Consider the following 57,671-nt stretch of genomic DNA (forward strand, 5'->3'; position numbering starts at 1 on the left):
AGGATGTCGCCGAGCTTCTGCAGCTGGAAGGTCTGGAGCGGGTCGGAGATCTGGAGCAGGACGGTGGCGATCCGACGCGCTGGACGGGCACGGTGGTGCCCGCCGAGGAGTTCAATGGCGAGGCCAGTGCGAGCATTCCGGGTGAGAGCTACGCCGACGAGGCGGGCAACCGGGGCAGTGAAGGTGAAGACAGCATCAAGGTGGACACCACGGCGCCCACACTCGAAATTACTTCCGATAAAGACACGCTGGCTGGTGATGAAACCACCACACTGACCTTCAAGTTCAGTGAACCCGTCACTGGTTTCACCGAGGGCGACATCCAAGTCGAAGGCGGCGATCTGGTTGGGGATAGCCTCAGCACCGACGATGACGAAACCTGGACAGCCGAGTTTACCGCTGCGGGCGGCGAGTCCATCCGAGTCAAGGTAGAAGACGACGACTACACCGACAAGGCGGGCAACAAGGGTTCTGGTGACGACCACACCATTAACGCCGCGCCGGTGGCAGAAAACGTCACCGATATCACGTCGGTGGACAAGCCGATCATTCTCGACGTACTGGACAATGACAGCGACCCGGACGGCGATGACCTGCATGTTGCCAAAGTCGACGGGGAAAAAATCCCGACCGATGACGAGATCCCGGTCGAAGGCGGCACGGTCAAGCTGATTGAAGAGGGTGAAAACAAAGGCAAGCTGGAGTTCACCCCAGAGACCGACCCTGACCAGTTCAATTTTGCCGACAGTAACGGCCAGGTCACCTTCGACTACACCGTCAGCGACGGCCAGGGCGGCACGGACACCGCCACCGTCACCGTGGGTGTGATTGATGTCTCCATCACCGATGACGCCCAACCCGATGGCGACGGCGGCGACGGCGTCCTCGCCTCCATTGACGATCTGGAAAACGTCCGGATCAGTGGCCAGATTCCGGCCGGTGGTTCGGTGGTAAGGCTGGAAGTTACTGATGATGCAGGGGGTGAAGTAGAGGTTCAGGAAGACGATATCTCCATTGACGAGGACGATTGGACTTTCAGCGCCACCGCGAACCTTGAAGGCTTGGACGATGGCACCCTGACTGTCAGGCTGGAAGCCAAGGACAGCGCAGAAAATTCGGCCACCACCGAAAACAAAATCCAGAAAGATACCGTGACCGAGGTGGAGATCACGGCGATCGAGGCGGATACCGCGGATAAGGTAGACGTGATCAGCGGCACCGGAGAACCGGGTGCAACCATCTCGCTGTATCAGGTCGCAGCGGATGGCAAGGAGACCCGCATCCCGGGTGCCGACAGCATCCAGGTCGTTGAAGACGAAGACGAAGGCGGGAAGTGGTCATTCGAGCCGGGCCAACCACTGGAAGAGGAACTTTTCGAGATCAAGGCCAAGGCCACCGATCCCTGGGGGAATACCGATTCGGATACCCGTTTCGTGCCCGTTCTTGAGCTTGGTGATCGCATCACCGTCGAGGAAAGCGGTATCGCCGGAGATGGCGACGACCAGCCGGCCGGTACGAACCCGGACAAGGTTGCTCGTACCGATTCCGGCAATCTGACGTTTACCTTTGCCGAAAATGAAGACCTGAAGACGCTGCAGATCGGCGAGAATGGCGAGAGCTTCGATCACGATCAGCTGAAAAAGGCCGCTAAAGATAACCCGATCGATTTTGATACCGATTACGGCACGCTGGAAATCACCGGGTACGACGACAGCGGCGACACGGCCACGCTGGATTACCGTTTTGAGCTGACCCGAGCCGCAGACCATTCGGAAGTGGACGACGACGAGCCGTTCGTTGATTCACTTGACCTGCGCCTGACCGACACGGCGGACGATGTGCGCACCGGCGTACTGGAAATCGCGATCGAGGACGATGCACCGAGCGCGAGGGACCTTGAGGACAAGCAGGAGGTCACCGAGGGAGACGATGCCTTCGAAGGAACCAACCTGCTCAACAACGATAACCCGGGTGCCGACGGGGCCGTGGTGCATACAGTCTATTACACCAACCGTGATGGCGACGAGGCCGACGTTAAGGTCGGCAATGCCGCTGACGTCGATGGTTACGTTCAGACGGAAACGGTTGATACCAGGTACGGCGAGCTGACCGTAAGCAGTGACGGCACCTGGTCTTACAGCGTCCTGAAGACCGTCGATCACGCCGGAGAGGACGAGGTCATCGAGTCGTTCGAATACGACCTGATCGACGGCGACGGCAGCGTCAGTGAAAACCACGCGTCCAAGGACATCCAAATTGCCGACACCGAACCGGAGGTCGGCGATACTGACGATGCCACCGTGGCCGAGGCCAACCTCCCCAGCGGTACCGATCCCGATCCCGAAGGCAATGACCCCAGGGTAACCGGAAAGCTCGATGTCTCCGGCAATGACCCCTTCCTGGTCAGCTTTGATGATATCTCAGACGAGGACAGCGACTCGCTCTACGGTGAAGGCTTCACCGCCGGCGGCGAGACCGTCCATTTCCGGGTCAGTGACGATGGCGGCACGCTTACCGCCAGCACGGATCAAGACTTCGAGGAAGACGGTGCCGAGGTCTTCACCGTTTCACTGACCGACCGCAAGCAGTCCCTGGACGATGCACGGAAGGGCAAGGCCCCGGAGCCGGGTTACGAGTTCACCCTCAAGCGACCTCTGGATCAGGCGATCGGTGAAGAGAAAGCCGACTTGCCTTTCGACTTCACGGTTCAGGAACAGGCCGGCGAGGACGAAGAGGGGTACGACGAAGGCAAGGATTCGGTTTCCGGGAGCTTCACCGTCTCGGTTGAGGATGACGTAGTAGACAAGACCCGGGACATCGAGCTGGACGAGGACAAGGAGTTTTCCTTCCGGACCCCAGCCAAGGCTAACGACGATACCATCAAGATCAAGGACGGGCCAGAATTCGGCCAATCCGAAGAGGAGGAAGAGGGCGACCTCCCCGATGGCATTGCCATTGATGCCGAGACCGGCAAGATCACCTACACCCCGCGGCCGGACTTCAGCGGCGAGGATTTCTTCATTTACAGATTTGACCCTGGTGACGGCGAGGCTCGAGAAATCGCTGTTACCGTCACCGTTAACCCGGTCTCTGACGAACCCGATTTCAATGCGGCCGAAACCGAAATCACGGTCGACGAAGACCCGGTAAAGGGTCGGGGCGAGGACAAATCCCGGGTGGCGTTGGGTTTCGACGCGCCGGTGCCAAGCGACCAGGACAAGGCCAGCGCCGAGCGCCTGGGTGCCATCGAACTGAGCGACATCCGTGAGGGTGCCAAGCTGGTGTTAGTGGATGAAGACGGAGATCTCATTGCTGGTGATGGTGTAACGAACGGTGAAATCGAAGGCGGTAACGTTGAAATTGATGAGAGCGGTGCAGTCCAGTTCGTGATCAAAGAATATCTGGAAGACCACACCCATATCCATATCGAAAATTGGGAAAATAAGTACCCAGATGCCATCCGGATCAGCAAGGAAAACTTCGAGAATCTGGAACTCCGTGGTCCGGATCACGACGCGACCAATTTCAAGGTGACCGGAAGCGTAACCTCCTACGAAGTAGATGGGAGTGGCAATCCGTTGGATCCCGATGATTACCCAGAGGGACAGAAGCTCAAGAGTTCTTCCGAGGACTCAGTCAATGTGACTGTATTGGCTGTTACGGATCCGGTAACGCTGGAGCTGAACGACGATAACAAGCTCGACCAGAAAGAGAACATCGAAGAGGTTGATCTGGAGCCCGAAGAGGGCAAAGCCACAGTCACTCTGAAAGAAGATAGCCCGCTGGACCTGTCGCGCCTACTGACCGCCGATTTCGACGATCTCACCGGCAGCGAGACCCGCTGGATCGAGATCTCGGGTGCCGCGGAGGGAACCTTCGTCACTGTCAACGACAATACCTATACGGCCGGCAGCGATGGTGACATCGAGATTCCCTCCAGTGCACTGGGCGACTTCGGTGACGGTAAGTCCCGTGACCTGCCGACGCTGGAACTCACCCCGCCGGACGATTTCAGCGGTGATATTTCCGGCACGACCATCACCCTGAAGGCACAGGACATCGACCCGGACGAGGACGACCCGGATGGGGATGTTGAGGAAGACTCGGTGAATCTGGACCTCCAGGTGACCCCTGTTCCCAATGAAATCGACGACCTTGATCAGGTCGAGATTGACGAATATCGCCCCGGAGAGGAAGGCGCAGATCAGGACGGTCGGGTCTTCCTCGACGGTCTGGAACCCGGTGACGTACAAGAGACAGAGAAGATTACCAAAGTCGTTATTGAGGATATTCCCAAAGACTGGAAAATCTTCAAGGGTAAAGGTGGAGACCGAGAGGAGCAGGATCTCGAGGGAGACAATGGCGGCCCCTTCAGCCTGACGATTGAGGATGAAGACGGCATAGAGGATCTGGGAGAGTACACGATCCGTGCACCGGAGTATCGCAGCGAGGATGTTGACCTGAACCTGAAGGTTACGGTGGAGGATACCCCGCCTGAAGGCAGTACCGTCGATGATTCTGTCGAGGGCACATTCGATGTAAAACTGCCCATCAAGGTCCAGCCGGTGGCCGGAACGGTGGAAGACGGCGATGTGGAGACGCCAGAAGATATTGCGTATGACAACAGCGTGGACGAAGACGGGGCGGGAACTGTCGGTGTCAAGCAGGATGAATGGTACAACCTGAACGATACGTCAAAGACGGACGACCTGAGTGGCGACGACACGCTCAAAACAGGCTGGGGCAATGAGGATGGTTCTTACCTGAACCGGGACGACGGGGATGAACCGAGCGAAACGACCTACGCCCAGCTGACCCCGAATCTGGTCAAGGGGCAAGGTGAGAACGCCGATGGCGTGCGGTTCCGTTGGGAGGAAGATGGTGAAACCCGGGAGGTGGCGTACAACGGCACACCAGTGGACGTGCCGGTTGAGTTCCTGGACACCCTTGAAATGCGTGCTGGCGCCTTCCAGGCAGGCGAGTTCGAAGTCGAGGTGCGGGCCAAAACGGTCGATCCGGGTGAAGAAGACGATGACACCGAATCGGAAGCCGTCAGCGAGGATGGGAAATACCTGCTGACCGGGATCGTGTTCGAACCCAATGCCAGTGACAATGTTACATTGAATATCTCCAGCACTTCAGGGAAAGAAAGCTCGCAGGAAGAGACACGCAAGATTGATCTGGATATTGACCTGGGCTCCGCTGATCCGTACGAGACGTTTAATATCACGCTGGAGCGCGTGCCGGAAGGCGCAAAGATCTTCTATGATGGGGATGAACTCGATCTTGACGACGCTGAAAAGGAAGATGATGGAGATGGCGGCCTTGCGCGCGGCCAGAACTCGGTAAGTATAGAAGACTTTAATCCCTCGAAGGACCTGCGGGTGGAGACCGCGCCCAACGACAACCGCGATTTCAGCCTGAAGTTGGCGGGTGATGTCGTGGACAAATTCGAGGGCTTCGCGGGTTCTTTCAAGAGTATAGAAGATCTCGTGACTCGGGGTATTCGCGTCAATGTGGAAGGCGTGGCCGACCCGGCATCCGTTGACGCGATCGAGGATTACCAGGTTACTGAGGAATCAGATGCCCAATCCGTCTCGCTGAATAAGCTGATCGACGCGCAAAGTCTCGAGATGGAGGACACTGACGGGTCCGAGAAGCTTACCCTTCGACTGGAGGGGCTGGAGAGTGACTTCCGTCTTGCCGGCGAGGGGCTTTCCTCACTGGGTGGAACCGGGACGGATCGGCAGTGGCTGCTCGATCTGGAGTTCAATGATGAGAAGTCCATCGAGAGCCTTCGAGACAAGTTGGAGGGCAAGCTGGAGAAGGTCGAACTCTCGATACCCGAGCACTTCAGCGGTGAGGTGCGCTTCAAGCTAGCGCCTATCACCACCGAGGATGACGGTGACTCGAAGACCCATGACAGCACTGACGTGCAGCTGGATGTGACCCCCGTGCCTACGGCAGATATCCGCACCAGCGTGACGGCCAACGAGGACGAATACCAGAAGCTCAACTTCGATCTGCGCAACAGTCCGGAGGTGAAGAACGAGGAACTGCTGGCCGTGCGGATCAGGGAGAAGGATATCGATGAGGACAATTTCCAGCTTTATCTGGATAGTGGCAGCGATGCGGTGACGCTTGGCGAGGCTGCCAATAATGGGGACAACGGTGTCACGCGCGATGACGGCTGGCTGGAGCTGACCGGCGATGCCCTGACCAAAACGTATGTGAAGGGGGCGCCCAACGTCTCCGCCGATGGTCTGTCCTTCGATGTGGAATACGACATCAAGGCGTCGCCCTGGGACGAGTACGACGGCGATGTGGATCCGGTGACTGACACCTTCGCGGATGATTACAGCGTCACGATCGAAGCCGTGACGGATCCGGTCGAAATGGAACTGACCTCGGTGGATAACGACTCCGAGGCAACGAGTGTCGAGGTGGAGGAAAACCGCTCCGTAGACGTGTCAGTCCGGCTCCGGAAAGAGGAGGATGAAAACGCGGATAATCAGCGCGACCACGATGGCAGCGAAAAGCTGGAGTTCTTCGTCATCGACAACGTGCCGTTGGGCGTGACTGTCGAGGGTGGCGAGTTCATTGGCGAGACCACCGGCACGGCCGATGATCCCGATCTCACCACCGGTCAGTGGCGGCTGAATGTCGAGGAGACGTTCGAAGGAGGACAGGACGAGTGGCCGGTGGAACAGACCATCATCTTTAAAGTGGAGGGGAACGCAGATCGCCTGGCCGGCCTTGATGAAGAGATCGCGATTACAGCATGGACTCGGGACGCGGCCGTAAATGGGCAGGATCAGCCTGGCTGGGAACGGGACACGGTGGGGTGGCAGCTTGAGGTGGCCGAGGACTTCAATGATGACGAGGCCAATAAACAGACGCCGTTGACCATCGAGGAGGATTCCTGGGAGGCGCAGGAAGCGGAGATGACCGAAGACGAGTCCATCGCGCTTGGTGAACTGGTGTCTGGTGCCTTTTTCGAGCCGGAGGAGGATGGCAGTTTTTCGATCACCCTGACCGATGTGCCGGATGGCGTCACGATCTCGGGCATGACCGAGACCACCGTGGATGGCGAGGATGTGTACTACGCTCATCGCTCCGGCGGGCGGCAGGAGCTTGAGAACCTTCTGGGTGAGATTCGGGTACAGGCCCAGAAAGACGCCAACAAGAATAATCTTGAGCCGGGTGAGTTCGAATTCGATGCCACGCTGACCACCTACGCCCCTGGCGGGGACGAGGACATCGCCACCACCACTATCGGTCCGGACGTGACCATTGAGCCAGTCACCGATGCCTTCGAGTTGACGGTGTCCGTACCGAGTGATGCGGAGGAGGCACAGGAAGCGGACGGCCGTGACGGGGACGTGGAGCTCGAGGTTTCCCTGAGCAATCCAGCCGATGGCGCCTTTGCGCAGCTGCTGAATGCGGACGAACAGCCTGCGGACACCGTGTTCGTGCGTCTCGATGACGGCGGGATGGACGACGAAGGCGCCCTGCTCTGGAACGGTTCGGAGATTACGGAAACAGTCTTTGGTGAAGATGCCGAGTGGCTGGAGGATGACGAGACCTACTTCGTTCTCGACGGTGTAGAGCTGAACGATGACGGCAAGGCCAGCCTCGAGGGCTTGACCTATCGCTCGGCTCAGTACGCCTCCGGCAGCGTCGACGTGCACGTGACCGTCGCCGGTCGTGAAGAGAACGCCGAGAACATCGAAACCACGTCCAGCAGTGAAAGTTTCGACATCGCTCCGGTTAACAGCGGGCTGGCCGATGATTTCATCGTCGGTGATACCTCTGGGCTGGAACGCGACGGCGAAGACCGAGACGATCCGATCGAGATCGACGTGGAAAATCTCGAGCTGAACGATGAATCGGAACGGGTCCAGGCCGCCTTCTTCGAGAAGGTCCCCAACGGCTACACCGTAGTGCACGGAGAGGACGCGGAAAGCGCAAGTTCGGCCAGTAACGCGGGCTCCGACGGCGAAGGCACCAACAAGTGGTCCATCCCGGTAAGCCAGGAGGGCGCGTTGCCGACCTACATTGCCATCAAGCCGCCTCGCTACAAATCGGAGAAGGTCGAGGACATACGGTTCACGGTGCTCTCCGGTGAAGAAGGTCTGGAACCGAAAGAAACGAGTGCCGAATTTGACCTGATCGTGGAGGGCGTGGCCGACGGGATCGATATTTCCCCCAACCCCAGCTTCGGTGACGAAGGCGAACCGGTGCGGCTCAATCTCAACGCCGACATGAAGGATTTCTCCGGGTCCGAGACGGCCACCTTCGAGTTCAGGGAGCTGGGCAAGGGTGCGGCGTTCTATCTGCCAGACTCTGACACTGCTGAGCTGAAGCTGGCGCCCGGCGCGGATACGAGCTGGGCATACGACTCGGACGAAGACACCTACACCGTCGAGGGCGTGCCCTCGGACATGATCAACCGGCTGCACGTGCTGCAAGCCGACAGTGCGGTCACGGATGGTGGCGAGGTGCGCGGCAAGACGGTGGAGCCGAATAACTTCGATGACGAAGTCGAGCCGAACGAAGAACCGGAATTCACCGCCTCCAAGGATCTGCGTCTGGAGATCAGCCCGGTTACACCTTCGGAAGGTGACGACACCCTGCTCTACAGCGGGGAGGCCATCGATGCTCTTGGGGGGAAGGACACCATCCTGTTGCAGTTCAACAACGACCTGGAAAAGGATGACTACGCCAAATTCGACAACATCGAGATCTTCGACCTGACGAACAGCGGCAGCAATAAGCTGGATGCATTGCGCCCGGAAGATGTGCTCGAAATGACCGATGACAAGAACCTGCTGGAGATTCTAGGCACCGACCAGGACAAGGTCGCGCTCAAAGGCCAGAGTGAGGAGGTTGATGACCCCGAAAACGGCGAGCCTGAAGAAAAGGCAGTGAACTGGAAAAAGGACAGCGGTGCCGACAAGGATGGGTTCAAAGTGTACGAGGCCACTTGGGGCGAATACTCCGCCACTGTGCACATCCAGTCTGAGATCGACGTCAAACTCCAAGACGTCACCATCGACCAATAACCCCCGACCCAGAGTGAACCGCCCGACTGCCGGGCGGTTCCCGGTCGTTTGCGAATTGTTGAATCATCAAGGGAGAAAACCAGTGCTTTCGAAGCAAAAACTCCGGAACGTAATCGCCGGCCCCACGCTGCTGGCGTCAGCGACGGCTTTGGTCCTGGCAGGCGGAACAGGCGGCCTGCAGGCGGGGGACCGGGCGGTTGCAGGCTCGACGGATATCCCACAACCGCTGCGCGCGGCAATTGTCGAGGCCGTGTCGGAGAACCCGGAGGTGCAGACCGAGTGGCACAACTTTCTGGCTACGGAGCGCGAACAGGACGTGGAGCGCGGCGGGTTTCGCCCGCGGGTGGATCTGAACGCCTATACCGGGTACGAGACGCAGAATTCAAGCGATCGGGACCGGTTCAGCCGCAATCCGCATGGGGCCAGCATCACGCTGACACAGATGCTCTGGGACGGGCTGGAAACCCGTGGCCGGACGGATCGCATGGGCGAGATCAAGCTGGTTCGCTATTTCGAGTTCCGCGAGAGTGCGGAAGAAACGGCGCTGGAGGCGCTGCGGGCGTTCGCTGATGTGCAGCGTCAGCGCAAGCTGGTGGATCTGGCGGAACGCAACTTCGAGGCACACGAGGCGATCCATGAACGGTTGCTGGAACAGCGCGAAACGGGCGTTGGGCGCGGTGCCGATCTGGAGCAGGCGGCCGGTCGCCTGGCTCTAGCTCGCTCGAATCTGACGACGGAACGGGCCAACCTGCACGACGTGAGTGCGCGCTATCAGCGCGTGGTGGGGCAGGCTCCGGATCCAGGTGAGGTGCCGCTGGCAGGGATCTTTGATGAGGACGTACTGCCGCAGGGGCGCGAGAGGGCGCTGGAAGAGGCCCTGATGACCAGCCCGGCCATGTTTGCCGCCCGCCACAACGTGGATGCGGCACAGGAACAGCGACGTGTCGGGCGCTCCGCCTTCCATCCGAATCTGGAGTTTCAGGCCAGCCAGTCGTGGGCGAACGACACGATGGATTTCGCGGATAGCACCGTGAGCGACACCAGCGCGCGGCTGGTCCTCAATTTCAATCTGTATCGCGGTGGGAGCGACCGTGCGCGTCTGGGGCAGTTCACCGAAGAGTTCCACCGCTCGGTGGAAGAACAGGGCACGGCCTGCCGCAACGTTCGGCAGGACATCACCGTGGCCTATAACAACATCGAAGCGCTGTCGGATCAGGTGGAACACCTGCGCCAGCATCGGGATTCTTCGGAAGAGGTTCGGGTCGCTTATCGTCAGCAGTTCGAGATCGGCGAACGCAGCCTGTTGGACGTGCTGGATACGGAAAACGAATTCTTCGATGCGAGTCGTGCGCTGGTCAACGCGCAGCACGATCTGGAGATCGCAAAGGCGCGCGCCCTGTCGACCATGGGCGATCTGCTGGAATATCTCGACATCGCGCGTTCCGACATGCCGGATCCGGAGGATCTGGGGATGCGTAATGGTGAAGTGTCGATCGAAGGGGTGTGCCCGGCCGAGGCGGTCGAGGCAATGCGCTGAGAGCTCGGCGCGGCCGCAATGTAGCCATTGCATCCGCCGGTTGAGGTGACGCCGCTGGAGCCTGATTGCGGCGGATGTCACCAACCCGTGAACGGTCCTGAGCGCTGGCTGCCTGTTCCCTGTAAGTCGTTGAAAAAATGGAGCCGGTGACAGGAGTCGAACCTGCGACCCTCTGATTACAAATCAGACGCTCTACCAGCTGAGCTACACCGGCCTGGTGCCGGGAGTGGGACTCGAACCCACAAGGCCGAAGCCAGCGCATTTTGAGTGCGCCGTGTATACCAATTCCACCATCCCGGCGTGCAGCGCCCGTAGTGTAGCGCACGCAGGGGATGTGGCAATACGGCCGAGCGGTATCCCGCGAGCCGGGGCATGGTAGGATCGCGCGCCATGCGAGTTGCCGATTTTGATTACGAGCTCCCGTCCGAGCTGATCGCGCAGGATCCGTTGCCGGAGCGCACCGGGTCCCGCCTGCTGGTCCTGGAGGGCGAGGAGCCCGAGGATGCCGTGTTCTCGGACATCGGGCGCTGGCTGCGTCCGGGCGATCTGCTGGTCCTCAATGACACGCGGGTGATCCCGGCGCGGGTGTTCGGGCAGAAGGCGAGCGGCGGCCGGGTGGAGGTCCTGTTCGAGCGCGTGCTGGAAGGCGGGCGCGAAGCGCTGGCGATGGTGCGGGCGAGCCGGGCACCCGCTGCCGGAACCCGGCTGCAGCTGGCGGACGGGGCCTTCGAGGTGGAGGTGACCGGGCGCGAGGGGGCGTTCTTCCGCCTGGCGCTGTGCGGCGAAGGAAAGGCAGGCGAGCAGGATCTGCCGGCCCTGCTGCATGTCCATGGTCAGGTGCCGCTGCCGCCGTATATCGAACGCGCGCCGGAGCAGGAGGACGCCACGCGGTACCAGACGGTGTTCGCGCGGCGAGAAGGGGCGGTGGCGGCGCCGACCGCCGGGCTGCATTTTGACGATGCGCTGCTGCGGGGGCTGCGCGAGAGCGGTGTGGAAACCGCGTCGGTCACGCTGCATGTCGGGGCGGGAACTTTTCAGCCGGTGAAAGTCGAAGACACGGCCGACCACGAGATGCATGCCGAATGGCTGGAGGTGTCGCCTGAGCTGTGTGCGGCGGTCGCGCGCTGCCGCGAGCGTGGCGGCCGGGTGGTGGCGGTGGGCACGACCTGCGTGCGTGCGCTGGAATCGGCCGCGGCGGGTGGCGAGCTGGCGCCCTTCACGGGCGATACCCGGCTGTTCATCCAGCCGGGCTATCGCTTCCGCGTGGTCGATCGCATGATCACCAATTTTCATCTGCCGCAGAGCACGCTGCTGATGCTGGTCTCGGCGTTTGCCGGATATCGCCGTCTGTTTGCGGCCTACGCACACGCGGTGTCGCAGCGCTACCGTTTCTTCAGTTACGGGGACGCGATGTGGCTGGCACCCGGCGATCCGGACGATCGGCCGCCGAGCGCGGAGGCTTCCGATGCAGTTTGAACATCTGGGCAGCGACGGGGCGGCCCGGCGCGGCCGGCTGACCTTCCCGCGCGGAGAGGTCGAGACGCCGGCTTTCATGCCGGTGGGCACCTACGGGACGGTCAAGGCGATGACCCCGGAGGAGCTCACCGGGCTGGGGGCGCAGATCATCCTCGGCAACACCTTCCATCTGATGCTGCGTCCGGGGACGGAGATCATTCGGGCGCATGGCGATCTGCATGATTTCATGCACTGGGAGGGGCCGATCCTCACGGATTCGGGCGGTTTTCAGGTCTTCTCCCTGGCCGAGATGCGCAAGATCACGGAGGAGGGCGTGCGCTTCCAGTCGCCGGTGGACGGCTCGAAGGTGCTGATGACGCCCGAGTCGTCGATGCAGGTCCAGCGTGAGCTGGGCTCGGACATCGTGATGATCTTCGACGAATGCACGCCGTACCCGGCCACATATGACGAGGCGCGCCGCTCCATGGAGCTCTCGCTGCGCTGGGCGGACCGCTCGCGTCAGGCCCACGGCGACAACCCGGCAGCGCTGTTCGGGATCGTGCAGGGGGGCATGATCCCCGAGCTGCGCCGGGAGTCGGCGGCCGGACTGCGCTCGATCGGCTTCGACGGCTACGCCATCGGCGGGCTGTCGGTGGGCGAACCGGAGGACGAACGCCTGACCACCCTGGACGTGACCCTGCCGGAACTGCCGGTGGAGCAGCCGCGTTATCTGATGGGGGTGGGGCGGCCGGAAGATATCGTGGAGGCGGTGCGCCGCGGGGTGGACATGTTCGACTGCGTGATGCCAACCCGCAACGCGCGCAACGGCTTTCTCTACACACGCGAGGGCGTGCTGCGGATCCGCAACGCGCGGTTCCGCGACGATACCGGGCCGATCGACCCCGAATGCGGGTGCTACACCTGCCGCAATTACTCGCGGGCCTATCTCAAGCATCTCGACAAATGCAACGAGATCCTCGGCTCGCGGCTGGCGACCACGCACAACCTGCATTTCTACCAGGACCTGATGCGCGGGATGCGCGAGGCGATCGCCGAAGGGGCACTGGACGCCTTCGTGGCGGATTTCTATGGCCGGCGCGGCATGGACGTGCCTGCTGTGCCATAATTCGCGCCGCTTGTTGAACCGAATCGAATCGCTGAACGGAGAACCCGCATGGATTTCCTGATTTCCGCCGCCCACGCGCAGGAAGGCCAGGCCGCCGGTGGTGGCCTGATCGAATTCCTGATCATGATCGTCATCTTCTTTGCGATCATGTACTTCCTGATCATCCGGCCGCAGAGCAAGCGGGCCAAGGAACACCGCGCGATGGTCGAGGCGCTGTCGAAGGGTGACGAGGTGGTCACCAACGGCGGCATTGCCGGCAAGATCACCGAAGTGGGCGAGAACTTCATCCGCGTCGACGTGGCGGACGGCGTCAACATCGCCGTGCAGAAGCAGTCGGTGCAGTCCGTGATGCCCAAGGGTTCCCTGAAAGACCTCTGAAGGTCCGTAGCCGATGCGCAACTCCTTTCCGCTGTGGGTGTACGCCCTGATCGTCGTGGTCATCGCCGTCGGGCTTCTGTACGCGGCCCCCAACCTGTTCCCCGAAGATCCTTCCGTGCAGATCGACAACCCGATGGCGGGCGAGGTCGACGAGGAGATGGAGGGTGTCATCGGCACCGTGCTGGGCGCTCAGGGACTGTCCCCCATGCTCGCCGAGCGGCGTGAGGGGCAGCTCCTGCTGCGCTTCGAATCGGCGGAAGACCAGGAGCAGGCCGCCGAGGTTCTGCGTGGGGCGCTGGATGACGATCACACCGTGGCCCTGAACATGGCCCCGGCCACCCCCAATTGGCTGCGCGCCATCAACGGGCAGCCGATGGCGCTGGGTCTGGATCTGCGCGGCGGGGTGCATTTCCTGTTTGAAGTCGATCTCGACGCCGTGATCGGCACGGCCATCGAACGCTACAGCAACGAGCTGCGGCCGCGCCTGCGCGAGGAGGGCTACGCGTTCTCGTCGGTCGAGGACGGCGGCGACGAGCTGCGCATCCAGTTCGCCAGTGCGGACGACCGGGACGCGGCCGAGGGCTTTCTGGGTCGCGAGTATCGCGGCGAGCTGGAGTGGGATGCTCGGCAGGAGGACGATGTCTGGCTGCTGGTGGCGACCCTCGAAGAAGACCATCTGACGGAACTGCGCCGCCAGGCCCTGCAGCAGAACATCTCCACGCTGCGGACCCGGGTGGATGAGCTGGGCGTAGCCGAGCCGCTGATTGCCCAGCAGGGCGAGCATCGCATCGTGGTGCAGCTGCCCGGCGTGCAGGACACCGCACGTGCGAAGGAGATCCTCGGGGCTACCGCGACCCTCGAGTTCCGCCTGGTGTCCGAGAGTGGCGACCCGATGGAGGCCCGCGAGACCGGCGATATCCCGTCCGGGACGCGGCTCTACGAGGAACGTGACGGCACGCCCGTGCTGCTGCAGCGTCAGGTCATGCTGACCGGCGAGTTCATCACCGATGCCTCGTCCGGGATCGCCGACGACACCGGCGGTCCGGCCGTGTTCATCAATCTCGACGGCCAGGGCGCGCGGATGTTCTCGCGTGTTACTTCCGACAACGTCGGCCGGCTGATGGCGACGGTCTTCATCGAGACCATCATCGAGACCGAGGAAGAGGAGGGCGAGACGGTGATGCGGACCTCGCAGAGCGAGGAGGTCATCAACGTCGCGCGCATCAACGAGCCGCTGGGCGGCCGCTTCCAGATCAGCGGCCTGGAGAGCACGACCGAGGCGCGCAACCTCGCGCTGCTGCTGCGGGCCGGGGCGCTGGCCGCTCCGATGTCCATCGTCGAGGAGCGCACCGTTGGCCCGAGCCTGGGTCAGGAGAACATCGATCGCGGGATCCAGTCGGTGATCATCGGCTTCATCCTTGTGATGCTGTTCATGATCCTGTACTACCGGGTGTTCGGTGTGGTCGCCAACGTCGCACTGGCCCTCAACCTGGTGTTCATCGTTTCGGTGCTGTCGATGCTGCAGGCGACGCTGACGTTGCCGGGTATCGCCGGGATCGTGCTGACGGTGGGCATGGCCGTCGATGCGAACGTGCTGATCTTCGAGCGCATACGCGAGGAGCTGCGCAACGGCATGTCACCGCAGGCGGCGATCGCCTCGGGCTACGACCGCGCGCTGACCACCATCGCCGACGCCAACGTGACGACCCTGATCGCCGCCGTGGTGCTGTTCATCTTCGGTACCGGCCCGATCAAGGGCTTCGCCATCACCCTGTCGATCGGGATCATCGCCTCGATGTTCACCGCGATCGTGGTGACGCGCGCCATTGTCAATCTGACGTACGGACGCCAGCCGCGGCTGGCCCGTATTTCCATCTAAGTCCGGGAGCCGCGGAATGCTGCCGCATCTCAATTTCGCCGAGTCCAACATCGACTTCCTGGGCAAGCGCCGGGTCACGCTGGTGATCTCGGCGGTGCTGATCATCCTGTCGCTGGTGATGCTGGCCACGCGCGGCATCAACTTCGGGATCGACTTCACCGGGGGCACCCTGGTCGAGGTCGGTTACCCCGAGGCCGTGGAGCTGGATCCGATCCGCGAGGTCATCACCGAGGGCGGGTTCGAAGGGGCCCAGGTGCAGACCTTCGGTACCGCCCGCGACGTGCTGATCCGTCTGCCGCCGAGCGAAGACGAGGATGTCGACGAGGCCGCGCTGTCGAATCAGGTGATGCAGCTGCTGGAGGCCGGTGGCCCCGAGGGTGCCGACCTGCGACGGGTGGACTTTGTCGGCCCGTCGGTGGGCGAGGAACTGCGGGAGCAGGGCGGCCTGGCGATGCTGTACGCCCTGGCGGGCATCCTGATCTATGTCGCGGTGCGCTTCGAGTGGCGTTTCGCGGCGGGGTCGGTGCTGGCGCTGGTCCACGACGTGGTGATCACTCTTGGGATCTTTTCCCTGCTGCAGTTGGAGTTCGATCTGGGCGTGCTGGCAGCGATCCTGGCGGTGATCGGGTATTCGCTCAATGACACCATCGTGGTCTACGACCGAATACGCGAGAACTTCCGCATATTGCGCAAGCAGGGGACCGAGTTCGTGATGAACAACGCGGTCAACAAGACCCTGGCGCGCACCATCGTGACCAGTATGACGACCCTGCTGGTGCTGTTCGCGCTGTTCTTCCTGGGCGGTGCGGCGCTGCAGAACTTCTCGGTGGCGCTGATCATCGGTGTGCTGGTGGGGACCTACTCCTCGATCTTCATCGCGGCCACCGCGGCGCTGATGCTGGGCGTGGACCGTCAGGTCCTGCTTCCGGTGAAGCGGGAAGGGGCGGACGAGGAGGATTCCACGCCCTGATCGGGGTGCGGTGATGCCGGGCGGCGATCGATCGCCGCCCGGCGCGCCGTTGCCTTGTGTGGCGAGCGCGGGCGCTCAGGTCCCGTCGCCGGCGCTGCGTCCCTCGTTCTCGGCGGCGTGCAGCCGCTGCAGCATGGCCTTTAGGACCTTGGGGTTGCCGGCCACGACGTCCCCCTTGCGGAAGATGTCGTTGCCGCCCTGCCAGTCGCTGGTGAGCCCGCCGGCTTCCTGCACCAGCAGCAGGCCGGCCGCCATGTCCCAGGGTTGCAGACCCATCTCCCAGAACCCGTCGAACCGGCCGCAGGCGACCCACGCCAGGTCCAGTGCCGCGGATCCCGGGCGCCGGATGCCGGCCGTGCCCGGGATCAGGTGGCGCAGGGTGCGCAGGTAGCGCTCCAGGTCCTGTCCCTCGCGGAACGGGATCCCGGTCCCCAGCAGCGCGCCGGAGAGGTCCTTGCGCTGTGCGACGCGGATGCGCCGGTTGTTGAGAAAGGCGCCGGCTCCGCGGGTGGCGGTGAACAGTTCTTCCTTGAGCGGGTCGTAGACCACCGCGTGTTCCAGCCGGCCTTTCTGCCGCAGGGCGATGGACACCGCGTACTGCGGGATCTCGCGCAGGTAGTTGGTGGTGCCGTCCAGCGGGTCGATGATCCATTCGTGGTCGGCGCCGGTGGCCCCCGGCTGGTTGCCCCCTTCCTCGGCGAGGATCGCATGGTCCGGGTAGGCCTTCTTCAGGGTCTGAACGATCGCCTGCTCGGCGTTCACGTCGACATCGCTGACCCAGTCGTTGCGGGCCTTCTCGCGGGTGTTGACCCGGTCCGGCCGGCCCCAGGCGCGGGTGGTGATGCGTCCGGCCGCGCGGGCCGCCGATACCGCCGTATTCAGCATGGGGTGCATGAGGGCTCTCCGAACATCGCTTGGGAAGGAACCGGGCGCGGCAAACGGACGCCCCCGAAGGTGGCGAACGATACACAAGGCACGGGGGGTTTGGAAGGGTCGCGCCCGTGCCGCGCGCGGCAGTGTACAATCGCGCCCGCATGCGAGCGGGCCGGGGAGGGCAAGGGGCCAGTGGCAGGAGAACGGGAACAGGCAGACGCGGCGCGCACCCTGTGTGAACGGGTCCGCATCGTCCTCGTGGGAACGACCCATCCGGGCAATATCGGGTCGGCCGCGCGCGCGATGAAGGCCATGGGCATGCGTGATCTCGCGCTGGTCGCACCGGAGCGTTTCCCGCACGCCGACGCCACCGCGCTGGCCTCGGGCGCCGACGATGTCCTGGCGCGTGCGACGGTGACGGATTCGCTGGCCGCGGCGGTGGCCGACTGCCATCAGGTGGTGGGCACCAGCGCCCGGACCCGGACCCACTCGGTGCCGGTGCTGGAGCCCGACGGAGCGGCCGGGCGGGTGCTGGATGGTGCGGGCGCCGGGCCGGTCGCGCTGGTGTTCGGGCGCGAACACAGCGGCCTGACCAACGACGAGCTGGATCACTGTCACGCCTTCGTGCGCATCCCGACCGACCCGGAGTTTTCCTCGCTCAATCTCGCCGGCAGCGTGCAGATCATGACCTGGGCGGTGCGCCGCGCCGCGCTCGCTACGTCGCCGGAGGATGCAGACCCCGCCACTGCGCGCGGGTCGGCGAGTGCGCAGGATCCGGCGGCCACTCATGCCGAGCTGGAGGGCCTGTTCGCCCACTACGAGGAGGCCCTGGAGGCGATCGGCATGCTGGACCCGGAGAACCCGCGGCATCTGATGCGGCGGCTGCGTCATCTCTATCTGCGCGCGGAGCCCAGTGCCTCGGAGGTCCGCCTGCTCCGTGGCATCCTCACCCGTACCCTGCGTGGACGGTGAGTGCGGCGGGCGGCTGTGATACCCTAGCGGACAAGTCAGGTTTGAGATCGTAGCCGCCATGTTCAGGACCCTGCGCGAGGATATCCGCTGCGTGTTTGCACGCGATCCCGCTGCCCGCAACGCCTTCGAGGTGCTGACGGCGTACCCGGGTCTGCATGCGCTGTGGTTCCATCGGGTCGCCCACTGGATGTGGAATCACCGTCTGCGCTGGCTGGGCCGGATTCTTGGCAACATCGCGCGGCTGCTGACCGGTATCGAGATCCATCCGGGAGCGCGCATCGGTCGGCGCTTCTTCATCGACCACGGCATGGGTGTGGTGATCGGCGAGACCGCCCAGATCGGTGACGACTGCACCATCTACCATCAGGTGACCCTCGGCGGGACCAGCTGGGAGGGGGGCAAGCGCCACCCGACGCTGGGCGACGAGGTGGTGATCGGTGCCGGGGCCAAGTTGCTGGGACCGATCCACGTCGGTGACCGAGCGCGTATCGGCTCGAACGCGGTGGTGCTCAAGGACGTGCCCGCCGATGCGACCGCGGTGGGCATCCCGGCCCGCGTGCTGGGGCCGCGCCCGGAGCCGGATCCGAGGTTCCAGCAGGCGGCCAGTCGCATGGGTTTCGATGCCTACGGCGTGACCCGCGACATGCCCGACCCGGTGGCGAATGCGCTGCACCGGATCGTGGATCGGGTGCACGAGCTGGACGACCGCATGGAGAAGGCCTGTCAGGCCCTCAAGCGTGCCGGTATCGATCCGGGCGAGGCGCTGGGCGAAGACACCGGGCATCCGCTGGACCCGTGTGACCTGGAAGGGCTGGAGCCGGATACCTGCGAAATCCCGCCCCGCAAACAGCAGGGCAGTAGTTGACTATTTTGATCAGGTATTGCTAGTCTTGGCTGCAAGCTGATCAACGGGGCGCATCCAGCAATGAAACTGACGACCAAAGGACGTTACGCCGTGACCGCCATGCTCGATGTGGCAACCCATACCCGCGAGGGGCCGGTGTCGCTGGCCGAGGTCGCGGGACGCCAGAAGCTCTCGCTGTCCTACCTGGAGCAGCTGTTCTCCCGGCTGCGCAAGCAGGGTCTGGTGGTCTCAAGCCGCGGTCCGGGCGGCGGTTACGCCCTCAGCCGCGATGCCGGTGAGATCAACGTGGCCGAGATCATCATGGCGGTGGACGAACCGGTGGACGTGACCCGCTGTGGCGGGAAGGCGAACTGCAACAAGAACTCGCGCTGTCTGACCCACGACCTGTGGGCGGATCTGAGCGACCAGGTGTATGACTTCCTGAGCAACCGCTCGCTGGCCGAGGTGCTGGAGCGCCATGAGGCGAGTCGCGAGGCCCGCGAGCAGGGCGAGCGACCGGTAACGCTGCACGGAAAGAGCGACGACAAAATCGATAAGGCGGGCGCGATGGCGGCCGCGGACAGGAGCAATGCGTGATGAGTGACCTTAAACTGCCAATCTATCTCGACTATTCCTCGACCACCCCGGTGGACGAGCGCGTTGCCGAGGAGATGAAGAAGTGCCTGACGCGTGACGGGCTGTTCGGCAACCCGGCGTCGCGCAGCCACAGCTTTGGCTGGGATGCCGAGAAGGCGGTGGAGAAGGCGCGCGAGCAGGTCGCGGGCCTGGTCGGCGCGGATCCGCGGGAGATCATCTGGACCAGCGGCGCGACCGAGGCCGACAACCTGGCGATCAAGGGTGCCGCGCATTTCTACCAGCGCAAGGGCAAGCACATCATCACGGTGAAGACCGAGCACAAGGCCGTGCTGGATACCGCGCGCCAGCTCGAGCGCGAGGGGTACGAAGTCACCTACCTCGGCGTCGACGAGAACGGCCTGGTCGACCTGCAGGAGCTGCAGGACACCATGCGCGACGACACCATCCTGGTCTCGGTGATGCACGTGAACAACGAGATCGGGGTGATCCAGGACATCGAGGCGATCGGCAATCTGTGCCGCGAGCGCGGCATCGTGTTCCATGTGGACGCGGCCCAGTCGACCGGCAAGGTGGGCATCGACCTGTCGAAGCTCCCGGTGGACCTGATGAGCTTCTCGGCACACAAGACATACGGTCCCAAGGGGATCGGCGCGCTGTACGTACGCCGCAAGCCGCGCGTGCGCATCGAGGCGCAGATCCATGGCGGCGGCCACGAACGCGGCATGCGTTCGGGCACGCTGGCGCCGCACCAGATCGTCGGCATGGGCGAGGCCTTCCGGATCGCCGGCGCGGAGATGGGCACCGAGCTGGAGCGCATCCGCATGCTGCGTGACCGGCTGTGGGAGGGCCTCAACGACATGGAAGAGGTCTACCTCAACGGCGACAAGGAACGCCGCGTGGCCCACAACCTCAACGTTTCGTTCAACTTCGTGGAGGGCGAGAGCCTGATCATGTCGCTGCGCGACATCGCGGTGTCTTCCGGTTCCGCCTGTACCTCGGCGAGCCTGGAGCCCTCCTACGTGCTGCGCGCCCTGGGTCGCGACGACGAGCTGGCGCACAGCTCGATCCGCTTCTCCATCGGCCGCCACACCACGGTCGAAGAGGTCGACCACACCATCGACATCGTGCACAAGGCCGTCGGCAAGCTGCGCGAACTGTCGCCTCTCTGGGAGATGTACCAGGAAGGCATCGACCTCAAGAGCATCGAATGGGCGGCCCACTGAGGCCGTCCCGGGACAACCACCCACGGGTACGCGAACAGGAGAAACACCATGGCTTACAGTGACAAGGTGATGGATCATTACGAAAATCCGCGCAATGTCGGCAGCTTCGACAAGAGCGACGATGCGGTCGGTACCGGCATGGTCGGTGCGCCGGCCTGCGGTGACGTGATGAAACTGCAGATCAAGGTCAATGACGACGGCGTGATCGAGGACGCCAAGTTCAAGACCTACGGCTGCGGGTCGGCGATCGCCTCCAGCTCGCTGCTGACCGAATGGGTCCGCGGCAAGAGCCTGGAAGAAGCGAGCCAGATCAAGAACACGCAGATCGCGGAAGAACTGGCGCTGCCGCCGGTGAAGATCCACTGCTCGGTGCTGGCCGAGGACGCGATCAAGGCGGCGATCTCCGATTATCAGGAGAAGCACGGCGCCGAAGAACCGGAACAGAAGACGGCCTGAAGGACGACATGGCGATCACACTGACCGACAGCGCGGCTGACCGCATCCGGCACTTCCTCGAACAGCGGGGCAAGGGTGTCGGGGTGCGGCTGGGGGTGAGAACCACCGGCTGCTCCGGCATGGCCTATGTGGTCGAGTTTGCCGACGAGATCGAGGAGAGCGACACGGTGTTCGAGGTCGACGGGGTGAAGCTCGTTGTGAGCCCCAAGTCTCTGGTGTATCTCGACGGCACCGAACTCGACTTCGGCAAGGAAGGCCTGAACGAGGGTTTCCGTTTCAACAACCCGAACGAGAAGGCCCGCTGCGGCTGCGGTGAAAGCTTCAGTATCTGACCGCACCGGAGGTGCGCGGGGTGTGTCGGGGCGGTCCGGTACGGACGGCCGGCTCACCCCTTTTCTTTGTCGGGCCGGCGGGGCCCGGTTTTTCGTTACGGACAGGGAAGGGGCAGTCGGCCGATGAACGATCCGTTTGAGCAGTTTGATCTCCCGGTGACTTTCGAAGTGGACCGCGAGGCGCTGGAAGAACGTTTCCGGCGGCTGCAGGCGGAGCTCCACCCCGACCGTTTCGTGCGTCAGGGCGACCAGGCCCGGCGCATGGCCGCGGCGATGGCGGCGGACGTGAACGAGGCCCACGATATCCTGGCGAATGACTATCGGCGCGCCGTGCGGATCCTCGAGCGCGCGGGCTTCGAATTCGACCCGGAACGGGATACCAGCCGCGACATGGGCTTCATCGAGGCGCAGATCGAGTGGCGTGAGCGGCTGGAGGAAGCCGAACGCGCCGCAGACGCCGCGGCACTGGAGGCCCTGGCCAAAGAACTCGGCAATGCCCGTGCCGAGGCGCGGGCGAAGGTTGCCCGCGCGCTGGATGACCCCGAAAATCCCGCCGATGACGCGCGGGATCGCGTGCTGGAGCTGCGGTTCTTCGACCGCCTGCTGGAAGAGCTGCAGCGTACCCGGCAATCGCTGGGCGCCTGACCCCGTCCGCCGCATCCGCACTACCTCAAGCCTGTTCAGGAGCCGAACGCGATGGCGTTATTGCAGATTACCGAACCCGGCGTCGATTCCGCCCCGCACCAGCGTCATCTGGCGGCGGGGATCGACCTGGGGACGACCCACTCGCTGGTGGCGACCGTCCGCAGCGGCGAGGCCGATACCCTGCCCGACGAACAGGGGCGCCACATCCTGCCGTCGGTGGTGCATTATTCCGCGGAGGGCGCGCAGGTGGGGCACGAAGCGGCCGATCACGCCGCGGACGATCCACACAACACCATCGCGTCGGTGAAGCGCCTGATCGGGCGCGCTGCGGCCGATGTCGCCACGCTCTCGGGCGAGCTGCCGTTCCGGTTGAAGACCGCGGACGAATCCGGCGTTCCGCGCATCGAGACTGCGGCCGGCGACAAGACCGCCGTGGAGGTCTCTGCGGATATCCTCGGGACCCTGCGGGCACGGGCCGAGGCGACCCTGGGCGACGAGCTGGAGGGCGTGGTGATCACGGTGCCGGCCTATTTCGACGACGCCCAGCGCCAGGCCACCCGGGATGCGGCCCAGCTCGCCGGCCTCAATGTCCTGCGGCTGATCTCCGAACCGACCGCCGCGGCCGTCGCCTACGGCCTGGACCAGGGAGAGGAGAGCACCATTGCGGTGTACGACCTCGGCGGTGGCACCTTCGATATCTCCATCCTGCAGCTGCGTCGCGGCGTGTTCGAGGTGCTGGCGACCGGCGGGGACTCCGCGCTGGGCGGCGACGACGTGGACCGCAGCGTGGCCGAATGGCTGCTGCAGCAGGCGGGCATGCAGGGCGAAAACGATCCGCAGCGCCTGCGCCGCGTGACCCTGGAGGCGCGCCGCGCCAAGGAGGCGCTGACCGAGGCGGACACCACCGAGGTGCGTGTGACCCGCGCCGATGGCAGCGAATGGCGGGGGCAGCTGGATCGCGCCGGCCTGCTGGAACTGGCGCGCCCGCTGCTGGACCGCACCCTCGAGGCCTGCGGCCAGGTGCTGACCGATGCCGGTCTTGCGCGCGACGCCATCGACGAGGTAGTGCTGGTGGGCGGCTCTACCCGGATGCCGGCGGTGCGCGAGGCGGTGCAGGAATTTTTTGATCGTGAACCGCGTGCCGGGATCGATCCGGATCGCGTGGTCGCGATCGGCGCCGCGCAGCAGGCGGACATCCTCGCCGGCAACAAGCCGGACACCGAGCTGGTGCTGCTGGACGTGATCCCGCTGTCGCTGGGCCTGGAAACCATGGGCGGGCTGGTCGAATTCATCGTCCCGCGCAACACCACCATCCCGGTCAGTCGGGCGCAGGAATTCACCACCTTCAAGGACGGCCAGACCGCGATGTCGCTGCACGTGGTGCAGGGCGAGCGCGACGTGGTGGACGCCAACCGTTCGCTGGCGCGCTTCACCCTGTCCGGGATCCCGCCGATGGTCGCCGGGGCGGCGCGCATCCGGGTCACCTTCCAGGTGGACGCCGACGGCCTTTTGAGCGTGACCGCGCGCGAGCAGACCCAGGGCGTAGAGGCGCACGTGGAGGTCAAGCCCAGTTACGGACTGACCGACGCCGAGATCGAACAGATGCTGCGTGATTCCGCCTCCGCGGCGCGCGACGACATGGAGGCCCGCCGGCTGCGCGAGGAGCAGGTCGAGGCCGACCGCGTGCTGGAGGCGCTGAACGCCGCGCTGGAAACCGATGGCGACCGCTACCTGGACGCCGACGAACGCGCGAACATCGAGGCCGCCCGCGACGCCCTGGCCGAAGAACGCGGCCGCGGCGAGGATCCGGACGCCATCGAGGCCGCGCGCAAGCGCGTCGAACAGGCCTCCGAGGCCTTCGTCGCGCGCCGCATGAACGACAGCATTCGCCGCGCACTGGCCGGCCACAATGTCTCCGAATACGACGACTCAGGGAACTGACCCCATGCCACAGGTGATCTTTCTGCCGCACGAGGAAATCTGTCCGGAGGGGGCCTCCATCGAGGCCGAGCCGGGCATCAGCATCTGCGATCTCGCCCTGAAGAACGGGATCGAGATCGAACACGCCTGCGAGAAGTCCTGCGCCTGCACCACCTGTCACGTGTACGTGCGTGAAGGGATGGACAGTCTGGAGGAGCCCACCGAGGACGAGGAAGACATGCTGGACAAGGCGTGGGGCCTGGAGCCCGATTCGCGACTGTCCTGCCAGGCCGTGGTCGGCGATGCCGATCTGGTCGTGGAACTGCCCAAGTACACCATCAATCAGGTGTCCGAAAACCACTGATCAGCGGGGGAGTGCGGTCATGAAGTGGACCGATACCAGCGAAATTGCGATGCAGCTTGCGGACGAGCATCCGGACGTGGATCCGCGTACGGTGAACTTCGTCGACCTGCGTAACTGGGTGATCGAGCTTCCCGAGTTCGATGATGACCCCGACCGTTCCGGCGAACGGATCCTTGAGGCGATCCAGCTGGCCTGGATGGAGGAGGCCGACCTCGACGACTGATCGTCGAGGGGGCGCCTGCTGCAAGGCGGGGTAAGAGCGTTGGTGGTGCCGGACGAATCGGTGCGGCCGTTGCCGCGCGCCGGCCCGGCCGCTACACTGCGCGCCGCGTGTTGCGCCCGTGACCGCGTTCGCATCGGGAACCCGCCATCCGGCGGGTTTCGTGTTTGCGGTCACGGAGCCATCCCCCTTGCCCAGACGATTTTGTCCAGACTCAGGAGAGCCCCATGGCCGTTGAACGTACCCTTTCCATCATCAAGCCCGACGCCGTCGCGAAGAACGTGATCGGCGAGATCTACAGCCGTTTCGAGAACGCCGGCCTGCAGATCGTGGGCGCACGCATGATGCACCTCGACCGCGCCCAGGCCGAAGCCTTCTACGAAGTGCACAAGGAACGCCCGTTTTTCAACGATCTGGTCGAATTCATGATCTCCGGTCCGGTGATGGTCCAGGTGCTGGAAGGCGAGGACGCCATCGCGAAGAACCGCGACATCATGGGCGCGACCAACCCCGCCGAGGCGGCCCCCGGTACCATCCGTGCCGACTATGCGGTGTCCATCGACGAGAACGCGGTGCACGGCTCCGATGCCGCGGATACCGCCGAGCGCGAGATCGCGTTCTTCTTCGGTGACGACGGCGTCTGCCCGCGTACGCGCTGAGATCTGCCGCGCAGGAACCGGGGCCGGGCACCTGACGTGCTCGGTCCCGGTGCATTGCCTGTAGGCAGGCGGGTCCCGGGCGAAGTACACTGTGGGATCCGCTCCAATCGGTCGTAGGAATGTCCGTGTCCAATCACGCCCCCGTCAACCTGCTGGGTTACAGCCGCGATCAGCTGGTCGAGCTCTTCGCGCAGTGGGGTGAGCCCCGTTTCCGCGCCACCCAGCTGGTCAAGTGGATCCATCAACGCGGGGTAACGGACTTCGATGCGATGACCGATGTCTCGCGCAAACTGCGCGAACGCCTGGCCTCCGAGGCGGAGATCCGCACGCCCGAGGTCGCCCTGGAAAAGACCTCCGATGACGGCACCGTCAAATGGGTGCTGCGTCTCCCCGATGGCAACGCGATCGAGACCGTCTATATCCCTGACGGCGGCCGCGGCACCCTTTGTGTGTCCTCGCAGGTCGGCTGCGCGCTCGACTGCACTTTCTGCTCCACCGCCCAGCAGGGTTTCAACCGCAACCTGACCAGCAGCGAGATCATCGGCCAGGTCTGGCTGGCGATGCAGCGTCTGCCGGCACCCGAAGGTCGTCCGCGCGCCGTCACCAACGTGGTGCTGATGGGCATGGGCGAGCCGCTGGCGAACTTCGACGCGGTGGTGCCGGCGCTGCAGCTGATGACCGATGACAACGCCTACGGGCTCAGCCGGCGGCGGGTCACGGTGTCGACCTCGGGTCTGGTGCCGGCGCTGGATCGGCTTGCGGAGCACACCGACGTGGCGCTGGCCCTGAGCCTGCATGCCCCCAACGATGAACTGCGCGACCGCCTGGTCCCGATCAATCGCAAATACCCCATTGCACCCCTGATCGATGCCTGCCGGCGCTACGTGGAGGCGACCGGGTCGCACAGCGGGGTGACCGTCGAATATGTCCTGCTGGCAGGGGTCAATGATCGGCCCGAGCATGCGCGCGAACTGGCGGCACTGCTGCGCGGCCTGCCCTGCAAGCTCAACCTGATCCCGTTCAATCCGTTCCCCGGGGCACCGTTCGAGCGCCCCGGCGAGGCGGATATCGAGCGCTTCGAACGGTTGCTGCAGAAGGCCGGGTACGTGACGACGGTGCGGCGCACGCGGGGGGATGACATCGATGCCGCCTGCGGCCAGCTGGTGGGACAGGTGGAGGATCGCACCAATCGGGGCCTGCGCATGATCCGGCTGCACGCGGAGATCCCGGCTAACCAGCGGAGGGCTTCCTGATGGGGAGTGGCAAGTCGCTGGGGCGTGCGGCTGCGGTCCTTGCGCTGGCCGGTCTCCTGCATGGCTGTGGGGCAATGGAACAGCGCGCTGGCGAGAGCAACGAAGCCGCCGACGTGAATGCCGAACTGGGCATCGGGTACATCCGCGAGGGTGAATTCGACCAGGCGGAGGTCAGCCTGAAGCGGGCGCTGGAATATGATCGCAATCACGCCATGGCGAATCTCGGCATGGCCACGCTGTACGAACGGCGGGACGCGGTGGACGAAGCGGTGGAGCACTACGAGCGTGCCCTGGCCCAGGACCCGGATGATCCGCATATCCAGGTGAGTACCGGTGCGATGCTCTGCCGCCAGGGTGACTTCGAGCGCGCCCAGGATCTTTTCGGCAAGGCAATCGACAACGTCGACTACGACCGGCGCGACCTGGCCTTGCTCAATTCGGGCGCCTGCTACGCCGACGAGGGCGAATACGAACGCGCGGAGCAGCGCCTGCGCGATTCGCTGGAGCGCAATCCGGAAAGCCCGCGGGCCCTGCTGGAACTGGCCTCGGTGAGCTATCAGCGGGGCGAACCGATGCAGACGCGTGCCTTCCTCCAGCGGCTGTCAGGGCGCGGCATCGAAAATGCCGAGACCCTGCTGCTGTGCTATCAGGCCGAGACGGACCTCGGCCGTGACCGCGACGCGGCGGCCTGTGCCGAGCGGCTGCAGGAGGAATACCCGGACAGCAGCCAGGCCGCGAAGCTGCAACGGCTGGAGCGGGAAGGTGGCTGATCGCGGCTCGCGCGAACCGGATCTGGGCCGTGTGGAGGACGTGGACGACACGGCCGCTGGCCGTCCGCCACTGAGCGCCTCCGGGGGGCCGGGCCATGAGGAAGAGCCGCCGGTCACCAGTGGCCTGACGATACGGGACCGGCCCTTTTCCGAGGAAGGCCCCGAGTCTCCCGGCGACGACGATGGCGAAGCCCAGCCGGGACGCGGTCTGCGGGTGGCGCGCGAAGCGGCCGGGCTGGAGCTCGCCGAGCTCTCGCGGCGAACCCATCTGGGGCGTTCGTTGCTGGCGGACCTCGAGGCCAACCGTTTCGATCACATCACCCCGGCGTACGTGCGTGGCTACCTGCGTTCCTGCGCGCGCGAACTGGGTGTGGATCCGGACCCCTGGATTCGGGCCTACGACCGGCGTGCTCCGGCCGAGCCCGACCCGCGACCGGTCGCGACCCGCAGGCATCGTCCGCGCGGCCGGCGGCGGCTGTGGCCGTGGTGGCTGGGGGCACTGCTGATTGCGGGCGTGCTGGCCCTGGCCGTCGCGTTGTGGACCGAGGAGCTGTCGATGGACGCCCTGCCGTTCTCGGTCGGTGAAAACGGCGAGCTGGCCGGGGCGCTGGAGCCCGAGGGCGAACACGAAGAACCGGCCGCTACCGCGCCGGACGAGGATCCCACGGTCGAGGCAGAGGCCCCGACCATCGGTCCGCCCGAGCCGCTGGCGCCGCCGGAAGAGGAAGAGGCCGCGCGGGAGGATGAGGATCGGAGCGAGGACGCAGACGTCGTCGATGCCGAGGACCCGTCGGCCGCGGAGCCGGGCGTGGCCGCCGCGCCGGCCGGTCTGACCCACGGCATGGATGAAGGGGTGTTGCCACGCCCGCTGGCGGTCACGCGGGACGCGCCGGAGGCGGCCGCTGACACCGAAGAGGCAGAGATCGACGACCCCGCGCCGGCCGAAGGCATGGCGCGGCTGGAGCTGGAGATCAGCGAGACCTCCTGGGTCGAGATCCGGGACGCGTCGGACGCCGTTGTACTGACCGGCGTGCTGTCGGCGGATACCCGCGAGGAACTGGAACTGGAGCTGCCCGGGCGCGCGGTGCTCGGCAATGCCCCGGGCGTCGAGCTGACACTGAACGGCGAATCCGTGGACTTTGAAGAACACGTCCGCGGAGACCGTACGGCCCGATTCGATCTGGATGAATGACGGTGCGCCCGAACGGCCGCGCCCCGAACCGGAACCTGCCCGAATAAACCCGATGAAAGCCATTCGATCCATTCGCGGGATGCACGACATCCTGCCCGACAGCATCCACCTGTGGCAGCACCTGGAAGACCGGCTGCGCGAACTGCTCGCGCGCTATGGTTACCACGAGATCCGCATGCCCCTGGTGGAGGCCACCGAGCTGTTCGCGCGTTCGATCGGCGATGTCACCGACATCGTCGAGAAGGAGATGTACACCTTCCAGGATCGCAACGGCGACAGCCTGAGTCTGCGGCCGGAGGCCACGGCGAGCTGCGTGCGCGCCGGGATCCAGCACGGGCTGCTGCACAATCAGGTGCAACGGCTGTGGTACATGGGGCCGATGTTCCGCCATGAACGGCCACAGAAGGGGCGCTACCGCCAGTTCCACCAGGTCGGCGTGGAGGTGTTCGGCCTGCCGGGCCCGGACATCGATGCCGAGGTGCTGGCGATGACCGCGCGGCTGTGGCGCATGCTGGGGCTGGAGAACGTACGCCTGGAACTGAATACCCTGGGCACGCCGGAGTGCCGCGCGCAGTACCGCGAGCACCTGATCGCCCATTTCGAGGCGAATCGCGACGCGCTGGACGACGAGGCGCGCAACCGGCTGTACGAGAACCCGATGCGCATCCTCGACAGCAAGGACCCCGGCACGCGCGAGGTGGTCGCCGGCGCGCCGTCGCTGATGGACCATCTCGATGCCGAGTCGCGCGCCCATTTCGATGCCCTGTGCGGCCACCTGGATGCGCTGGGCATCGCCTGGGAGCACAACCCGCGGCTGGTACGCGGGCTCGACTACTACACCCATACCGTGTTCGAGTGGATCACCGACGAGCTCGGGGCCCAGGGCACGGTGTGTGCCGGCGGCCGTTACGACGGTCTGGTCGAACAGCTGGGCGGGCGCGGGACGCCCGCGATCGGCATGGCGATGGGGCTGGAACGCCTGGTTGCCTTGCTGGAAGCGCGCGAGGACGCGCCCGCGCCCGGGACGCCGGATGTCTATCTGATCGTGCCGGAGCCCGACCATACCGGCGAGGCCCTGCGGCTGGCCGAGGAACTTCGCGATCGCCGCCCGGATCTGCAGCTGGTGCAGCATTGTGGCGGTGGCAGCATGAAATCGCAGATGAAACGGGCGGATCGCCTGGGCGCACGCCTGGCCCTGGTGCTGGGACCCGACGAGGTTGCGGCGGACACCGTGACGGTGAAACCGCTGCGCGAACCGGGGGCGGAGCAGCGCAGCGTGAACCGCGCGGATCTGGCCGCCGAACTGAACACCGCCCTGCAATCCTGAAGGAAGAGGCAACATGAGCTATCTCACCGACGAAGAAAAGGCGGAACGAATCAAGCAGTGGTGGTCCGACAATGGCATGGCGGTCATTGCCGGGCTGGTGCTCGGGATCGCCGGCCTGTTCGGCTACAACTGGTGGACCGGTCAGCAGGCGGAGCGCGCCGAACAGGCCTCCGAGATGTATCAGGTGCTGCAGTTCAGCATGCGCGCGGGGCAGTATGAACAGGCCGACGAGATGGCGCAGCAGCTGATCGAACATGGCGGCCGCACGCCCTATGTCGCGCTCGCCTGGGCCCATCGCGCCGAAGTGGCGCTGGCCGGCGAAGACCGTGAAGCCGCGGTGGCGGCGCTGCGCGAGGCCGTGGATGCGGCACCGGATGCGGGGCACCGGGAGCTGTTCCGTCTGCGTCTGGCGCGCCAGCTGATCCAGAGCGAGGAACTGGAGGAGGCGGAATCCGTGCTGGCTTCGGTCGAGGATGATGCGTTCCGCGGCCTGCGGCTCGAACTGAGCGGTGATCTCGCCCGCGCCCGTGGCGACAACGACACCGCGCGCGACCACTATCGCGAGGCGCTGGATGCCGGCCATACGCCGGAATATCTCGAACTGAAATACGAAGACCTGTCCGCCTGAGGAAATCCGTCAACATGCATCACTTGCTGCAACTTCGCCCCGTCCTGCGGCTGTTCGCCGTCGCGGGCCTGGCCATGTCCGTGAGTGCCTGCGGCCTGTTTTCGCGGGACGAGACCGAGCCCCCGGCGGAGCTGGTCGACTTTGACGTCCGTGGCGAACCGAGCGAGCGCTGGTCGGCCTCGCTGGGGCGGGGCGGCGAGCGTTTCCTGTGGGAGGTGTATCCGGCCGTGACCGAGGATCGCGTGTTCGCCGCCGGCGCGGACGGGCGGGTGATGGCGTTCGACCGCGACTCGGGCTCGCGTGAATGGCGCACACAGCTGGATGACGTGCGGATCGCCTCCGGTGTGGCCGTGGGCGACGGTGTGGCCGTCGTTGGCACCCTCGAGGGGATGGCGATCGCGGTGAGCGATGATGGCGAGGGCGAGCGCTGGCGCACCCGACTGTCCAGCGAGGTGATCGCGATTTCCGAGGTGGCCTCGGGCGTGGTGATCGCGCGGACCAACGACGGGCGCCTGCACGCACTGGATATCGCTACCGGTGCGGTGCAGTGGACCGCGCTGCGCACCACGCCCGCGCTGAGCCTGCGCGGGGGCCACGTGCCGCAGATCGTGGGCGGCCGGGTGCTGGCCGGCTTCGACGACGGCCGCCTGATGATGCTCGGGATCAATCGCGGCAATACCCTGTGGGAGACCACCCTCGGGATCCCCGCCGGGCGCTCGGAGGTCGAGCGCATGGTGGACGTGGACGGCCATATCCCGATCTACCGCGGCGCGGCCCTGGGCGTCAGTTACCAGGGACGCATGGCCGCGGTAGACCTGAACTCCGGCGAGATGTACTGGGATCGGGAGTTTTCGTCGTATCAGGGCGGGGATGTCTCCATCGGCCGCGACAGGCTGGTGGTCAGCGATGCCGAGAGCCATGTTCACGGCATCGACCCGCGCAGCGGTGCGGACCAGTGGGAGAACTCGGGCCTGCGCCTGCGCAGCGTGACCGCGCCGGTGATCCATGACGACTTCGCCATCGTCGGCGACTTCGAGGGCTACCTGCACTGGCTGGATCTGGAAGACGGCGACTTCGCCGCGCGTACCCGGGTGGCCCGCGGTGCGGTAGTGGCACGTCCGGTGCTGGAGGACGACACCCTGTACGTGATCACCGATAACGGTCGTCTGACCGCGGTGGACGTGCGCATCGGCGCCGACGGGGACGACTGATTCACTCATGATCCCCGTCGTTGCGCTGGTCGGGCGCCCCAATGTGGGCAAATCGACCCTGTTCAATCAGCTGACCCGTTCGCGCGACGCCCTGGTGGCGGACATGCCCGGACTGACGCGCGATCGTCAGTACGGCATCGGGCGCGTGGGCGAATTTCCCTACATGGTGGTGGATACTGGCGGCCTCTCCGGCGAGGAAGAAGGGGTCGACCGCGCCATGGCCGAACAGACCCGCCGCGCGGTGGCCGAGGCCGATCACGTGCTGTTGCTGGTGGACGCCCGCGACGGCCTGACGCCGCAGGACGAGGCCATCGCGGAGCAGCTGCGGGCCAGCGGCGCGCAGACGCGGGTGGTGGTGAACAAGACCGACGGCCTGGATGCCGACGTGGTCAGCGCCGAATTCCATGCCCTGGCGCTGGGCGAGGTGACCCCCATCGCCGCCGCGCATGGTCGCGGCGTGCGTGCCCTGATGCAGGCGGTGCGCGACGACGTGGCCCGGGGACGGGCGCGCGAGCCGGACGCCGGGGATGACGCGTCCGGTGATGAAAACGCGGCCAGTGACGGGCTGGACGCCGCCGCCCAGCAGGCGGCCCTGGACGACTGGCCCGGGATCCGCGTGGCGGTGGTCGGGCGGCCCAATGCCGGCAAGTCCACCCTGGTCAACCGCATCCTCGGGGACGAACGCGTGGTGGCCACCGAGGTCGCCGGGACCACGCGCGACAGCATCTTCGTGCCGTTCTCGCGCGAGGACCAGGACTACACCCTGATCGATACCGCCGGGGTGCGGCGCCGCGCGCGGGTCCACGAGACCGTGGAGAAGTTCAGCGTGGTCAAGACCCTGCAGGCGATCGAGGCCGCGCACGTGGTGATCATGGTGATTGATGCCCGAGCCGGGCTTTCGGATCAGGATGCGCACCTGCTGGGTCTGGTGATCGATGCGGGACGGGCGCTGGTGCTGGCGGTGAACAAATGGGATGGCATGGACCCGGATGATCGCGAGTGGGTCCGGTCCGAGATGGAGCGCCGCCTCGGGTTTGTCGATTACGCGCGGATGCGGCTGATCTCGGCGTTGCACGGGACCAATGTCGGCCACCTGCTGGACGACGTCCGCGAGGCCCACGCCAGTGCGTTCGTGGACATCTCCACCCCGGAGCTGACCCGGTTGCTGGAGGCCGCGGTGGCCGAGCATGCCCCGCCGCTGGTCAGCGGGCGGCGGATCAAGCTGCGCTATGCGCACCAGGGCGGGCAGAACCCGCCGGTGATCGTGATCCACGGGAACCAGACCGACCGTCTGCCGGGTGCCTACAAGCGCTATCTGGAGAACTTCTTCCGCCGTCAGCTGAAGCTGGTGGGTACTCCGCTGCGTCTGGAATTCCGGTCCGGGAAGAACCCCTATGCCGGTCGGCGCAACAAGCTGACGCCGCGCCAGCAACAGAAACGCAAGCGACTGATGCGCCATGTCCGCAAACGCTGAGCCCGCGCTGTCCGATTTCGCGCGGGTGGTCGAACCGTTCCGCGTGATGGACATCCTCGACCGCGCCCAGGCGGCCGAGCGCGCCGGCCGTGACATCATCCACCTCGAGGTGGGCGAACCCGATTTCGTGACCCCGCGCGAGGTGGTGGCCGCCGGCGAGGTGGCGCTGGCCGCGGGGGAGACCCGCTATACCCCGGCTCACGGACGCGAGAACCTGCGCCGCGTCATCGCGGATGACTACCGCGAGCGCCATGGCGCCGAGGTCGATCCCGATCGGGTCGTCGTCACCTCCGGGGCCAGCGCCGGCATCCTGCTTGCGCTGGCCGCGGGCGTGAATCCCGGCGAAGAGGTCCTGCTGCCGGATCCCGGGTATGCCTGCAACCGCCAGTTCGTGGCCGCCCGCGGCGCGCGGCCGAAGCCCCTGGTGGTGTCGCCCGAGGACGGCTGGCAGCCGACGCCCGAGGCGGTCGCCGCGGCCTGGAGCGAACAGACCCGGGCGGTGCTGCTCGCCTCGCCCGCCAACCCTACCGGCACCTGCCTGCCGCGCGAGACCCTTGCGGAGATCGTGGCGGTGGTGGAGGCCCGCGGAGGGCTGGTGATCATGGACGAGATCTATGGTCAGCTGGTGTTCGGCGAGCCGGAGCGCAGCGCGGTTGCACTGCATCCGAATGTGGTGGTGATCAACAGCTTCTCCAAGTATTTCGCCATGACCGGGTGGCGGCTGGGCTGGATGGTGGTGCCGCCGTCATGGATCGACCCGGTACGGCGGCTGGCGCAGAACCTGTTCGTGGCACCGTCCTCCGTGGCACAGGCAGCGGCGATGTTCGCATTCCGGCCGGATACCGAGGCCGAGCTGCAGCAGCGGGTGCGCGAGCTGGAACGCCGCCGCGATGTCCTGCTCGAGGCCCTGCCGGATCTGGGTCTGGTGGTGCGCGCACGACCGCAGGGGGCGTTCTACATCTACGCCGACTGCAGTGCCCATGGCGAGGACTCCGAGGCGCTGTGTGCCCGGATCCTCGATCAGGCGGGGGTCGCGCTGACCCCCGGCACCGACTTCAGCCCGGCGGATGGCGCGCGTCACCTGCGGATTGCCTACACCCATGGCGAGGAGCGGCTGCGCGAGGCGGTTGAGCGCCTGCGCGGCGTGCTGGCCTGAGGCCGGGAGGCCAGGTCGGGCTCAGGCGCGCGGGGCGCGGTCGTGCAGATCGGCCAGGGCGCGGCCCTGAGCCAGGCGCGCGCTGCCGAGCGCGGCCTCGTCGGTATCGGCGGCCTCCACCGCAACCCCGAGGATGCGTGCCCGGATCCGCTGCCAGGCGGGATTGCGCGCGCCACCGCCCAGGCTCAGTACCCGTTCCAGCGGCGGGGCCCCCAGTTCCCGCAGGCGGGCGTAGCCGTCCCGTTCGATGCGCGCGATGCCCTCCAGCAGACCCTGCAGGAAACGCGCATCGTCCGTCGGGCGGGGCTCCATGCGGGGCAGCAGGTCCGGATCGTTGACCGGGAACCGCTCGCCGGGCGCGGGCAGAGGGAGGTAGTCCAGGCCGCTGTCGCTGTCCGGGTCCATCGCCTCGCTCAGGCGTTGCAGGGTCGCGTCGTCGAAGAACCGGCGCAGCACGGCCCCGCCACTGTGCGAGGCGCCGCCGGCCAGCCAGCGATCCCCCAGCCGGTGGCTGTAGACCCCCAGCTGCGGCGCGAACAGCGGCTGCGGGGACAGCTGCTTGAGCGCCAGCGTGGAGCCCAGGCTGGTCACGCCGGTGGCGGTATCGCGCACCCCGGTGGCGAGGAAGCCGGCGATCGAGTCGGTGGTACCGGCAACCACGCGCGAGGCCGGGTTGAGCTGCAGCCGGGCCGCCAGATGCGGATCCACCGGGCCCAGCGGCGTCCCTGCCGGTACCACTTCCGGAAGCAAGGCGGCATCGGGTCCGAGCGCGTGTTTGAGCCACTGCGGCCATTCCCGCTCGATTACGTCGAAACCCAGCTTGAGGGCGTTGTTCTCGTCCATGCGGTCGTACAGCCCGCGCAGGCGCCCGGCCACCCAGTCGGCGGGATGCAGCACCCGGCGCACGCCCGACAGGCCGCGCGTCTCGCGCAGCCACAGCAGTTTCGCGGCCGAGGACGAGGCCGAATGCACCGCGGCCTCCGGCGGCGCCAGGCTCTCGAGGCGGGGGACCACCGTGGCCGCACGGCGATCGTCGTACATCAGCGCGGGCAGGACCGGGTGGCCGGTCTCGTCGGTTGCCACCAGGGTCCCGGAGGTGCCGTCGACCGCGATACGGGCGGGTTCGCCATCCAGCGCGGGGACCAGCTCCTCCAGCACCTCGGTCAGTGCGGCCCACCAGGCCGCCGGATCCTGCTCGTGCATCCCGCCCTCCCGGCGGATGGCATCGGGGGCCGGCGTGCGGCGGGCACTGGCCTGCGTGTGACCCTCGGGATCCAGCAGCACGCCGCGCACCCCGGAGGTCCCGAGATCCAGACCGATCGCGTGCGGGTACATGCCGGCGGTCAGTACTCGGAGCCCTGCGGACTGCGGGTCGGCGGGGGCAGGGTCACGCTCTGCGGCGGGGTCCAGCCGTCCTGACGATGTTCGGCCACCACCGTGGTGTAGATCCCGCCGCGCACGTAGAAGTTGGCGGTCAGGCGCATGAACCGCGGATCGGTGGCCGCGACCAGGTCGTTGAGGATCTGGTTGGTGACGGCCTCGTGGAAGGCCCCCTCATTGCGGAAGGACCACATGTAGTTCTTCAGCGACTTCAGCTCCACGCAGCGCTGGTCGGCCACGTACTGCAGGTGCAGCTCGGCGAAGTCCGGCTGCCCGGTCGCCGGGCACAGGCAGGTGAACTCCGGGATCCGGATATAGATCGCGAAGTTGTTGTCCGGCGCGGGATTGTCGAAGGTATCCAGGGTCTTGCTCGGCTGGCTGGGCATGAATGCGTTCTCGTCTCGGCTGGTTGCGGTTCGGGAATGGCGGGGATGCGCCGCATGCGGGACCGCGTCGGGGTCACCTCGGGCGCTCAAGCGTGTACCATTCTACGCCCGTAAACCTCAGGCTGCGGAACACCCAGGATCCCCACGTGCGCCTCGCCCGAATCAAACTGGCCGGATTCAAGTCCTTCGTGGATCCCACCACGCTGGTGCTGCCGGGCAACCGCGTGGGCGTGGTCGGCCCGAACGGCTGCGGCAAGTCGAACACCATCGACGCCGTGCGCTGGGTGATGGGCGAGTCTTCCGCCAAGCACCTGCGCGGGGATTCCTCCGAGGATGTCATCTTCAACGGCTCTTCCAGCCGCAAGCCGGTGGGGCAGGCCAGTATCGAACTGGTGTTCGACAATTCCGAAGGGCGGCTGGGTGGCGAATACAGCGCCTACACCGAGATCGCAGTCAAGCGCGCGCTCACCCGCGACGGGCAGTCGAAGTACTATCTGAACGGCCATCGCGCGCGCAAGCGCGATATCGTGGATCTGTTCCTGGGCACCGGCCTGGGGCCACGCAGCTACGCCATCATCGAGCAGGGCATGATCGCGCGGCTGATCGAGGCGCGCCCGGAAGAACTGCGCACCTATCTCGAAGAGGCCGCCGGGATCTCGAAATACAAGGAGCGCCGGCGCGAGACCGAGAATCGCGTGCGCCACACCCGCGAGAACCTGGAACGCTTGGAGGACCTGCGCGAGGAGGTCGGCAAGCAGGCGGAGCGTCTCAATCGTCAGGCGGCCACCGCGGAACGCTATCAGGAACTGGCCGCCGAACGCCGGCGCAAGCGGGCCGAGGTCATCCTGCTGCGGCTGCAGGCCGAGGAGGCCGCGCTGGAGGCCCGCCGCGCCGAGCTTGCCGCCGCCGAGACCGAGCTGGCCCGCCTGCAGGCCGAAGCGCAGAACGCCCGTACCCGTTCGGAGACCCTGCGGGCGCAGCGCGCGGAACGCGAGGCCGAGGTCTCCGCGGCCCAGAGCGCGTACTACGACCGTGCCGCCGAGGTCTCGCGCCTGGAGCAGTCCATCCGTCACGCCGAGGCCGAACTGGAGCGCGAGACCCGCGAACTGGAGGATCTCGACGCGCGCATCCGCACGGCGGGCGAGCAGCAGACCGCGGTGGCCGGGCGCATCGACGCGGCGCAGCACGAATGCGAGCGTCTTCGCGGGGAGCTGGAAAGCGCCGAAGCCGAACAGCAGCGCCTGGAGACCGCCGCCGAAGAGGCCGAACAGGCGGACCAGGCGGCGCGCGAGGCGCAGCAGCAGTGGGAGCGCAACCTGGCCGAGCCGCGCCAGGCCGCGCAGGTCGCCCGCTCGCGCATGGACAGCGCCGAACAGACCCGCCAGCGCCTCGCGCGCCGGCGCGAGAAGCTGGAGTCCGAAAAGGCCGCGCTGCCGCAGACCCATCCCGGCGAACAGGCCGAGCGCGTGGAGGGCGAGCTGGCCGAACTGCGCGAGAGCCTCGAGGGCGAGCAGGCGCGCAGTACCGAGGCCCGCACCGAGCTCGAGCGCCTGGAGGCGGAACAGGCCGAGGAGCAGGATCGCGCCCATGCGGTGGAGCGCGAGCACCGCGAGGTGGCGGGGCGCCTGGCCGGACTGGAATCCTTCGGCGGCGAGGCCGATCCCGAGGCCACCCGCAAGCGGCGCGAGGAATGGGCGCGCCGCCACGGCATCGAAGCCGGTCGCCCGCTGGTCCAGGCGCTGGAGGTCGAGGACGGCTGGGACACCGCGGTGGAGGCGGTGCTGGGGAGCTGGCTGGAGGCCGAGGTCCCCGAAGGGGCCGGCGATCCGCTGACCCTCGAGGCCGCGGCGCTGGCGGAACTGCCGGAGGCACCGCTGCGGCGGCTGGACGGGACGGCGGCGCCGGACGAAGCGGTGCCCGCGGATAGCCTGGCCGCGAAGCTGCGCGGTCCGGTGGCGGTCCGGCGCTGGCTGGCCGGCATCTACTGCGCCGAGGATGCGCAGGCGGCACGGGAACGTGCTCGCCAGTGCGGTCCCGGTGAGAGCGTGATCACTCGCGCCGGGACCTGGCTGGGCCCGGGCTGGCTGGCCCACGGCACGCTGGAGGCCGAGGTCAGCGGGGCCGTGGCGCGGGTGCGTCTGGCGCGCGAGCTGGAGCAGCAGCGCGACGAACTGCAGGCGCGCAGCGAGGCCCTGGCGGGATCCCTGGCGCAGCGCAAGCAGCGCATCGGCGAGGCGCGTGCGGCGCGTGAAGCGGTCGATGCGCGCATCGCGGAGCTGCGCAAGCAGCTGCAGGACGGCGAGAATCGGGTCCAGCGACTGCGCGATCAGGCACGCCAGCTGGAACAGCAGCAGGCGCGCATCGACCGCGAGCTGGAGGAGGTGGTCGAGGAGGACGAACGCGCGCGGGCCCAGTTCGAGGAGGCCGAAGCCGAGCGCAACCGCGCGCTGGAGCGTCTGGAGGGCCTGGAGGCCGACCGCGAGGCGGTGGAGGGCCGCGTGGCCGCGACCCGCGAGGCTCGCCAGCAGGCGCGTGAACAGGCCCGTTCGGCACGCGATGCCGCGGGCAGGGCACGCCTGGCCGAGCAGGAGGCGCGCCATCGGCTGGAGCGCGAACAGAGCGAGCGTGAACGCCTGGAGCGCCAGCTGAGCGAGGATCGCGAGCGCCAGCAGCGCCTGCGCGAGGGTTTGGAGGGTCGGCGCGGTCCGCTGGAACGGTGGCGGGCGGACCTGCAGGCGGCCGCCGAGGCGCGGCAGACCGCGGAGTCCGCGCTGAACGAGGCGCGTGCGCGGATGGACGAGTGCGACCACGCCCTGCGCGAGGTGGCCGGCGAGCTGACGCAGCTGGAACAGCGGGTGGAACAGCAGCGCTCGACCTGTGAGGAGTACCGGCTCGATCAGCGTTCACGGGCCACGCAGCTGGAACAGCTGCGCGAACAGCTGCAGGAATCCGGCTTTGACGCGCGCGAGCTGGCGTCCGGCTTGCCGGAGGATGCGGACGTCGCGAGCTGGGACCGGGCGATCGCCGAGCTGGACCGGGCGATCGAAAAACTCGGCCCGATCAACCTGGCGGCGATCGACGAGGCCCGCGAGCTGGAAGAGCGCCAGCGCTACCTGGAGGAACAGCACGCCGATCTGATCGAGGCGCTGGAGACCCTGGAGGCGGCGATGCAGCGCATCGACCGCGAAACCCGCACGCTGTTCCGCGAGACCTTCGACAAGGTCAACGCCGGCCTGGGCGAGAAGTTCCAGCGCCTGTTCGGCGGGGGCGAGGCGCGCCTGGAGATGACCGGCGACGACCTGCTGGACACCGGCGTGGCGATCATGGCCCGCCCGCCGGGCAAGCGGTTGTCCACCATCCATCTGATGTCCGGGGGTGAGAAAGCGCTCACGGCTTCGGCGCTGGTATTCGCCATCTTCGAGCTGAATCCGGCACCCTTCTGCATGCTGGACGAAGTGGATGCCCCGCTGGACGAGGCCAACGTGGGCCGCTTCGGCGAGCTCCTGCGGGAGATGTCGGAGCGGATCCAGTTCATCTTCATCACCCACAACAAGTCGACCATGTCCATGGCGGAACAGCTGATCGGCGTTACCATGCACGAACCGGGCGTGTCCCGTCTGGTGAGCGTGGATGTCGACGAAGCCGTGGAACTGGCCGGGGCCTGACCGCCCCGGCGCGCAACGAACGAGGGATATCGTGGACTGGATGCGGTTGAGTCTGCTGCTGCTGGGCATCGTCCTGATCGCCGGGATCTGGATCACCCATCGCTTGCGCACGCGCTCGCGCGGACGCGGCGAGGGCGAGGACCTGGGTGACTGGGACGAGGATGCCGTGCACATCCGCGCGGGCGGTTCGGATGCCACCGATGCCGGGCCGAGGGTGACGGGCGGACGGCGCGAGCCGCATCTGGGCGTGACCTCCCCGGGACCGGATATGGATCCGGAACTGGATGACCCGTTCGAACCGACGACGCAGGCCGGGAGGCGGAATGAAGCCCGGGATCCGGTGAGTGACATCTACGGGGTGCTGGAGGATGAGGAGCCTCGCGGCCCCGAGGCCGATGCCGGCGATGACGTGGCGTTCGAGACCGATTACCGCGGCGACCTGCGCGCGACGCGCGAGGACGAACCGGCCCCGGCACCGGAGGCCCGGCCGGCACCGGAGAAGGGTCCTCGACAGGAAGAGGAGCACCGGCGCCGGGGTGCCGGGTTGATGGGGCGGCTGCGCGGGGCCGCACGCCGGGGCGCGGATGCCCTGGACGGAATGCGCGCGAAGAAGACGCAAGGTGGCGATCAACTGGATCCCGATCATGAGCTGGATCCCGATCTGATCGAGGGGCCGGAACCGCCCGATCCGGAGAGTCTGGGCGAGTACGTCTCCGAGCCCCGGAAGGTCGGTCCGAACCCGCGGGCCGCCTCGGCCTCGCTGCAGGAGAAGATCCTGCTGCTGCACGTGGTGGCGCCGCGCAACAAGCCGTTCACCGGGGTGGCCCTGGGGGCGGCGCTGGAGCGCGCGGGCCTGCAGCCCGGTGCCATGGATATCTACCACTATCACGAGCCGGCCAGCGACAGCCGGCAGCCGCTGTTCTCGGTAGCCAATATGGTGGCTCCGGGGACCCTGCGCGACGAGGACCTCGCGGACATGATGACTCCCGGGGTGACCCTGTTCACCCAGGTGCATTACAGCGCCGACCCACAGCGCGCGTTCGAGGCGCTGCTGGAGAATGCCCACGCGCTGGCACGCGACCTGGGCGGCACCATCCTCGATGCGCAGCAGTCCACCGCCACCAACCAGACGCTGTCGCACATGCGCGAGGAGCTCAACCAGTGGCTGCTGCGTAACCGGCCCGACATCCTGCGCCGTGGTGGGGCGCGATGAGTCTCGAGCGCGAGCGCCTGGAGGCGCTGCGCCGGGAGATCGAACACCACAACCGGCGCTACTACGTCCACGACGACCCCGAGATCTCCGACGCGGAATATGACGAACTCCTGCGCGAGCTGGAGGCGCTGGAGGCCGCGCACCCCGAATGGATCTCTCCGGACTCGCCGACCCAGCGCGTGGGCGCGCAGCCGGCCGAGGGCTTCGCGACGGTGCGTCACCGCCTGCCGATGCTGTCTCTGGCGAATGGCTTCGAGGCGGACGAAATCCACGACTTCGACCGCCGGGTACGCGAACGCCTGGCGCGCGAGAGCGGTGATCCGGCACGTGCCGAGCAGGCCGTCACCTACATGGCCGAACCCAAACTGGACGGGCTGGCGATCTCGCTGCTGTTCGAGGACGGGGTACTGGTGCGCGCCGCCACCCGCGGCGACGGCGAGACCGGCGAGGACGTGACCGCCAACATGCGCACCGTACGCCCGGTTCCGCTGCGTCTGGATCCGGCCGGGGCGCAGGCCGTTGGCGGGACGATTCCCGCCGTGCTGGAGGTGCGTGGCGAGGTGTTCATGCGCCGGGCGGATTTTCTCCGCCTGAACGAGGGGCTGGAGGCCGAGGGGCAACGCGGCTTCATGAATCCGCGCAATGCGGCGGCGGGCAGCCTCCGCCAGCTGGACCCCAAGGTCACCGCGAGACGGCCACTCAGTTTCTTTGCCTATTCCGTGGGCCATGTCGAGGGCGGTGTGCTGCCCGGGCGTCAGTCGGCGGTGCTGAACGCCCTGCGCGAGCTTGGCCTGCCGGTGTGCCCGGAGCGCCGGGTGGTGACCGGGGTGGAGGGCTGCCTGGGCTATTACGACGAGCTGGCCGCGCGGCGGCGCGATCTGGATTACGAGATCGACGGCATCGTGTACAAGGTCGACGATCTGGCGGACCAGCAGGTGCTGGGGTATGTGTCGCGGGCCCCGCGCTGGGCGATCGCGCACAAGTTCCCGGCCGAGGAACGCACCACCACGCTGCGCGATGTCGAGTTCAACGTGGGGCGCACGGGGGCCCTGACGCCGGTGGCGCGGCTGGAGCCGGTGCTGGTGGGCGGGGTCATGGTGTCCAACGCCGGCCTGCACAACATGGACGAGGTGGAGCGCAAGGATATCCGCATCGGCGACCGCGTGATCGTGCGCCGCGCCGGGGATGTGATCCCGGAGGTGGTTGGCCGCGCCGGTGGCGAACGGCCGGCGGAGACCCGCGCGATCGAGCTCCCGGCCACCTGCCCGGAATGTGGCTCGCACGTGGAGCGCCCGGAAGGCGAGGTGGTGGCGCGCTGCACCGGCGGGCTGGTGTGTCCCGCGCAGCGGCGCGAGGCGCTCAAGCACTTCGTGTCGCGCCGCGCGATGGACATCGAGGGCTTCGGCGAGAAGCTGATCGAACAGCTGGTCGACAGCGGGCGGGTGCGCACCCCGGCGGAGCTGTTCGCGCTGGACGCGGAGACCCTGCAGCAGCTGGAACGGGTAGGGCCGAAGCTGGCCGACAACCTGGTGCGCTCACTGGAGAACGCGCGCGAGACCACGCTGGCGCGTTTCATCTTCGCCCTCGGCATCCGCGAGGTCGGCGAAGTCACCGCGCAGGCCCTGGCTGCGCATTTCCGCGACCTGGATGCCCTGATGGCGGCGGACGCGGAGACCCTGCAGTCGATCCCGGACGTGGGGCCGGTGGTGGCCGAACACATCGTGCATTTCTTCGCCGAGCCGCATAATCGCGAGGTGGTCGAAGCCCTGCGTGCGGCCGGCGTGCACTGGCCGGACCCGGAGCCGGCGCCGGCCCCGCCCGGTGACGCCGGGGACGAGGCCGCGCAGGCCCCGCTGGCCGGGCGCACCTTCGTCCTGACCGGTACCCTGGAGGCGATGAACCGCGACGAGGCGCGGGCGCGTCTGGAGGCGATGGGCGCGAAGATCACCGGCTCGGTCTCGAAGAAGACCAGCGCGGTCATCGCGGGCGCCGACCCCGGCTCCAAGGTCACGAAGGCCGAATCACTGGGTGTCCCGGTGCTGGGCCCGGAGGAACTGGCCAGGTTGCTGGAAGGCGAGGATCTGCTGGCCGAGTCCGAAGCCCCGGAAGCGCGCAGGGGTTTGCCTTTCTCGGAGCCCGCAACATGACTTCCCGCACCGATTACGAAGCCGTGGCGGAAGAGGTGTACCAGACGGCCCGAAACCTTCTTCCCGCCGTGCAGTCCCTGATCGAGAAACTGGAGCATCCGGATGGTTGATCTTACGCCCGCTCAGCGGGAGGTGGTGGAGCGTCTCGTGCACCGGCATCTGCCCGCGGGGACGCGGGTGTGGATGTTCGGGTCGCGCGCCACCGGGGACAGCGCGCCCGAGTCGGACCTGGACCTGCTGGTGGAAGCCGGCGAGGTCCTGGATTTTGCGATCCTCGGGGAGCTGGAGGCCGATCTTGCCGAATCGGATCTGCCGTTTCCGGTGGATGTGGTGGATGCGCACCGGATATCGGAGGAGTTCGCGGCCCGCATCCGGTCCGAATGCGTGCCGCTGGCGGGGGCCGGGGAGGCCGGCTAACGTCCTTCGCGTGATCGCTGTTCCAGCAGGTTCTGCATCCGGGTCAGGCGTTCCTGCAGCGCCGTCGTTTCCTCATGCAGTGCCTGCAGTTCATTGTGCAGAGCCTTGTTTTCCTCGTGCACACTATCGTGGATGGCCTGCTTTTCGATCTCGACCGCACGATCGTGCATGCGCTGCATCGCATCCACGATGATGGCGATGAACAGGTTGAGCACGGTGAACGTGGCGATCAGGATGAACGGCACGAAGAACGCCCAGGCCCAGGGGTGTTCCTCCATGACGGGGCGAGCCACGTCTTCCGACCAGCCTTCCAGCGTCATCACCTGAAACAGGCTGTACATGGTCGCGCCCAGCGTGCCGAACATCTCGGGATGCGTTTCGCGGAACAGCCCGGTGGCGATGATCGCGAACACGTAGAAGATCAACAGCAACAGACCGATGATGGAGATGATCCCCGGGATCGCGCGCAGCAGCGCCTCGACGATGAAGCGCAGCTTGGGTACCAGCGAGACCAGGCGCAGCAGACGCAACACGCGCAGCACCGAGAACGGGCCGGTGGCCGGGATCAGCGCGATGCCGACGACGAAGAAATCGAACACGTTCCAGGGATTGCGCCAGAACCGCAGGCGATAGACGAACATCTTCGTCAGCACCTCGGCGGTGAAGATCGACAGGATGATCGCGTCGGCGCTGGTGATGACCGGCCCGATCCACTGCATCACCGTGTGCGAGGTCTCGAGGCCCAGGGTCACGGCATTCAGCAGGATCAGCCCGATGATGAAGCGCTGGGTATAGTTCGCTTCGATCAGGGTCGTGAGGCGGCTGCGCAGGGTGGCGGTTTCGGTCATGGTGGTCCGGTGTCGGCTGAGGCCGCGGTATCCGTTGGCGTGAAGCGGCCAAAGAGTAGGGCAAACCCGCGCCAGCGGCAACGAACGACGGGACAGGCAAGGCAAGGAGTTAAAGGATGTGGGATGAACGTTATGCCGGCGAGGAGTTCGCCTATGGCACCGAGCCGAACGACTTCCTGCGCGAAGCGGTCGCCACGCTGCCGCCGGGCGATGCGCTGTGTTTGGGCGAAGGCGAGGGACGCAACGCCGTCTATCTGGCCGAGCAGGGCTTCGACGTGATGGCAGTCGACAGCTCGCTGGTGGGGCTGCACAAGGCCGAACGCCTGGCCGTCGAGCGTGGGGTGGAGATCCGGACGGAGGTGGCCGATCTGGCCGACTACCGCATCGAGCCGGATGGCTGGGACCTGATCGTGTCCATCTTCTGCCACGTGCCGCCGGAGATCCGCCGCCGGGTCCATGCCGACGTGGTGCAAGGACTGCGTCCCGGCGGGACCTTCATCCTCGAGGCCTATACCCCGGCGCAGCTGGCCCACGGTACGGGCGGGCCGCCGGTGGAGGAGATGATGATGGATCTGAACGCCCTGACCGACGAGCTGGACGGGCTCGAGTTCGATTATGCCCACGAGCTGGAGCGCGACGTGCTGGAAGGGGTCTACCACACCGGACGCGGCGCGGTGGTCCAGGTGGTCGGCCGGCGCCCGGCCTGAGCCCCTGGCGCGAGCCGGACCCCGGGCCCGTGCGCGCTACAACAGCCGCTCCACCGGGAACAGGATGGTGAAGTCCGACAGGATCTGACGCATGGGCCCGGCTTTCGGGTCGCGATTCCAGGTGCGCCCCGCGTCGTCCCGCCAGAGCAGGTTACCCTCGCTGTCCAGTTCGACCTGGTAGGAGAATTCGGGCTGGATAATCCGCTCGTGCATCTCCACCACCTGGCCCACCAGGGCCGGGTCGCGCAGGAATACGCCCGATTCGGTGTTGCTGTAGGCCGAACGCGGGTCCAGGTTGTAGGAGCCAACGAACGCCTCATGGCCATCCATCACGAAGGCCTTGGTGTGCAGGCTGGTCTGTGACGAACCCACTCCCCAGCGCTGCGCCCGTTCCTCGCCATTGGGCAGCGCGGTGGGGCGCAGCTCGTGCAGCTCCACGCCGCCCCGCAGCAGCGCCGACCGGCGACGCGAGTACCCGCTGTGGGTGAACACCACGTCGTTGGACGCCAGCGAATTGGTCAGCACGCTGACGCGCGCGCCGCTCTCGGCCAGTTCCACCAGCTCCCGCGTACCCTGACGACGGGGCACGAAATACGGCGAGATGATGCGCAGCTCGTCGCTGACCCCGGCCAAGCGGGCCCGCAGTGCGGAGGTGACCCCGTCGTCGCGCTCGGCGTCGAATTCGCGGCCATCCAGCGCCTTGGCCGGCGGATCGACCACGAAATCGGCGGCCCGGGTCCAGACGTAGGCATCGTCGGCGTCGATGTGCCCAGGGGGCAGGCGGCCCGCCGGGGTCTTCTGCAGCAGGGGATGGTCATTCTGCGTGGACAGCCAGTCCTGCAGCGCCTCGCGGTGTTTCTGGAGGCGTTCGGGGTCGGGGCTGCGGGAGGTGACCTGCGCGATGTCGATGGCTCCGCGGCTGTTCCAGTACGTCTGGAAGGAGGCATCGACCTCGACGGCCATGGGTCCGGCGATCGCCACATCGAGGTCTGCGAAGTTGTATTCCGGGCTGGCGTCAAAGTATTCGTCGCCGATGTTCCGCCCGCCGATGATGGCCAGATGGCCGTCCGCTACCCAGGCCTTGTTATGCATGCGACGGTTGAGCAGCACGCCCCGGACGAGGAATTCCGCGCTCTGACCGAACAGGCCGCCCCGGGTGCGGAAGGGGTTGAACAGGCGGATGTCGATGTTGGGATGCTCGTCGACCGCGCTCAGGACGTCGTCGCGCCCGCGCGCGTCGATGTCATCCAGCAGGACCGATACCTCTACCCCGCGATCGGCCGCGCGCAGCAGCTCGCCCAGCAGGGCCCGCCCGGCCGCGTCGTTGCGCCAGATGTAGTACTGGACATGCAGGGTTTCCCGGGCCTTGCGGGCGCTGAAGGCCCGCCACTGGAAGGCCTCCACCGCGTCATCGAGCAGGCGCAAGCCGGATTCATCCGGGGCATCGGCGAGACGGGGGGCGAGCCATTCTGCGAGGGGGCCTTCGGCGGCCGGTTCGACGGGAGGAGGATTCGACGGACGTTCGCCGCGCGGCTCCAGTGGCGCACAGGCGGAGGCCAGCAACAGTACCGCCAGACCCGTAATTGAAGCCCTGAGTCTGATCCTCGACCCCATGCCGACCGCCCCGATCTTCGGCGGCCCGGTCCCGATCCGGGGAATCCGGGCGTAAAAAAGGCGAGCCGGAACATGTCAGGCTCGCCTTTCAGATATCTGGTAGGCGCGAGTGGACTCGAACCACCGACCCCCACCATGTCAAGGTGGTGCTCTAACCAACTGAGCTACGCGCCTGTCGTGTCCGAGCCGCGTATTCTACAGCGTCTTTCAGGTGTGTCAAAGGGATCTTCAAGATGTTGTCTCTACGAGGTTTTTCGGGCAGACGCAACGCTCTCGCGGAGTCCGTCAGTCGATGTCAGGGACGGCAGAAGTGAAGAACGGGCGTCCAGCGCGAAGCCTCTCGAACGGCTTTGGCCCATCTGTAGCCCACATGTAGCCCATTTTGTGGCCCACGCCCTTCGACAGGTCTTGGAAACGGCTCGCCAAAGTGAGCACCACCCGGAACGGGCCCAAGAGCCGCTCTTCGGAGCATCTCACGATTCACCCTCGCCACTCGCATCGCTGTCCGGGACGTATTCGGCGAGGTCCCCCACCTGGCAGTCGAAATAGGCGCAGAGAGCGTCAAGACTGTCCGTGGTCGCGTTGTAACCCCGCTGATTCGCCATCTTGGAGAGACTGGTCCGGTTCACGCCAGTCGCTTTGGAGATCTCCTCCAGCGTGATGCGCCGACCCTCCTGAAACGCCTTGTCCGCTATTCGTTCCTTCAGACGAAATCGGATCATTGTTCGTGCCTCTTGGCTAACAAACGTTCTTGACAGGAACGTTCGTGTTCTGTAGTATTCGTTACGTATGGTTAACATACGTCAACAAAAGGAGACTTCTGTGAATCAGAACACGTATCTTACGCCAGAGCAGGCTGCAGCGCGACTGCAGTTCAATACCCGGTATTTCCGGAACGTGATCATGAAAGAGCATCTGGTCGAAGGCGTGCACTTCGTCCGTGCCTTTGACCGCCGCAAGTACCTCATTATCTGGGAGAAGGTCGAAGAAACGCTGCTGGAGAACCAGCCCGTGACCCAGACCGAGCAGGGCCTCGGAATCCCGATGGCCCGGGGAGGGGTGTGCCATGCCTAGTGTTCGCGTACACCACAACGGCAAGCTGTTCTTCGATTTTCGGTATCGGGGCCAGCGGTGCCGGGAGTATTCCCAACTGCAGGATACGCCGAAGAACCGGCGCGCCATGGAACGGGCGCTCAAGAAGATTGAGGCGGAAATCGAGCTGGGAGTCTTCGATTACGCCAAGACCTTCCCGAACAGCCGCAATGCGCAGCGCTTCGCGCAGCCGGATGCAGTCGTTTCGCAGGAGAGCGGTCCCGAGGCGTCCGCGGATCAGCCCACGATGCGGGAGTTCAGTGACACCTGGTTCGCGGAAAATGCTCCGCTGTGGAAGCCCTCGTACCAGACGAAGGTGACCGACATCCTGTCGAAGCACGTGGTCCCGCAGTTCGGGGACCGAAAGGTCGGCGACATCCAGAAATCCGAAATTCTCCAGTATCGCGCACAACTCGCCAAAGTGAACCGCGATACCGGGAAGGCGCTCTCCGCGTCTCGGATCAACCAGATTCTGAACGTAACGAAGCAGATTCTGGAGGAAGCCGCCGACCGCTTTGACTTTAACACGCCGTTTCAGGGCATCAAGCCCATGCGGATCGGGCGTTCGCAGGTGGATCCGTTCTCGCTTGAGGAGGTCCAGCGGTTTCTGGATGCCGCGCCGCCGGAATGGCGCGGGTATTTCCTGGTCCGCTTCTTCACCGGCATGCGGACGTCCGAGATCGACGGGCTGAAGTGGGACTGCGTCGACTTCGACCGTCGGGAGATCCTGGTGCAGTCGGCCCGGGTGCAGGGCGAGGAGACCACGACCAAGACCGACGGTTCGACGCGGACGATCCAGATGTCCGACGTGGTGTACCGAGCGCTGATGGAGGAACGCGAGGCCATGCGTCAGCGCCCGGAGACCCACCGCAGCCGCTACGTGTTCTCCACCCGGTACGGGTATCCGATTGCGTACCGCAACGTGAACAACCGGGTCTGGTACCCGACGCTGAAGAAGGCCGGACTCAAGCGCCGCAATCCCTACCAGACGCGGCACACGGCCGCGACCCTGTGGCTGGCGGCCGGCGAGAGCCCGGAATGGATTGCCCGGCAGATGGGGCATTCCAACACCAAGATGCTGTTCACGGTGTATTCGCGTTATGTGCCCAACCTGACGCGCCAGGACGGGTCCGCCATCGACCAGCTCCTGCGTATGCGCCTGCAGGGCGGGACGGTCGACAGCAGCAGGGAGGTGGAACATGAAGGCTGAAACCGTGGAAGACCTCAAGATGTTCGTGGAGCTCGACGACATCGCCTGCCACGAACCGGTGGACCTGTCGGCACGAGTGGAGATCTTCGAAAAAGGGACGGCACCGAGCGGTGAGCCGTACCTGAGGCTGCGCCTGTATGACTCTTCCGGATGGGTCGGGGCGTTTGCCCGGTGCGGTGACTGGGCCGGCCACGGTCTGGTGGACGGCCAGCTCCGGGACCTCTCGCTGCACACGGCGGACACGCCCAAAGGGCAACGGGTGCTGGTCGCGCACCCGGATTACGGTCAACCGCCGTGCGAACGGGATGCGCTGGACCTTCTGCCGGCGCACCGCGCGCCGCATCCGGAGGACCTGGGCCGCCTGATCGAGTTGGTTGAAGGCCTGGAGACCGAAGGCTATCGAGCGTTCGTTCGGGACGTCTTTTCCGACCCCAACTTCGCCATCAGCTTCGTGACCGGCACGGCCTCGGGCCGCTGCCATCATGCGGAGCGGGGCGGTCTGCTGAATCACAGCCTGGAAGTGGCCGAAGCGGTCTCCGTGGCCACCGAGCGCATGAGCGTGGCCACCTGCATGCGGGAAGCCGGGATCCTGCTGGCGCTCTTTCACGATGTGGGGAAGTGCGCCGTCCCGGATGCGCACCGTATTCCGGAAAAGCGCCACGAGCGGCTGATCGAATATCACCTGCAGGAACCCATGGCCGCGCTGCGGAAGCGGGACCGGGATGCGCATGACGCGCTCTGGCTCACCATCGCCGCCTACCGCAGCGGCGAGACCTATGGCGCCCCGATGGCGGCCCTGGTGCAGGGGGTCGACCAGTGCAGCGCTCAGGCGGATGTTGCGCAGCGGGCACTTCGTGCGGGCCGTAAGGGCTACTGGCATCGGTTCTGCGGAGGGCGCGCGGTATGGATGCCCCCGAGGGATCCCGAACGCCCGGCCGGCTGGCTGGGGAGTACTTAAGGGGATGGAGGAAAAGGCGGGGCGAGTCCCCGCCTTTTCTTTTGGTCAACCGAAAACTTCGGAGATGCGGCTTCGCATGAGCATCCCGGCGTAGGGCGATGCGAGGGCGATTCCTACGGCTCGCCCGGCTCTCGTGGCATGCTGGCTCCATGTGCGGGCGAATGACGCGTTACAGCGCGACCAGCGAGCTGGCCATGCGCTATTTCCAGGTGCCGGTCGATGCGGGTTTCGACGCACCGCGGTACAACGTCGCGCCGGGGACGGAGCTGGAAGGGTTCCGTGCGGGCGACGATGGACGGGCCGCCTTCCAGCCGATGTTCTGGGGCTTTCGTCCCCAACGCGTCGAGGAGGGCCCCCGGCCCATCAACGCGCGGGCCGAGAAAGTGGCCACCAGCCCGTATTTCCGCGCGGCGTTCGCGCATCGCCGTTGCATCGTGCTGGCCGACGGCTGGTACGAGTGGCGGCGGACGGAGCAGGGCAAGCAGCCGTATTACATCACCCTGGCTGAAGACGCGCCGCAGGGCGTGCTGATGATGGCGGGGATCTGGGAGCCCACCGCCGACGGCGGCGCCTGCTGCGCCATCATTACCGAACCCGCATCCGGCCGCCTGGCGCATATCCACGACCGCAAGCCCCTGTTGCTCGATGCGTCCTGCCGCTGGGACTGGCTGGACCCGGCACTCACCGAACGGGAAGCGATCCGAACACGGACGCAGCGCCTGACCCCCGACGCCCTCCGGTATCACCCGGTGTCCACCCGGGTGAACCGGCCCGCTGAGGACGACCCGTCGCTGATCGAAGCGATTCCCTGATGGGCTCCAGAGCCTTTATTCGCGATCCTCGTCCCGTTCCTGGTCCGCGTCCACCAGCGGATCGCCGCCCAAGTGGTCCCGCAGGGCCTCGTACTGGCGCAGCGCCGCAAGCATCTGCACAAACTCGCTTTCGTGCAGCAGGACCACGCGCGAGCCATCCCGGATGCGAACGAACTCGGGGTGCAGAACCAATTCTTTGAAGGCGATTTCGCTGGACATGGGGGCACTCGCTTCCGGGGTCATTCGGACGGGTATGCATGTTCGGCCCGTGCGTTGCAGGCCATGTTCCCGCGGCCGGGCGACAGAAACGGACGTCCGGATGGGCCATCCTGAAGCGGAAATCCATTCGCCGGGGTTGCCATGGACGTTCTCAAAGCCTTTTTTGCCTTCCTGCTCGTTGCGCTGACGGCCGCATCACCGGCTACATCGACGAGCAGCCGCCGGGGCCGACCTACATCCGCGGTGCGGACGGCCGGATCCGTGGCACCGTGGAGGAGGGGCCGGGCTCCGCGCCGACGCGGATTCGCGATACGGACGGGCGCATTCGGCATGAAATCGATCTGCCTCGCTAATCGCTGGTCTGGTCATGCCCCCGCTGCGCAGTACTGGCGTCGCGTCTTTGCGCCGGTGATGACCGGCTGGCAGGCTCCACCGTGAGCGTGACAACCGACGGACAGGGGATGGACGGGAGATGACCCCGGGCAACGGAATGCGCGCGACGCTGCAGCGGCGGATGCTGCTGCTGGGCATGGTGCCAAGGCAGCCCCGCCGGGTGAGTGCACCGGAACTGGTTGAACGCCTGCAGGCGCGGGGTCTGGATACGACCCTGCGGACCATCGAACGGGACCTGGAATCGCTTTCGGCATTTCTACCGCTCGGACGCGACGAGCGGGACCGTCCGTATGGCTGGTACTGGCTGGCCGACGCCCCGTTGCAGGATATGCCTGCCCTGGATCCCGAGACGGCGCTCACCCTGCAGATCCTGGATGCTCACGCAGCGCGCCTGCTGCCGCCGTCAGCCCGGGAACGGCTGGCACCGCAGGTCGCCCGTGCGCGGGAGGTGCTGGACGCCACGGGTCAGTCGTCCGGCCTGAGTCTGTGGCCCGAGCGGGTGCGCATCCTCCCCAACGGTCCGCCACTGGATCCGCCGCCGATCCCGGAAGGCGTGTTCGCGACCGTGCAACAGGGCCTGCTGGAACGCCGTTGCCTCGACATCACCTACCGCTCTCGCTCGAAGGAGCGGGTGCGAGACCACCGCATCCACCCTCTGGCGCTGGTGTTCCGCGAGCCGGTCACCTACCTCCTGGCCACCATCGAGCCGCACCAGGACGTGCTGCATCTCGCCGCACACCGGATCGAGGCCGCGGCGCTGACCGAAGTGACGGCGCGCGATCCGGACGCCGGCTTCGATCTTGACCAGCTCATCCAGGAAGGCGCATTCGATTACCCCGAGGGCGAGACCATTCGCATCGAACTTCGGGTGAGTCCGGCGCTGGCTTACCACCTGCACGAAGCGCGCCTGTCCGACGACCAGACCATCGAGCCCGAAGGGAACGGCGAGCGCTCCCGCGTCACGGCCACCGTCCGCGACACCGCGCACCTGAAATGGTGGCTGCTGGGCCTGGGCGCGGGGGTCGAAGTGCTTGGCCCGACGAATCTGCGTGAGGCCATCGCCGAGGAATTGAAGACGGCACGGGACCATTATGGTGGCGCCGATTCCTGACCCCCCGTTCGTCCACCCAGAAGAGTCGGAGATTCCGGGCGACAATGGCTGTCGCCCGGAAGGTTCAGCATGACCTTGCACCCGGATCACTGAAAAAGGGATTTACATGAAACCTCAAACAAAAAGGCATCTGCTGACCGTCGGCCCACTGGCGCCGATGGTGGCGCTGGCGCTGGGCAGTTACGACGAAGAGGGAACCGCACGCGAAGTCGAGGATATGGAGGTCGAGCACCGGGTGTCGGCGCAGGAGCTGTTTGCGGAATATGACGCCAACGAAGTCAGGGCCGACGAGGCTTATGCCGATACCGTAGTGGCCGTCACCGGGATCGTCGAAAACATCGGGCGCGATATTGCGGACACGCCCTACATCACGTTCGAGACGGACAACCCGATCGTGGGCATCCAGTGCATGCTGGCGGAGTCGGATGCGGGTCTGGCGGCCAGCGTGGATTCCGGTGATCGAATAACCCTCAAGGGGCGGGTCAGTGGAAAACTCGGCAATGTGGTCATCCGCGGCTGTCAGGCGGAGTGACGGGCCGGGGTACACGGTGCCCGTCCTGCTGGGGCTGGTGCCGCTGCTTCCGGGCGCCTTGATCTATATTGGCTTCCGGCCGGAGACGCTGATCTTCGTGTCCTGGCTGGAATCGTCCGGGCTGGGCGAGCTGTACCGGTTCCTCCGGGCGTTGCTCGGTCCGGCGGCGGGTCTCATGCCGGACTGGGCCATCTACAACCTGCCGAACGGGCTGTGGGCGTTTGCCGTGATCGCGGTGATTGCCGTCGTCTGGCCGCTGCGCAGCCTGGCGGGTGGCTTCTACCTTTCGATCGGCATTCTGCTGACCTGGGGCCTCGAAGTGCTGCAGCGGTTCGGCCTGATGCCCGGAACGTTCGATCCCGGCGATCTGGCAATGATGGCGTTGCTCGGGGGCGCCGGTCTCCTCACGGGCGTTGCGCTGAGGACGCGCCGGGCCCCGAACTAGCGCCCGCAAAGGTCGCGAGCGGTCTGGATTTGCTGGACAATGCCTAAAATCCCATGATCTTCCTCGGGAAGTGACATCGCGAGCAGGAGAGCAGCAGTTGAACACGGAGAACCATTCGGAGACGGCGGCGTGGATCTGGTCGGTGGCGGATCTGCTGCGCGGGGACTTCAAGCAGTCGCAGTACGGGCGGGTGATCCTGCCGTTCACGCTGCTGCGGCGGCTGGAGTGCGTGCTGGAGCCAACCAAGGACACGGTGCTTGCAGCCGCCAGGGAGCACGAGCAGAAGCCGGATGCCGTGCGGGAGAAGCTGCTGCTGCGCGCATCGGAGCAGCCGTTTTTCAATACCTCGCCCCTGTCGCTGGTCAGCCTCTCGGATACGCAGCCGGCCGAGGACCTGATGAGCTACATCCAGTCCTTCAGTAAGGACGCCCGCGAGATCTTCGATCACTTCCACTTCGAGGACTATGTCGAGCAGCTTTCCGCTCACAACCTCCTGTACCAGGTGGTGCAGCGTTTCGCCGCCATCGACCTGCGCCCGGCGCGCATCTCGAACTTCGGCATGGGGCTCGTGTTCGAGGAGCTGATCCGCAAGTTCGCGGAGAGCTCCAACGAGACCGCCGGGGAGCACTTCACCCCGCGTGACGTGGTCCACCTGACCACCTCGCTGGTGCTCACGGGGCAGGACCACAAGCTCCAGCCGCACGGCATCGTCACCGTGTACGACCCGACCTGCGGTACCGGCGGCTTCCTGTCCGAGAGCGAGGAGTACATCCAGCAGATCAGCCAGGATGTGAGCGTGTCCTTGCACGGGCAGGAGCTGAACCCCGAGTCCTACGCCATCTGCAAGGCGGACATGCTGATCAAGGGCCAGGATGTCGAGAACATCAAGCTCGGCAACACCCTGTCCGACGACCAGCACGCGGACGAGCACTTCGACTACATGCTCGCCAACCCGCCGTTCGGCGTGGAGTGGAAGAAGGTCCAGAAGCAGGTGACCGACGAGCACAAGCACAAGGGCTTCAACGGGCGTTTCGGCCCCGGCCTGCCGCGCGTGTCCGACGGCTCGCTGCTGTTCCTGCTGCACCTGGTCAGCAAGATGCGCGACCCGCGGGAGGGTGGCTCGCGCATCGGCATCATCCTCAACGGCTCGCCGCTGTTCACCGGCGGGGCCGGCAGTGGCGAGTCCGAGATCCGCCGCTACCTGCTGCAGCACGACATGGTGGAGGCCATCATCGGCCTGCCCACCGACATGTTCTACAACACCGGCATCGCCACCTACATCTGGGTGCTGAACAACCGCAAGCCGGCCGAACGCCGCGGCCATGTGCAGCTCATCGACGCCACCGAGCGCTACGCCAAGATGCGCAAGTCGCTCGGCTCCAAGCGCCAGTACATCGACGACGCCAACATCGACGCCATCGTGCGCAGCTACGGCGCCTTCCAAGAGAGCGCCAAGAGCAAGATCTTCCCGAACGAGGCCTTCGGCTACCGCCGTATCACGGTCGAACGCCCGCTGCGCCTGAACTTCCAGGCCAGCCCCGAGCGCATCGAACGCATGCTGGCCGAAAAGCCGATCCAGAAACTGGACGAGACCACCCGCCTGGGTGTGCAGGCCGCCTGCGAGCGGCTGGACGCCGAGCGCGTATACACCAACCGCGAGACCTTCCTGAATGACCTGAAGGCCCAGTTGAAGGCGCTGGACGTGAAGCTGCCCGCCGCCGCGCTGAAGGCCGTATGGAACGGCCTGAGCGAACGCGACCCGGAAGCCGACATCTGCACCGACAAGAAGGGCAACCCGGAACCGGACAGCGACCTTCGCGACACCGAGAACGTCCCGCTGGGCGAGGACGTTTTCGAGTACTTCGAGCGCGAGGTGAAGCCGCACGTCCCCGACGCCTGGATCGACGAGGACAAGCGCGACGAACAGGACGGCGAGATCGGCATCGTCGGCTTCGAGATCCCCTTCAACCGCCACTTCTACGTGTTCCAGCCCCCGCGCCCGCTGGAAGAGATCGACGCCGACCTGAAGGCTGTCACCACCCGCATCAAGCAGATGATCGAGGAGCTGTCGGCGTGAGCTTCCCCAAGTATCCCGAGTACAAGGACTCCGGCGTCGAATGGCTGGGCGAGGTGCCGGCGCATTGGAATAAGACAGCTCTGAAGTTCCTCGGCGATTATTTCAATGGGTACCCATTTAAGCCCGAAGATCGTGGTGAAGAAGGGCTGCCTATTATTCGGATTGCTCAGCTGACCGGCGAAAGCGAACCCGCTTTGTTTTTCGGACATATCGATGAAAGAAACAAAGTCAATGATGGGGATCTTTTGTTCTCGTGGTCAGCGACCATCGATGCATTTATTTGGTACGGGGGCGACGCATGGCTGAATCAGCACATATTCAAAGTAACCCCCTCGCGGGAGGCGGTGAAAAAATTCCTCTATTATGTAATCAAGCACGTCGCACCTAGGTTGGCCGACTTCGATGCTCATGGCAGCACCATGAAGCACATTAAGAGAGAAAGTTTGGCGCAACGGGTATATGTGCCATGTCTTCACGAACAGGTTGTTATCGCCGCCTTCCTCGACCACGAGACCGGGAAGATCGATGCGCTGATCGAGGAGCAGCGGCGGCTGATCGAGCTGCTGAAGGAGAAGCGGCAGGCGGTGATCTCCCACGCCGTCACCAAGGGCCTCGACCCCAACGTGCCCATGAAGGACTCCGGCGTCGAATGGCTGGGCGAGGTGCCGGCGCATTGGGAGGTCGTGAAGTTTTCCAGAGTTGTCCAGATTTCGGAAGGTCAAGTAGACCCCAAACAAGAACCGTATCGGGAAATGGTTCTCGTGGCACCGAACCATGTTGAATCCAATACTGGTCGTTTGATCGCGCAAGAAAGCGCAGAAAGCCAGGGCGCCGAGAGCGGAAAGTACCTATGTTGCCCAGGAGACGTTGTTTACAGCAAGATCCGGCCGGCTTTGCGCAAGGCTTGCCTGGCAGACAAGCCGTGCCTTTGTAGTGCAGATATGTACCCGTTGAGAGCCCGACACAGCCTGGACAACTGTTTTTTGTTGTGGACGATCTTATCGGAACCATTTTCTCGATTCGCCGTCATGGAATCGCAACGGGTGGCGATGCCAAAAATCAACCGAGAATCTCTGAATGAGCTTCACCTTCTTCTGCCCCCACCGGAGGAACAAAGGGAGATCGTGGCACAGATAGACAAGGAGATACAGACAATAGACAGGCTGCTCCAGGAAGGGGAATCGGCGGTGCGAATCCTAGACGAACGACGTTCAGCGCTGATCTCTGCCGCTGTCACCGGCAAGATCGACGTGCGCGACTGGGGGGGCGGGGCCGAGACGGACGAGCCGGAGCTGGCGATGGTCGCTGAGGAGTCGGCCGGATATTCGGCACTAGGCGGTGCCCAATGACCCAGGGCCGCAGCATCCGCCTGTTCCTGGTGGACGGCACGCCGCACGGGCTGCTGACGGCGGAGATCATGAACTGGACCGGGCATGTGCTTACCGGGCCACGGGGCAAGTTGAGCGAGCTGGTGCAACGCCCGGAGTGCGGGCGCACTGGCGTGTACTTTCTGGTCGGGCCGGACGCGGAGAACAGTGCCCGCCCGCAGGTGTACATCGGGGAGTCGGATGATGTCGGCAAGCGGCTCAAGCAGCACAACCGCACCGAGGAGCAGGGCGGCAAGGACTTCTGGGAGAAGGTCTGCCTGATCACCAGCAAGGACCAGAACCTGACCAAGGCCCATGTGAAATACCTGGAGAGCCTGCTGATCCAACAGGCCCAGAAGGTGGGCCGGTGTACCCTGAACAACAACACCCGCCACGACTACATTGGCCTGCCCGAGGCCGATCAGGCCGACATGGCCTTCTTCCTGGAGCAGATCCGCACCGTCCTGCCCGTACTCGGCTTCGAGTTCCTGCGCGACGCCAGCCGGCCGCCTTCCCGCGATACCGTGGAGGGTCTGGCTGGTGACACCTCCG

At 65.7% G+C, this 57,671-nt stretch carries 48 protein-coding genes and 3 tRNA genes (1 of these 51 only partly in view); 41 read left to right on the forward strand and 10 right to left on the reverse strand.

Annotated elements, in window-relative coordinates:
- The first annotated feature begins 92 nt into the window (after positions 1–92).
- Positions 93–9,065 carry an Ig-like domain-containing protein gene (locus tag D571_RS13720; protein ID WP_156815774.1) on the forward strand — a complete coding sequence of 2,991 codons (8,973 nt, stop codon included), beginning with the start codon at positions 93–95 and terminating at the stop codon, positions 9,063–9,065.
- Positions 9,066–9,213: 148 nt separating this feature from the next.
- Positions 9,214–10,602, forward strand: a complete 1,389-nt coding sequence (locus D571_RS0110195) for a TolC family outer membrane protein (protein ID WP_369773861.1) — start codon at positions 9,214–9,216, stop codon at positions 10,600–10,602.
- A gap of 138 nt (positions 10,603–10,740) precedes the next feature.
- On the opposite strand, the gene D571_RS0110200 is transcribed toward D571_RS0110195, so the two are convergent.
- A tRNA-Thr gene (locus D571_RS0110200) sits at positions 10,741–10,816 on the reverse strand.
- A 1-nt stretch (position 10,817) separates the two neighbouring features.
- Positions 10,818–10,902 (reverse strand) — tRNA-Leu (locus tag D571_RS0110205).
- Between the two features lie 90 nt (positions 10,903–10,992).
- Between D571_RS0110205 and queA the strand changes: the two genes are divergently transcribed.
- The 5 genes from queA to secF are packed head-to-tail and all read left to right on the forward strand — an operon-like array spanning position 10,993 to position 16,410.
- A complete protein-coding gene (queA, locus tag D571_RS0110210; RefSeq protein WP_018936588.1) occupies positions 10,993–12,078 on the forward strand; it encodes a tRNA preQ1(34) S-adenosylmethionine ribosyltransferase-isomerase QueA in 1,086 nt (361 codons plus the stop codon).
- Positions 12,068–13,183 (forward strand): tRNA guanosine(34) transglycosylase Tgt, encoded by a 1,116-nt coding sequence (gene tgt / locus D571_RS0110215; RefSeq protein WP_018936589.1) that lies wholly within the window; start codon positions 12,068–12,070, stop codon positions 13,181–13,183. The genes queA and tgt overlap by 11 nt, the downstream gene beginning before the upstream one ends.
- A 48-nt stretch (positions 13,184–13,231) precedes the next feature.
- Positions 13,232–13,561 carry a preprotein translocase subunit YajC gene (yajC, locus tag D571_RS0110220; protein WP_018936590.1) on the forward strand — a complete coding sequence of 110 codons (330 nt, stop codon included), beginning with the start codon at positions 13,232–13,234 and terminating at the stop codon, positions 13,559–13,561.
- A 13-nt stretch (positions 13,562–13,574) separates the two neighbouring features.
- Positions 13,575–15,440 (forward strand): protein translocase subunit SecD, encoded by a 1,866-nt coding sequence (secD, locus tag D571_RS0110225; RefSeq protein ID WP_018936591.1) that lies wholly within the window; start codon positions 13,575–13,577, stop codon positions 15,438–15,440.
- Between the two features lie 16 nt (positions 15,441–15,456).
- Positions 15,457–16,410 (forward strand): protein translocase subunit SecF, encoded by a 954-nt coding sequence (gene secF / locus D571_RS0110230; RefSeq protein ID WP_018936592.1) that lies wholly within the window; start codon positions 15,457–15,459, stop codon positions 16,408–16,410.
- A gap of 75 nt (positions 16,411–16,485) precedes the next feature.
- On the opposite strand, the gene D571_RS0110235 is transcribed toward secF, so the two are convergent.
- Positions 16,486–17,304, reverse strand: a complete 819-nt coding sequence (locus tag D571_RS0110235) for an inositol monophosphatase family protein (RefSeq protein WP_018936593.1) — start codon at positions 17,302–17,304, stop codon at positions 16,486–16,488.
- A 171-nt stretch (positions 17,305–17,475) separates the two neighbouring features.
- Here D571_RS0110235 and D571_RS0110240 point away from each other — a divergent pair, with 171 nt between their 5' ends.
- From D571_RS0110240 to D571_RS0110330, 19 genes are all read left to right on the forward strand, one after another.
- Entirely contained in the window at positions 17,476–18,255 is a 780-nt protein-coding gene (locus D571_RS0110240) for a TrmJ/YjtD family RNA methyltransferase (RefSeq protein WP_018936594.1), read from the forward strand.
- Positions 18,256–18,313: 58 nt separating this feature from the next.
- On the forward strand, positions 18,314–19,120 hold the full coding sequence (cysE, locus tag D571_RS0110245; RefSeq protein ID WP_018936595.1) for a serine O-acetyltransferase: 807 nt from the start codon (positions 18,314–18,316) through the stop codon (positions 19,118–19,120).
- Positions 19,121–19,180: 60 nt separating this feature from the next.
- Positions 19,181–19,696: an Rrf2 family transcriptional regulator gene (locus D571_RS0110250; protein WP_018936596.1), complete on the forward strand. Its 516-nt coding sequence runs from the start codon at positions 19,181–19,183 to the stop codon at positions 19,694–19,696.
- Positions 19,696–20,919 (forward strand): IscS subfamily cysteine desulfurase, encoded by a 1,224-nt coding sequence (locus D571_RS0110255; protein WP_018936597.1) that lies wholly within the window; start codon positions 19,696–19,698, stop codon positions 20,917–20,919. Before D571_RS0110250 ends, D571_RS0110255 begins: the two co-directional genes overlap by 1 nt.
- Positions 20,920–20,967: 48 nt before the next feature.
- Complete coding sequence (gene iscU / locus D571_RS0110260) at positions 20,968–21,375, forward strand: Fe-S cluster assembly scaffold IscU (protein ID WP_018936598.1); 408 nt, start codon at positions 20,968–20,970, stop codon at positions 21,373–21,375.
- 8 nt (positions 21,376–21,383) lie between these two features.
- Entirely contained in the window at positions 21,384–21,707 is a 324-nt protein-coding gene (iscA, locus tag D571_RS0110265) for an iron-sulfur cluster assembly protein IscA (RefSeq protein WP_018936599.1), read from the forward strand.
- Between the two features lie 123 nt (positions 21,708–21,830).
- On the forward strand, positions 21,831–22,352 hold the full coding sequence (hscB, locus tag D571_RS0110270) for a Fe-S protein assembly co-chaperone HscB (protein WP_018936600.1): 522 nt from the start codon (positions 21,831–21,833) through the stop codon (positions 22,350–22,352).
- Positions 22,353–22,403: 51 nt separating this feature from the next.
- Positions 22,404–24,293: a Fe-S protein assembly chaperone HscA gene (gene hscA, locus D571_RS0110275; protein ID WP_018936601.1), complete on the forward strand. Its 1,890-nt coding sequence runs from the start codon at positions 22,404–22,406 to the stop codon at positions 24,291–24,293.
- Positions 24,294–24,297: 4 nt separating this feature from the next.
- A complete protein-coding gene (fdx, locus tag D571_RS0110280; RefSeq protein ID WP_018936602.1) occupies positions 24,298–24,636 on the forward strand; it encodes an ISC system 2Fe-2S type ferredoxin in 339 nt (112 codons plus the stop codon).
- 19 nt (positions 24,637–24,655) lie between these two features.
- Positions 24,656–24,859, forward strand: a complete 204-nt coding sequence (gene iscX / locus D571_RS0110285; protein ID WP_018936603.1) for a Fe-S cluster assembly protein IscX — start codon at positions 24,656–24,658, stop codon at positions 24,857–24,859.
- 224 nt (positions 24,860–25,083) lie between these two features.
- Positions 25,084–25,515 (forward strand): nucleoside-diphosphate kinase, encoded by a 432-nt coding sequence (gene ndk, locus D571_RS0110290; protein WP_018936604.1) that lies wholly within the window; start codon positions 25,084–25,086, stop codon positions 25,513–25,515.
- A 119-nt stretch (positions 25,516–25,634) separates the two neighbouring features.
- Entirely contained in the window at positions 25,635–26,768 is a 1,134-nt protein-coding gene (locus D571_RS0110295) for a bifunctional tRNA (adenosine(37)-C2)-methyltransferase TrmG/ribosomal RNA large subunit methyltransferase RlmN (protein ID WP_018936605.1), read from the forward strand.
- Positions 26,768–27,538 (forward strand): type IV pilus biogenesis/stability protein PilW, encoded by a 771-nt coding sequence (pilW, locus tag D571_RS0110300; protein ID WP_018936606.1) that lies wholly within the window; start codon positions 26,768–26,770, stop codon positions 27,536–27,538. Before D571_RS0110295 ends, pilW begins: the two co-directional genes overlap by 1 nt.
- Positions 27,531–28,730 carry a RodZ domain-containing protein gene (locus tag D571_RS0110305; protein ID WP_018936607.1) on the forward strand — a complete coding sequence of 400 codons (1,200 nt, stop codon included), beginning with the start codon at positions 27,531–27,533 and terminating at the stop codon, positions 28,728–28,730. Before pilW ends, D571_RS0110305 begins: the two co-directional genes overlap by 8 nt.
- Before the next feature lie 52 nt (positions 28,731–28,782).
- Positions 28,783–30,057: a histidine--tRNA ligase gene (hisS, locus tag D571_RS0110310; protein ID WP_026287776.1), complete on the forward strand. Its 1,275-nt coding sequence runs from the start codon at positions 28,783–28,785 to the stop codon at positions 30,055–30,057.
- Between the two features lie 13 nt (positions 30,058–30,070).
- Positions 30,071–30,685, forward strand: coding sequence for a tetratricopeptide repeat protein (locus tag D571_RS0110315; protein WP_018936609.1), 615 nt, complete (start codon positions 30,071–30,073; stop codon positions 30,683–30,685).
- A 14-nt stretch (positions 30,686–30,699) separates the two neighbouring features.
- Positions 30,700–31,896 carry an outer membrane protein assembly factor BamB gene (bamB, locus tag D571_RS0110320; protein WP_018936610.1) on the forward strand — a complete coding sequence of 399 codons (1,197 nt, stop codon included), beginning with the start codon at positions 30,700–30,702 and terminating at the stop codon, positions 31,894–31,896.
- 7 nt (positions 31,897–31,903) lie between these two features.
- Positions 31,904–33,370 (forward strand): ribosome biogenesis GTPase Der, encoded by a 1,467-nt coding sequence (gene der, locus D571_RS0110325; RefSeq protein WP_018936611.1) that lies wholly within the window; start codon positions 31,904–31,906, stop codon positions 33,368–33,370.
- Positions 33,354–34,526, forward strand: a complete 1,173-nt coding sequence (locus tag D571_RS0110330; RefSeq protein ID WP_018936612.1) for an aminotransferase class I/II-fold pyridoxal phosphate-dependent enzyme — start codon at positions 33,354–33,356, stop codon at positions 34,524–34,526. Before der ends, D571_RS0110330 begins: the two co-directional genes overlap by 17 nt.
- 21 nt (positions 34,527–34,547) lie before the next feature.
- Here the strand turns inward: D571_RS0110330 and D571_RS0110335 are convergent, their stop codons facing one another.
- Entirely contained in the window at positions 34,548–35,861 is a 1,314-nt protein-coding gene (locus D571_RS0110335) for an FGGY-family carbohydrate kinase (RefSeq protein ID WP_018936613.1), read from the reverse strand.
- A gap of 8 nt (positions 35,862–35,869) precedes the next feature.
- Complete coding sequence (gene queF / locus D571_RS0110340; protein WP_018936614.1) at positions 35,870–36,292, reverse strand: preQ(1) synthase; 423 nt, start codon at positions 36,290–36,292, stop codon at positions 35,870–35,872.
- A gap of 146 nt (positions 36,293–36,438) precedes the next feature.
- Between queF and smc the strand changes: the two genes are divergently transcribed.
- The 4 genes from smc (at position 36,439) to D571_RS0110365 (ending at position 43,734) form a co-directional block, all read left to right on the forward strand.
- Complete coding sequence (smc, locus tag D571_RS0110345) at positions 36,439–39,957, forward strand: chromosome segregation protein SMC (RefSeq protein WP_018936615.1); 3,519 nt, start codon at positions 36,439–36,441, stop codon at positions 39,955–39,957.
- A gap of 31 nt (positions 39,958–39,988) precedes the next feature.
- Positions 39,989–41,170 carry a cell division protein ZipA gene (gene zipA / locus D571_RS0110350; RefSeq protein WP_018936616.1) on the forward strand — a complete coding sequence of 394 codons (1,182 nt, stop codon included), beginning with the start codon at positions 39,989–39,991 and terminating at the stop codon, positions 41,168–41,170.
- On the forward strand, positions 41,167–43,317 hold the full coding sequence (gene ligA, locus D571_RS0110355) for an NAD-dependent DNA ligase LigA (protein WP_018936617.1): 2,151 nt from the start codon (positions 41,167–41,169) through the stop codon (positions 43,315–43,317). Before zipA ends, ligA begins: the two co-directional genes overlap by 4 nt.
- 102 nt (positions 43,318–43,419) lie before the next feature.
- Positions 43,420–43,734, forward strand: a complete 315-nt coding sequence (locus tag D571_RS0110365) for a nucleotidyltransferase family protein (RefSeq protein WP_018936619.1) — start codon at positions 43,420–43,422, stop codon at positions 43,732–43,734.
- Here the strand turns inward: D571_RS0110365 and D571_RS0110370 are convergent.
- A complete protein-coding gene (locus tag D571_RS0110370) occupies positions 43,731–44,582 on the reverse strand; it encodes an ion transporter (RefSeq protein ID WP_018936620.1) in 852 nt (283 codons plus the stop codon). The genes D571_RS0110365 and D571_RS0110370 overlap by 4 nt on opposite strands.
- Positions 44,583–44,698: 116 nt before the next feature.
- Here D571_RS0110370 and D571_RS0110375 point away from each other — a divergent pair, with 116 nt between their 5' ends.
- Positions 44,699–45,289, forward strand: a complete 591-nt coding sequence (locus D571_RS0110375; protein ID WP_018936621.1) for a cyclopropane-fatty-acyl-phospholipid synthase family protein — start codon at positions 44,699–44,701, stop codon at positions 45,287–45,289.
- Between the two features lie 36 nt (positions 45,290–45,325).
- Here D571_RS0110375 and D571_RS0110380 read toward each other — a convergent pair whose 3' ends face one another.
- From D571_RS0110380 to D571_RS0110390, 3 genes are all read right to left on the reverse strand, one after another.
- A complete protein-coding gene (locus D571_RS0110380; protein WP_026287778.1) occupies positions 45,326–46,903 on the reverse strand; it encodes a phospholipase D family protein in 1,578 nt (525 codons plus the stop codon).
- A gap of 97 nt (positions 46,904–47,000) precedes the next feature.
- A tRNA-Val gene (locus tag D571_RS0110385) sits at positions 47,001–47,077 on the reverse strand.
- A 299-nt stretch (positions 47,078–47,376) separates the two neighbouring features.
- Positions 47,377–47,625 carry a helix-turn-helix transcriptional regulator gene (locus tag D571_RS0110390; protein ID WP_018936623.1) on the reverse strand — a complete coding sequence of 83 codons (249 nt, stop codon included), beginning with the start codon at positions 47,623–47,625 and terminating at the stop codon, positions 47,377–47,379.
- A 100-nt stretch (positions 47,626–47,725) separates the two neighbouring features.
- On the opposite strand from D571_RS0110390, the gene D571_RS0110395 reads away from it, so the two are divergent.
- The 4 genes from D571_RS0110395 to D571_RS0110410 all read left to right on the forward strand — a co-directional run bounded on the left by D571_RS0110395 (position 47,726) and on the right by D571_RS0110410 (position 50,975).
- Positions 47,726–47,977 (forward strand): hypothetical protein, encoded by a 252-nt coding sequence (locus tag D571_RS0110395; protein ID WP_019570762.1) that lies wholly within the window; start codon positions 47,726–47,728, stop codon positions 47,975–47,977.
- Positions 47,970–49,205: a site-specific integrase gene (locus tag D571_RS0110400; RefSeq protein WP_051076178.1), complete on the forward strand. Its 1,236-nt coding sequence runs from the start codon at positions 47,970–47,972 to the stop codon at positions 49,203–49,205. The genes D571_RS0110395 and D571_RS0110400 overlap by 8 nt, the downstream gene beginning before the upstream one ends.
- Complete coding sequence (locus D571_RS0110405; RefSeq protein WP_018936626.1) at positions 49,195–50,163, forward strand: HD domain-containing protein; 969 nt, start codon at positions 49,195–49,197, stop codon at positions 50,161–50,163. Before D571_RS0110400 ends, D571_RS0110405 begins: the two co-directional genes overlap by 11 nt.
- Before the next feature lie 161 nt (positions 50,164–50,324).
- Positions 50,325–50,975, forward strand: coding sequence for an SOS response-associated peptidase (locus D571_RS0110410; protein WP_018936627.1), 651 nt, complete (start codon positions 50,325–50,327; stop codon positions 50,973–50,975).
- Positions 50,976–50,990: 15 nt separating this feature from the next.
- Here the strand turns inward: D571_RS0110410 and D571_RS0110415 are convergent, their stop codons facing one another.
- Positions 50,991–51,194 carry a hypothetical protein gene (locus D571_RS0110415; RefSeq protein WP_018936628.1) on the reverse strand — a complete coding sequence of 68 codons (204 nt, stop codon included), beginning with the start codon at positions 51,192–51,194 and terminating at the stop codon, positions 50,991–50,993.
- A gap of 472 nt (positions 51,195–51,666) precedes the next feature.
- Between D571_RS0110415 and D571_RS0110420 the strand changes: the two genes are divergently transcribed.
- The 6 genes from D571_RS0110420 to D571_RS0110445 all read left to right on the forward strand — a co-directional run.
- Positions 51,667–52,698 (forward strand): YafY family protein, encoded by a 1,032-nt coding sequence (locus D571_RS0110420; RefSeq protein WP_018936629.1) that lies wholly within the window; start codon positions 51,667–51,669, stop codon positions 52,696–52,698.
- A 106-nt stretch (positions 52,699–52,804) separates the two neighbouring features.
- Positions 52,805–53,230, forward strand: coding sequence for a hypothetical protein (locus D571_RS0110425; RefSeq protein WP_026287780.1), 426 nt, complete (start codon positions 52,805–52,807; stop codon positions 53,228–53,230).
- Between the two features lie 16 nt (positions 53,231–53,246).
- Positions 53,247–53,675, forward strand: a complete 429-nt coding sequence (locus D571_RS0110430; protein WP_018936631.1) for a hypothetical protein — start codon at positions 53,247–53,249, stop codon at positions 53,673–53,675.
- A gap of 97 nt (positions 53,676–53,772) precedes the next feature.
- Positions 53,773–55,752: a class I SAM-dependent DNA methyltransferase gene (locus D571_RS0110435; protein WP_018936632.1), complete on the forward strand. Its 1,980-nt coding sequence runs from the start codon at positions 53,773–53,775 to the stop codon at positions 55,750–55,752.
- On the forward strand, positions 55,749–57,101 hold the full coding sequence (locus tag D571_RS0110440) for a restriction endonuclease subunit S (protein WP_018936633.1): 1,353 nt from the start codon (positions 55,749–55,751) through the stop codon (positions 57,099–57,101). The genes D571_RS0110435 and D571_RS0110440 overlap by 4 nt, the downstream gene beginning before the upstream one ends.
- On the forward strand, positions 57,098–57,671 hold the 5' portion of the coding sequence (locus D571_RS0110445; RefSeq protein ID WP_018936634.1) for a GIY-YIG nuclease family protein. 377 nt of this gene lie beyond the right edge of the window; the window shows 574 of its 951 coding nt (coding positions 1–574); the start codon lies at positions 57,098–57,100; its stop codon lies off the right edge, out of view. The genes D571_RS0110440 and D571_RS0110445 overlap by 4 nt, the downstream gene beginning before the upstream one ends.

This window comes from Thioalkalivibrio sp. ALJ24, assembly GCF_000377785.1.
Classification (GTDB): Bacteria; Pseudomonadota; Gammaproteobacteria; order Ectothiorhodospirales; family Ectothiorhodospiraceae; genus Thioalkalivibrio.

What these genes read in the sequence shown, in the direction of transcription:
- tgt (WP_018936589.1), top strand. Translation starts at nt 12,068, where the DNA reads ATGCAGTTTGAACATCTGGGCAGCGACGGGGCGGCCCGGCGCGGCCGG.
- D571_RS0110315 (WP_018936609.1), top strand. Translation starts at nt 30,071, where the DNA reads ATGAGCTATCTCACCGACGAAGAAAAGGCGGAACGAATCAAGCAGTGG.
- D571_RS0110415 (WP_018936628.1), bottom strand. Translation starts at nt 51,194, where the DNA reads ATGTCCAGCGAAATCGCCTTCAAAGAATTGGTTCTGCACCCCGAGTTC.
- der (WP_018936611.1), top strand. Translation starts at nt 31,904, where the DNA reads ATGATCCCCGTCGTTGCGCTGGTCGGGCGCCCCAATGTGGGCAAATCG.
- hscB (WP_018936600.1), top strand. Translation starts at nt 21,831, where the DNA reads ATGAACGATCCGTTTGAGCAGTTTGATCTCCCGGTGACTTTCGAAGTG.
- yajC (WP_018936590.1), top strand. Translation starts at nt 13,232, where the DNA reads ATGGATTTCCTGATTTCCGCCGCCCACGCGCAGGAAGGCCAGGCCGCC.
- hscA (WP_018936601.1), top strand. Translation starts at nt 22,404, where the DNA reads ATGGCGTTATTGCAGATTACCGAACCCGGCGTCGATTCCGCCCCGCAC.
- D571_RS0110420 (WP_018936629.1), top strand. Translation starts at nt 51,667, where the DNA reads ATGACCCCGGGCAACGGAATGCGCGCGACGCTGCAGCGGCGGATGCTG.
- D571_RS0110295 (WP_018936605.1), top strand. Translation starts at nt 25,635, where the DNA reads ATGTCCGTGTCCAATCACGCCCCCGTCAACCTGCTGGGTTACAGCCGC.
- D571_RS0110330 (WP_018936612.1), top strand. Translation starts at nt 33,354, where the DNA reads ATGTCCGCAAACGCTGAGCCCGCGCTGTCCGATTTCGCGCGGGTGGTC.
- D571_RS0110235 (WP_018936593.1), bottom strand. Translation starts at nt 17,304, where the DNA reads ATGCACCCCATGCTGAATACGGCGGTATCGGCGGCCCGCGCGGCCGGA.
- bamB (WP_018936610.1), top strand. Translation starts at nt 30,700, where the DNA reads ATGCATCACTTGCTGCAACTTCGCCCCGTCCTGCGGCTGTTCGCCGTC.
- secD (WP_018936591.1), top strand. Translation starts at nt 13,575, where the DNA reads ATGCGCAACTCCTTTCCGCTGTGGGTGTACGCCCTGATCGTCGTGGTC.
- iscU (WP_018936598.1), top strand. Translation starts at nt 20,968, where the DNA reads ATGGCTTACAGTGACAAGGTGATGGATCATTACGAAAATCCGCGCAAT.
- pilW (WP_018936606.1), top strand. Translation starts at nt 26,768, where the DNA reads ATGGGGAGTGGCAAGTCGCTGGGGCGTGCGGCTGCGGTCCTTGCGCTG.
- D571_RS0110405 (WP_018936626.1), top strand. Translation starts at nt 49,195, where the DNA reads ATGAAGGCTGAAACCGTGGAAGACCTCAAGATGTTCGTGGAGCTCGAC.
- iscA (WP_018936599.1), top strand. Translation starts at nt 21,384, where the DNA reads ATGGCGATCACACTGACCGACAGCGCGGCTGACCGCATCCGGCACTTC.
- D571_RS0110425 (WP_026287780.1), top strand. Translation starts at nt 52,805, where the DNA reads ATGAAACCTCAAACAAAAAGGCATCTGCTGACCGTCGGCCCACTGGCG.
- cysE (WP_018936595.1), top strand. Translation starts at nt 18,314, where the DNA reads ATGTTCAGGACCCTGCGCGAGGATATCCGCTGCGTGTTTGCACGCGAT.
- D571_RS0110335 (WP_018936613.1), bottom strand. Translation starts at nt 35,861, where the DNA reads ATGTACCCGCACGCGATCGGTCTGGATCTCGGGACCTCCGGGGTGCGC.
- hisS (WP_026287776.1), top strand. Translation starts at nt 28,783, where the DNA reads ATGAAAGCCATTCGATCCATTCGCGGGATGCACGACATCCTGCCCGAC.
- D571_RS0110250 (WP_018936596.1), top strand. Translation starts at nt 19,181, where the DNA reads ATGAAACTGACGACCAAAGGACGTTACGCCGTGACCGCCATGCTCGAT.
- queA (WP_018936588.1), top strand. Translation starts at nt 10,993, where the DNA reads ATGCGAGTTGCCGATTTTGATTACGAGCTCCCGTCCGAGCTGATCGCG.
- D571_RS0110400 (WP_051076178.1), top strand. Translation starts at nt 47,970, where the DNA reads ATGCCTAGTGTTCGCGTACACCACAACGGCAAGCTGTTCTTCGATTTT.
- fdx (WP_018936602.1), top strand. Translation starts at nt 24,298, where the DNA reads ATGCCACAGGTGATCTTTCTGCCGCACGAGGAAATCTGTCCGGAGGGG.
- secF (WP_018936592.1), top strand. Translation starts at nt 15,457, where the DNA reads ATGCTGCCGCATCTCAATTTCGCCGAGTCCAACATCGACTTCCTGGGC.
- D571_RS0110375 (WP_018936621.1), top strand. Translation starts at nt 44,699, where the DNA reads ATGTGGGATGAACGTTATGCCGGCGAGGAGTTCGCCTATGGCACCGAG.
- ligA (WP_018936617.1), top strand. Translation starts at nt 41,167, where the DNA reads ATGAGTCTCGAGCGCGAGCGCCTGGAGGCGCTGCGCCGGGAGATCGAA.
- ndk (WP_018936604.1), top strand. Translation starts at nt 25,084, where the DNA reads ATGGCCGTTGAACGTACCCTTTCCATCATCAAGCCCGACGCCGTCGCG.
- D571_RS0110380 (WP_026287778.1), bottom strand. Translation starts at nt 46,903, where the DNA reads ATGGGGTCGAGGATCAGACTCAGGGCTTCAATTACGGGTCTGGCGGTA.
- D571_RS0110365 (WP_018936619.1), top strand. Translation starts at nt 43,420, where the DNA reads ATGGTTGATCTTACGCCCGCTCAGCGGGAGGTGGTGGAGCGTCTCGTG.
- D571_RS0110410 (WP_018936627.1), top strand. Translation starts at nt 50,325, where the DNA reads ATGACGCGTTACAGCGCGACCAGCGAGCTGGCCATGCGCTATTTCCAG.
- D571_RS0110390 (WP_018936623.1), bottom strand. Translation starts at nt 47,625, where the DNA reads ATGATCCGATTTCGTCTGAAGGAACGAATAGCGGACAAGGCGTTTCAG.
- D571_RS0110255 (WP_018936597.1), top strand. Translation starts at nt 19,696, where the DNA reads ATGAGTGACCTTAAACTGCCAATCTATCTCGACTATTCCTCGACCACC.
- D571_RS0110370 (WP_018936620.1), bottom strand. Translation starts at nt 44,582, where the DNA reads ATGACCGAAACCGCCACCCTGCGCAGCCGCCTCACGACCCTGATCGAA.
- iscX (WP_018936603.1), top strand. Translation starts at nt 24,656, where the DNA reads ATGAAGTGGACCGATACCAGCGAAATTGCGATGCAGCTTGCGGACGAG.
- queF (WP_018936614.1), bottom strand. Translation starts at nt 36,292, where the DNA reads ATGCCCAGCCAGCCGAGCAAGACCCTGGATACCTTCGACAATCCCGCG.